Genomic DNA, 57,188 nt, shown 5'->3' on the forward strand with positions numbered 1-57,188 from the left:
CGCCGGAAGAGATTATTAATGTCATACCAACGCCAAGGATAATATTAAGGGTACTTTGGTCCAATATATTTCTCAAGTTTTCCCATCGCCAGAAAAAAGGAGAGGACAAGGATAAAGTAATTACCAACAGCAATAATAGCCCAAATAGGATTGTCTGCACCGAGTTTATCTGCAACCAGACGTGCGGCTTAACCCGCGCCATGGAGCTTAAATCACATCCCCGATCTAACTGTTTGCGACTTATTTTACGTTCCTGTTATTAGTTTTACTATCTCATCGGGACTGGTGTCACGAACAATAAAATGCCCCACAGATTCACCGTGTCGGAGGACACAGATGCGATCAGCAATAGAAAACACCTGCTGAAGGTTATGGCTGATTAAAATTACGGCATAACCTTGCTCCCTGAGGGTATTAATTAAGGCCAACACCTGTTTTGTTTCTTGAAGGCCCATAGCCGCCGTCGGCTCATCAAGAATCATAACCCGACCACCCTTATGGATGGCCCTGGCTATAGCTAAAGCCTGACGCTGGCCACCTGACAGGCTGCCGGCGAGAACATTTATTACAGGGATATTTACCTTTAACCTTTTCAGAAGTGAAGCTGTTTCAATTTCCATCTTTTTCTTGTCAATTAGAAAACCGGCCCGCGTCGGTTCCCGGCCCAGGAAGACATTGCTGCAAATATCGCGGCAGTCGACAAGAGCCAGATCTTGATATACTGTTGTAATACCGTTCTTTAAAGCCTGCGCTGGAGTCAGTTGCTTAAAAAGCCTCCCGGCTATGTAAATTTCGCCTTTATCAGGTTTGTAAACCCCGGATAAAATCTTGATCAGGGTCGACTTGCCAGCACCGTTGTCCCCCATCAGGGCCAGAACCTCGCCCTCGAATACATCGAGGTTTACTCCCCGCAGGGCCACGATGTGTCCGAATGACTTCCATAAATTGCGGGCGCGCAGGATTGGCCTGGCGTTTCCGGGTGTAAGTACGGCCATCGTCTTTTTCCCTTCTCTTTATTTTTTATGGCTTCTCCCCTGCAGCGATTTTATAATGGCCGTTTTTGATCCACTTGAAGGCCAATACTTCCTACTATCTTTTTCAACGAATAAACATAAAATCCTCTCATTATTAGCATGAAATATAGTTATAGTTTTTGCTGGGAATTTACCCTTGCGTTAGTATGGACTTAATAACGGGCGATTGCTAAATAAAACTGCTAGAAAACGGAGGCGCTACTGGGATAAAGAAAAACCCTCCACAGGAGTGGAAGGCTTAAAAGTAAGTATAAATCACCAGCGTTGTAAACAAAAAATATTAAAACTTGGCAAGAGCGATTACGCCACTATAACTTCTTTAAGACCATTGCGGCAGCCGCCCCGGTGACCGGCATAAAAAAGTCCCTGGCAGGAAGCCAGGGAGCTTGATATTCCTGGTGCGCCAGGTAGGCTTCGAACCCACGACCCGCTGATTAAGAGTCAGCTGCTCTACCAACTGAGCTACTGGCGCATAGATGGCGCGCCCGGCAGGATTCGAACCTGCGGCCTCCGGACTCGGATTCCGTTACTCTATCCACCTGAGCTACGGGCGCTTAACAACTGCAAAAGTTATTATATTACGGATTACAGCTAAAGTCAAGGCCAGGTCGGCTCCAAAATCTCCGTATTTTAATTAACAACTATACCCGTCCTTCAATACGAACCAGATCTACCTGACCCCAGGCCGCCAGTTTATCACCGGCAATGATTACCGCCCCCAGGACACCGGGAATGTTTGCGGCCAGGCGGGCAGCCTTTTCCACATCAGCGGGTTCCTGGACGGTATTACCGGCAGCTGTGGCCACGGCGTCGGCCAGGGCTGCGGAAGTGGCCAGGATAACGGCCGCATCGGCCCGCCCAAAACTCAAAGAAGGGCCGACGGTGCCGGAAGAGGTGCAGATGCCTAAAGGGCACATTCGCGGCTCAACCTTTAAGGCCAGGCGGTGGCTGAAGGGTGAAGCGCCGGCAAAAATGCCGATGAGCCGGGAACGGCTGCTGTTTAAATAAATATCGCCGCCGTTTTCCACAATGATTTCTCCCCCTGGCCCTACAAGGTCGGTGGCAACATACTGGGCCATGGCCCCGGCTACCGCCGCCATGGGTCCAACGCCAGCCAGACTGGCTGCGGCCGCCATTTCCCTGGCTATAGGCGGGGCTTCCTCCGGTACATCATGGGGTACCAGGGTACGGGCAAAAACAGGGTCCCGGGCGAGATAGGCCTCCAGTTGCCAGCGATAATGGCGAATGATCTCTTCCGCCTGCCTGACCAGTTCCGGTTTAAACTGCGCTTTAGGGATGCCGATGTCCAGGTCGGTTTCTTTATAGGCCACCTGGAAATGGACCAGGTCTTCCTGGGCAAAAAGCCGGCGGTAGCTTCTCTCTTCGTAGGCCAACTTTAGAAACGGACCTCCATGGCCTTATAAGGGCAGGCCTTGACGCACATCAGGCAGACGACGCATTTATCTTCATCAAAGTTAACGGTCATATCCGGGCGTTCCAGGTATAGAGCGCCGGAGGGGCAGACACTAATGCAGGCACCGCAATGGGTGCAGACGGTTTCATTGCGGTGGACATCCTGGCTCAAGGGCTGGATGGTAACACCCAGGGAGCGCAGGTATTCCAGGCCGCGGGTATACTGTTCCGGTTCGCCCTGGATTTCCAGAACCATCATCCCTTCTTTGTGGGGATTGATGTGGGCTTTGAGGATATTGACCACCAGGTCATAGTTACGAATTAGCTGGTAGATGATGGGTTTATCGGCCGTCTCGGCCATGAAACGGAGGACTACCCGTTTGGGGGACAATTTCCCCACCCTCCTTTCTCAGAATCAGGTGCTCAGGCTTCTTTTTCCTGCAAGGATTTTAAAGGCGTAGCTTCATTAATAGAAGGTAACAGGGCTACCGGCTTACTGAGGAGGAAACCGCCTGCGCGAATCCAATCTTTCAAGATTGCAGCGATCTGCCGTGCCCGGGGATAGCTCGATAGGGGCGCCGTGGGTACTTCCCGTCCCTGCAAGTTAATGGTCCCTGACTTTAGCTGGGCGTAAGTTACATAACCCAGGGGTTGAGGATTACCTGCCGGGTAGTCCAGGCCATAATCAACTACCGGGGCGTAGATTTCTTCATCGCTGCGGGAGGCCCAGTACATGATTTCTTCGTTGAGGATGGGGATGGGTATACCCAGGCCTACCGTAAGGGAAGCGCCGTAGCCCAGGAAGGAAACGCCGACCAGCCACTCCGGGCGCATCTGTTTGAGGTCACCGATCACCGCCAGGGTACCGCCGGATACAAGCTGGCCACCTTCCGGCAGGGGCGTCAGGCCGGGGCAATGTTGCGTACCCTGCCAGACCACATAGCCAGTACTGCCGCCCAGGAATATCCTGGTACCGATGCCGATGGTCCGCAAGTAAGGATCTTTCAGGAGCGGACTTAGCTGCCCGGAGGTGGAGTAATTGGCATTCCCCATATGAGGTTTTAAAACACCCATATAAGTATATATCGTCCGGTCGGATAGATTGACGGCAACATTATAATTCTGGTAAGCGTTACGGGGGTTAAAAAGGACGGCCTGGTTCAGGTCATCAATGGTAATGACGGTATTGATTTCCCGGCGCGGGTAACAATCGGTACCGTAGGCAATGGCCCTTAAGCTTACCGGTTTCCGGGCTACCAGGTCATGGATGACATGGCCGCCGCCGTAGCGAAATTCCCCGGGGTGGATGCTGTTCAAAGGATCATTATCCGGGACCTCGGTGGCTCCCAAAAAGGCATCAACGGCGGCCAGGCCGGCGTAGGCCTGGACATTATTTAACCATACCTTGCTCATTTTCATCCTGGGTTTGGTATGGCCGAAATTGAAATAGGCGCCCGATGAGCACATGGTACCAAAGGTGCCGGTAGTCACGACGTCAACTTCAGCTGCCGCCTGCCGGACGCCCTTTTCCCGGACCAGGGGAATGACCTCTTCGGCTGTCAGGACTACAACCTTGCCGCTTTTTATCCTGGCGTTGATTTCAGCCAGGGACTTTTCCACTGCCACTGCTGTTCCCTCCCTGAACTATGCCGGTTTCTCTAAAACGCTGTCATGAAAAATAAAAAACCCCTTCCCGAAAGTATAAGAAGAGGTTGAATAGCCATCAACTTATCTCTCAGGGTCTTCCTGCGGCATTTAGCACCTTCCGGCAAAGTACCGGGGTTGCCGGGTTTCATCGGGGCCTTCCCTCCACCTGCTCTCGATAAGCCGTGAGGCAGTTATGCAATTTTACTATTAAATTAATATCATGCCAGGATAAATGTGTCAAGAAGAAATTAAATGGCTTCTGGTCCCCGTTCACCGGTCCGGATCCTGATGGCATCCTCGATTGGGTAGATAAAAATCTTGCCATCGCCGATGTTACCGGTACGGGCCTGGCGGGTGATAATGGCGACTACTTCGTCAACATACTTATCCTCGAGGACAATTTCCACCTTGACCTTGGGCAGCAGGTCAATGGTATAAGTGGTGCCCCGGTAAACTTCAGTTTTACTCTGCTGCTGGCCGCAACCGACAACATGGGTAACGGTCATGCCGTGGATACAAAACCTGCCGCCGGGGTAATGGCCACCAGGCCGGCTACCGCGCCGCTGGCCGCCCCCAGGGCTGTAGGCTTGCCGTGGAGCAGCCATTCCACCGCCAGCCAGCCCAGGGTAGACGTAGTTGTTGCCTGGGCCTTTGTGGCTGTGGTAACCTACGGCATCCTGAAGGTGGTCAGCCTGCTGACACCCTTAAGGGTAACGGCCGAAGACGATGAGGCTGGCCTGGATCTCTCCCAGCATGGCGAGAGTGCCTATCCCGATGCCGGCCTGGCAGCCCTGGACATTGTGCCGGCTGCGGATAGTAAAGGTATTGTTCCCCAGAGGGAGCTGGTGATCAACTAGCTTTCTTTATAACTCACCGCTACAATAAAACCGCCATCGGTGCGGCCTTCCCGGGCGGCGGCAGCTTCGATGGCCAGGGCCTCTTCTACTTTCGTGCCATCAAAGTCGGGGCCGAAGAAGAGGACGGCTTTACCTTTAACGTCTTTTCCGGGCATGGCGGCCAGGAGTTCAGGCAGGGTATAAAATTTAGCGTACCGGAAGAGGCAGTCCGGTTCCCGGGCGGCCCGGGCCTCGTAGTGGCGACTCCAGAGGCTGTTGCCGCCGATGAGGCCGATGACCATGCGGCCGCCGGGTTTTAAAACCCGGTAACTCTCAGCGAGGACGGCCTTTAAATCCGGCGCGAATTCCAGGGCCGTAACTGAAACTATCTTATCAAAGGTATTATCGGCAAAGGGTAGATTCATGGCGTCGGCGTGGAGAAATTCAATCTCCAGCCCGGCTGCAGCCGCCTTCCACCGGGCGGTGGCCAGCATGGGCTCGGAAATGTCTATGCCGGTCACCTTGACCCCCAGGCGAGCCAGTTCTAAGGAAAAATTCCCCGTACCACAGCCGACATCCAGGATATGTTCCCCGGCCCGGGGCTCTAAATAAGCATAAACGGGTTTTTTTTCCACGCGGTCGACCAGGACCCCCAGGGGGCGCTTGTACCAGTCGTCATAATCGCTGGCTTTATGATCAAAAATTTCAGCCATCGCCTGGCTCCCCTTTCCCAACTTATTTATGGTATACCATATTCGCCGTTAATGGCCGTTTTCCTTTTTGGTACTTAATCTTTCTTTTCCTGAACATGAACATAAGAAAAGGACCCTTGCGGGTCCTTTTACAAGCTAACTTTAAGCTAACTCCTGATTGACAACAAGCTGGTCTGCATCCACCTGGACTTGATACTGGCCTTTGTGAAAGCCCCGTTCCAGCAGCCACTGGGTGAGGTGTTTGCCTCCTATTTCCCCGATTTTACCCTGGGCCGCGAGCCTTAATTTTAAATTGGCCGGGTCCTCGCTCCTGAGTTTATCAGTTGCGACATTTTACTGATTCAAGAACCCAGATAAAATCTAGCTTTGGGCGTTAAAAATAGCCCAAAAAGCGAAAAACGTAGTGGCAACTAATATTGTGAAATACCAAATATTATCTAGACAATAGGCAATGTTAGTGGTATCATTTAAGCATGTTCATCAAAATAACTAAAACCAAAAACCACCAGTACGTCCAGCTAGTCCAATCTTACCGGGAAAATGGAGCTGTTAAACACAAGGTCCTCCTCAATCTCGGTCGCCTGGACGAGATTGAAAACAACCCCAGCTTTCAAAGACTTGGTAAGCGCCTCTTAGAATTGTCCAAGGCCAGGGAGGTGACCAGTTTAGCCAGCTTTTCCGAGGCGCAGATCAAGAACTGGGGCTATGTGGTCTACCAGAAGATCTGGAACCAATTTGAGCTACCCAAACTTTTAAAGAAGATCAGTGCCAAACGTAAGGTACAATTCGAATTAAGCGACGCCAGTTTTCTTATGGCTATCCAGCACCTCCTTGAACCCAGGAGTAAATTAGGTACCTACAACTACCAGCACCGTTATGCCAGTTTACCCGACGTAGCCTTAAACCACCTCTACCGCTCCTTGGATTTACTCTGCGAGTATAAAGAGTTGTTGGAGGAGGAGATGTTCCAAAAGAACCGCCACCTTTTTAACATGCAGGTGGATGTGGTTTTTTATGATGTAACGACCTTTTCCTTTGCCAGCGTCGAAGCCGACACTTTACGCGATTTCGGCTTCAGTAAAGACGGTAAGTTCAACGAAGTCCAGGTGGTATTGGGCCTGCTTATTGATTGCGAGGGGCGGCCCATTGGCTATGAGCTTTTCCCCGGCAATACCTTTGACGGCAAGACCCTGGAGACGGCCTTAGAAAAGCTGGAAAAACGTTTTGGCCTGCGCCGGGTGATCATCGTCGCCGACCGGGGGATCAACAGCAAGCTTAACTTAAAACGCATAGTGGAACGGGGCTACAGCTACATCTTTGCCGCCCGCATCAAGAGCATGAAAAAAGAGATTACCGATATGATATTGGACGAAAATGGCTACCAGGAGATAAAGGACGATGAAGGAGAAGTCCTTCGCTACAAGGTTATCGAGTACATAAACGAATTCACCGCTGAAGGGAAAAAATACAAATTACCCGAAAAACTGATCGTCACCTACTCCAGCCGGCGGGCGGAAAAAGACCGGGCCGACCGGGAAAGGTTAATCGAGAAAGCCCAAACCCTTTTAGAAAGCAAGGCCAAAATCCAGGCCAGCAACAAACGTGGCGGCAAGAAATACCTCAAAGAAATAGACTGTACGGGCACGTGGATACTGGACGAAGAAGCCATTGCCCGGGACAAACAATTTGACGGCTACTACGGCATCCAGACCAGCGAGAAAGAAATGAGTGCCAAAGACATCCTGGATGCTTACCATAACCTGTGGCGGATTGAAGAATCTTTTCGCGTCATGAAAAGCACCCTGAAAGTCCGGCCGGTTTTTCACTGGACCGAAAGGCGGATTAAAGGACACTTTGTAATTTGCTTCCTCGCCTTTCTTCTCGAACGCACTCTGGAATTCAAGCTCCGGCAAGCGGTGGAAAATGCCTCGCCGGCAGAAATCCGGGAAGCGTTAAACTCCCTCAACTTTGCCGAGGTAGAGATCAAAGGAGAGGTGTTCTTTATCAAGACCCAGAGTACAGAGTTGAGCAAAAAGATCCTGCGCCTAATGCGGATTGCACCGCCGGGAAACATTACCCGTGTAGAGGAGTTTGCTGCCCGCTGGCAGGACCGGTTGTAGTGGCAAAATGCGCGTCTTGTTTTCTATTTTTCTAGGTTTTATGCGGGTTCTAGGGATTCAACTGATAAAGTCAGGGAAAAGGACCCTTGCGGGTCCTTTTACAAGCTAACTTTAAGCTAACTCCTGATTGACAACAAGCTGGTCTGCATCCACCTGGACTTGATACTGGCCTTTGTGAAAGCCCCGTTCCAGCAGCCACTGGGTGAGGTGTTTGCCTCCTATTTCCCCGATTTTACCCTGGGCCGCGAGCCTTAATTTTAAATTGGCCGGGTCCTCGCTCTTCTTTAAGATTAACTTTTTACCGTCAACGCCAATCATAATGTATTGACTGCCGCGTAAATGCTGGAAAGCAGCGCCGCGGAGCCGGATACCATTACTGGATACGCTTAACTCACCTCTGGCGTTACGGTTAAACCGGCGGGCACGATAAATTTCCACTAACATCAAACCCTCCTCTGGATAATTTCAGATTTGATGTTAGTATTACCCAATTAAGCCTGTAAAATACCTCCAGCAATAAACCTTAATTAAAATTTAACGGTATTGATAACCTAAATGCCGGCCAATTTGAAGGGCAACCTGAACAACAGCGGTGGCCAGTTTACCGGCCATCAACTCTGGCGGCATCCGGTTGGCGGGACCTGCAACACTAACGGCGGCTATAACTTTATTTTCATGGTCAAATACTGGGGCAGCAACGCAACGAACCCCTTCTTCCCTCTCCCCGTGATCCAGGGCAAAGCCCTGCCGGCGGATTTTTTGCAATTCTTCCCGCAGCTGGAGAGGATCGATGATTGTGGTGGCCGTATAGGGGAAGAGAGGAACTTCCTGGAGGAACATGTTTAACTGGTTTTCACTTAAGTAGGCCAGGAGGACTTTCCCTGCGCCGGTACAGTAAGCCGGGGCGCGGGTACCCGGTCGCGCCAGCATCTTGATGATGTTACTGGACTCGACCTGGTCAATATAAACGACTTCGTATTTATCCAGGATAGCCAGGTTGGCCGTTTCATTAAAATCGTCTACCAGCTGGTGTAATGCCGGCCGGGCTATGGCCCGGATGTCCAGGCTGTAGAGGGCGCGGTTGCCAATCTCAAAGGCCTTGATCCCCAAACGGTAACGGCCCTGGTAAGGTTCCTGCTCAACCAGACCATGGGCCGCCAGGGCATTTAACAACCTGTGGACAGTGCTTATATTCAGCCGGAGTTCTGCACTGATAGCCGAGAGCATCATGGGGGAGCCTTCCCGGGCCAGAGTTTCCAGGATGGCCAGGGCCCGGTCAACGGCCTGGACGCCCCTCATTTTATTAACCCTGGTCACTGGCATGCGCGACTCCCCCCTGGCGAAGATTAACCTTCTAAGATACGTTCGACTTCTTCGGCATCGGCATCCCTGACATAAGGAAGCCCGCTTACCCGGGCTGCATCAGGAGTTAAAAAGAAACGCAACTCTGATCGTACAGCCCAAACATGGCAATTTTTTAAATTAACCCTTCCTGCCTGCTAGGCACAAGCGTCAATAAAATGGTTGGAAGGCTATTTTCATGTTAACTTAGCAGGATCTTTCTGGCAAATTCGTCCTGAACATCAGTGATAAAGGGAATGCCGGTTTCGGCTTCGGTTTCCCGGTTAGCGGAAGCGATATCATTCCTGGTGATCTGGTCCAGGGAGAATTTGCGGGCGCCAGCCATTAATTGCTGTAATCCTGCCGTCAGCTTGTCGGCTAGTGTCCAGAAGGCAATGGCACCGTAAGGAATATTCTTCATCTCTTCAGCGCCGACTTTCTTTTGAACATTATAGTAGCCGGCAAAAATCTCTTCAGCTTTCGTACCTAATTCGGCCACAGTCTTGGGTAGACTATCCCAGTTACCGTTGACTTTTGCGCGTCTTTCAGGATGGAGTACCCCTTCAATGTTGGACCCGACAAAGCCCGGAATCATTAAGGCTCGACCCATACATACCAGTTTAACGTAGGGCGCCCCCAAAGCTAAAGCTTTGAAGATATGGTCTTCCCTGGCCAATCCGCCTCCAAAGGCCATATCGACAACTTTCTTACCCCTGGCAGCCAACAGGCTGGCATATTCATAGGCTTTAGCATGAAGCAGAATGGAGGGGACGCCCCAGGTTTCCATCATGTTCCACGGGCTCATACCGGTACCGCCGCCTGAGCCGTCCACGGTAAGCAAATCAAGTTTCGCCTCGGTAGCGAGCTTGATGGCCATAGCCAGGGCTTCCATTCCATAGGAACCGGTCTTTAAGGTAATCCGCTTGTAGCCCAGTCCACGGAGGTATTTAATGGCACTCATAAAGTTTTCTCTTACCTGGGCAAAGCTGGTGAGATCCGTGTAGCCTAAGCGGCTGTGACGGGCAAATGATTTGATGGCCCCGTTCTTAAAGGCTTCTTGCACTTCAGGAATGGTCGGATCCGGATCGACCACATAGCCCCTGTTCTTCAAGAAGATAGCATAGTCGAGATCGGTAACCTGAATTTCTCCGCCGATGTCTTTGGCGCCCTGGCCCCACTTCAGCTCCAAAATGACCTGATCGCCGTACTTCTCAATGATGTATTCGGCAACACCGTTACGGGTGTCTTCCACGTTCATCTGGACGATGATGGCACCATACCCATCATAATATTTTAAGTACGTCTGAATTCGCCGGTCAAGTTCCGGGGCCTTAATAATCCTGCCATTTTCAATCACGGCTTCCCGGTCAATCCCCACGACGTTTTCGCCAATGACGATGGGGATTCCCACCAGGGCGGCACCGATGGCAAAAGAATCCCAGTATTTAGCAGCAATGAAGGTAGAGCCCAATGCCCCGGTCATGATCGGCGCCCGGGCTTTAGTTTTTACCTCGCTGCCAAATGCCGTCTCGACGTTTACATTGGGGAAAATACAGTCGTCAGCATTGTTAGAGAGGCCCGGTGCCAGGCCATAAGCGCCGTAGTTGTATCCCTGGATCCTCAAGGAGTTATAAGAAATTCCTACATGGGTCGTGTTTGAGCTTCCCGCGGTAACAGTACCGAAATCCCGGGGATAGAGGAGCTTGCGCCCCACCATGCTGGACATCCATGTTTCGCATTTCCCCTGGCAATCTGCCCGGCACAATGTACATAAACCTGATTCTGCCGGATTGCCGCGATTAACGGTTCCCAGGACATCATTTTGTTTTGGCCACTGGATCATCTCTTTTAATCCCCCGCTTCTAATAAATTTTTGCTTCCACCGTAGCGATAGTCCATTATCATATGGTGAAAGCCATTTTCGCAGCCCCTGGATTTAATTTTAGTTAGGGGGATTATACTTGTCAACGAAAGGATTTTTCACTATGTGAAAAAAATAAAGCGCCTGGAATCTTGTATACATTACCGGCGCTGGATTAAACCCTATTTAATTATTGGAAGCAAATTTCATTTTAAATCTTCACCCGCGTATCCTAAACGTTTGGACATCTCCCGGGCTACGCTAAGGACGATATCCACCAGCTCATTATTTAAATAATAATTGGTAATCCTGGTATCGGGCCCGGAGACGCTGATGGCGGCCACCACCTTACCTTCATGGTTACGGATGGGCGCAGCCACGCAGCGGACATTTTCATCCCTTTCCCCCAGGTCAATGGCATAACCCTGGCGCCGGATACGCTGTAGTTCCTTTTTCAGGATGGCTACATCGGTGATTGTTTCACTCGTATACTGCTCCAGCTGGACGCCGGCGAAAAGCTTATCCAGCTCGTCATCACTTAATGAACTGAGGAGCATTTTACCGGAACCGGTGGCGTGGGCCGGGCCACGGCTGCCCACCCTGGCAAACATGCGGACAATGACGATATTGTTGGATTCCACCTGATCGATGTAAACCACGTCCCGGCCGTCGAGGATGGCCAGGTTGGCCGTTTCATTGCAGCGCCGTACCAGTTCTTCCAGGAAGGGCCGGCCGATGGTTTGCAGGTCCTGGGCATAAAGGGCGGTTTTCCCCATGGCAAAGAGTTTTAGGCCCAGTTTGTAACGGCTAGTTTCCGGTTCCTGCTCGACGTAACCTTTGACAGTGAGGGTGCCGAGGAGGCGGTGGACCGTACTTATATTTAACTGGACCTTATCGGCCAGGTCGCTGATGGCCATGGGTACACCGGCTTCGGCCAGGGCATCCATAATGGCTAAAGCCCTTTCAACTGCCTGGACGGTCTTGCTCTCTTCACCGTTGACTTTTTCTCTGGCCATATGAATGGTCTCCTTTGCCACTAGATATGCTACCGGTCGCCATTAAGATAGCTGGCATTTATTTTTAAATGATGAAAAGGGTTTTCACTATGTTTTAATTTTAGTTTGCTTTAGGTAGCAATGTCAAGGGAAAGAAATAAAAAACCCGCTTGGGGCGGGTTATTTCCGGGTGGTAAGGTCACACTCAATCATGCCCTCATAACATTCGTTGCATAGGAACTGGCCGCAGGTGGGACAGATGCGCATGTCAGGGGGATTTGTTTCCAGGCAGTCGTAACAATAGGCAGTATCGCAATGGTGACAGATAATGCCCTCGACGTTCCTGGCTTTGCAGCGGTCACAAACTGGAATCTTCATAACTGACCGCACCTCCTTCTACGATTATTATTTCGCTTTTACGCGCTAAAGATCCTGCCGCTGGCCTGCCAGTCCCGTAAAAAATAAAAGCTCCATTAGAGGAGCTTTGCGAACGATGGTTTAACGCGACATTTATACCAAGCTGGTATTAACCGGCCATGGTCAGGACTTTTTCTGCTGCGGGTGCCAGCACCTGGACGATATCGTCATTATTTAACAGGCAGGCGTTGGCTTCGTCGGTATCGATATGGAACTCCAGGCGATAATTGGGATGGACCCGTACCAGGACGTTCTGGAAAATCAGGCCGCGTTCGCTACCTACCTGGACATTTACCATATCCTTATCCTTCAGGCCGTAACGCCTGGCATCATTAGTGGGCATATGAATGTGGCGCAGGGCAATGATGACGCCCTGGTTAAGGGTAACCACCCCTGCTGGCCCGACGAGGACACATCCGGGAGAACCTTCATGATCACCTGAGTCACGAACGGGAGGGTTAACACCAAGTTTAAAACAATCGGTCCGGGATAATTCCACCTGGCTGTAAGAACGAAGGGGACCGATGATCCGGACTTTTTCCAGTACACCCTTGGGCCCTATTACGGTAACTGTTTCTTTGGCAGCAAATTCACCCGGTTGGCCCAGATCCCTTACTTTCGTTAGTTCATAGCCTGGTCCAAAGAGAGCCTGGAGATGTTCCCTGGTGAGATGCACATGCCGTCCGGATACGCCTACCGGCACTTCAAACAGGAATTTTTGCATTTTAGCTCCTCCCCCTTACTCATCCCGGCTGTCCGTAATAACCATTCGGGGCTAAAAATCTACCGTTCGACCTTATTATAGAACCATTCGGCGGCAGACGCAAGGGGGATGGTATATATTCGCAATCTTAAATTTATGTGGCCTTCTTTTTGGCTTGCCGGCCCTTTAAGAAGCAACCCTGGCAGTGACCCTGACAGGTGCCGATGAGCAGGGTCCGGCAGCGGGGGCAACGTACCTGCCGGGGGTCACTAGCAGGGTAGCCGCAGCGGGGGCATTTCTGGGAGCAACTTGTTACCATATCTCTTTCCTCCTTACCGGCTGGCTTAAATCAAAATCCGGGATATTATCCCGCCGATCAGGAAGGCCAGGAAGAGGATAGTCGGCCAGATAATGATCCCTTCCCGCCAGCCGCGCTCTTTAAAGATTACCAGGGCCGAGGCAATACAGGGGACAAAGATGGTGATGGTCACCAGGGCTACCAGGGACTGGGCCGGTGTCAGGGGGAGGCTATAAAGACCGGCAGCCCCGAAATCCCGGCGGACAAAACCCATGATGAAGGCGGTGGCCGTTTCTTTAGGAAGCTGCAGCCAGTTGACGGTAAGGGGCGAAAGCCAATTTTGCAAAGTGTCTAAAAGGCCGGTAACCTGCAAAATACCGATGAGGAGGGCACCGCCGGCAAATAAGGGGCTAGCTTCCTGGATAAAGTTCCTGGTCCTGGTAGCCGTCTTTTTCAGGACATTAACCGGCTGGGGCAACCGTAGGGGCGGCACGTCAATTAAAAGATCGCTGGCTTTTCCGGGTAAAAGCCAGTTTAAGGCCGTCCCGGCAAGAACTAAAATACTGGCCACCAGAATGACATACAGGAAGGTATAGCCGGGTCCCAGGCGTCCCAGCATGCTGGTGATTACCGCCAGCTGGGCTGAACAGGGTATGGCCATGGCCAGCAAGAAGGTGGCAATGCGGCGTTCCCTTTGACTGGCCAGCAAACGAGTGGTAATGGTAGCCGCGGTGACACAGCCAAAGCCCAGGATAATGGGGATAATACCGCGGCCATTTAACCCCAGGCGCATGAGCATCCGGTCCACCAGGACGGCTATCCGGGGCAGGTAACCGGAGTCCTCCAGGGCCGAGAGCCCCAGGTAAAATCCCAGGACCAGGGGAAGCAACAGGCCCAGGATGTAAGTTACCGTCATGGTAAGGATGCCAAATTCACCTATTAAAAGGGTGCCCGGGATGGAAGATGGTGGTAGCCAGGAACCGATAAGGTTACGGATAAAGGGTTCATAATAGCCCTGCATGATGCCCTCTTCCGTGATGCCCACCACTGTCTGAGCCACAAAGACGCCAATAAATTCATAGAGTATCCACAGGGTTAAAGCCAGCAGGGGGATACCCGTGAGGGGCAGCATCATCCAGCGGCTGAGGCGGGTGCTCCAGGAAGCCCCGGCGTTAGTTTCCTGGACCACTGCCGCTACTATGGCATCAACCCGGCGCCGCCGGGCCAGGTAGATTTCTTCCTGCCTGTCCATGGGTTTTACCCGGTGGCGGGCGGCGACAAAAGGGTCACCTTCCAGGATAAGTAAAGCTTCAGCCCGGTTGCGGGTCTTCTTTTCCAGCAGGGGCAACATTTCCGCCAGCTCGGGCAGGCTATGGCCTTGGCGGGCGCGGGCAACGGCCTGTTTGACTTCCTCCAACCCCTGCTTTTTTATCGCTACCGTGGGGATAACCGGTACCCCCAGCAACTCTTCCAGTTTTTCAACATCGATCTTGATCCCCTGGCGGGCCGCTTCATCGATCATGTTCAGGGCGACTACCATGGGAATACCCATATCAATGATCTGCTGGGTGAGGAAAAGGTCGCGGTCCAGGTGGACGGCATCAACGACGTTGATGACGATGTCGGCTGCCAGGATGACGTCCCGGGCTACTCTTTCTTCTTCATTAAAGGAAGAAACGCCATAGACACCGGGCGTGTCCAAAATAAAGTCATTTCCTACCCGGGCATGGCTGATTTCCAGGGTGGTGCCGGGAAAGTTGGAAACATCCACGTACAGGCCGGTGAAGGCGTTGAAGAAGACCGATTTACCGACATTGGGATTACCGGCCAGGACTATCTTGCGGACGCCCACAGGTATATTTAACTCACGCCTGAATCCGTGACAACCCAATAACAAAATATCTGGATATGGCTCAAAACCTCGCGAAAAATAAGGTATAATAGGCTGGATGGCAAACGAATCCATGTTCACCTGCGAGGTGCGGCCATGAAATTCATCATTGAACAGTCTGATGAACACCTTACCCCCGTTGCCGGACTGGCTCTGGTGGGGGAAATCATTGATCATACTGCTCTGAAACTCAGGCTAAATAAGACCCGGATACCTGGTGTTTCTTCTCCGGATATTTCTCACGGGGATGTTATCACCTCTTACGTGGGCCTGCTTTGCCAGGGTCGCAGTGATTTTGACCATATTGAGCTTTTTCGGGATGACCCCTTCTTCGCTGCGGCGCTGGGTATTCAGGATGTGCCTTCAAGCCCTACCCTGCGCCAGCGCCTGGATATGATAGCTCATAGTGTACCCTACCAGGAGATTATCCTCGAGGAAACGGCCAGGTTCCTTAAGAAACTTAAGGCACCGGTAACTCCTGTTACCCTGGGTTCCAGGGAACTAAAGCGCCAATATGTCCCTTTGGATATTGATGTTACTCCCTTTGATAATTCAAATTCCAAGAAAGAGGGTGTTTCCAGGACCTATAAGGGCTACGACGGTTATGCGCCTATCTTCGCCTACCTCGGTAGGGAAGGCTACTGCGTCCATACCGAACTGCGGGCCGGGAAACAGCATTGCCAAAAAGGGACGCCGGAGTTCCTGCGACAAGCTCTAACCTTTGCTCGCGCTATCACTTCGCTGCCACTTTTAGTACGGATGGATGGCGGTAATGACAGCCAGGATAATCTCCAGGTCTGTTTGGACCCGGAAATCAAAGCCGATTTTATCATTAAGCGTAACCTGCGCAAGGAAACGCCGGAGGCCTGGCTGGCCATTGCCAAGGAAAATGGTACCGCCACCCTAGAACGGGAGGGAAAAACCGTCTATCGGGGGCACCAGATGGTGAAAATCGAGGGTGCTGACACCCCTGTCCGTCTGGTGTATAAGGTCACCGAGCGGACGATATTACGAAACGGCCAGCTTCTCCTGGTCCCGGAAATTGAGGTCGAAACCTACTGGACCACTTTACCCGACCCGGTGGAGGATATCATTACCCTCTACCACGACCACGGCACCAGTGAGCAATTCCACAGTGAAATCAAAAACGATTTAGACCTGGAACGGCTGCCCAGCGGCAAGTTTGCCACCAATGACCTGGTGCTACACCTGGGTGTTTTCGCCTACAACATTCTAAGGCTTCTGGGGCAGTTTAGCCTCCCGCTAAAGGAGGTACCGCTGCGCAATAAGAAAGCTCAACGCCGGCGGCTGCGTACCGTTATACAAAACCTGATTACCATAGCGTCCCGGCTGGTTCACCACGCCCGGCAGGTCAAATTACGATTTGGGCAGCACAGCCCGTGGTATCCAGCTTTCCGGTACCTATATAAAGCGTTGGCTTAATACAGAACTTCTAGCTCCAGTTAGCTGTATAAGCAGGCTCCAAGCCTCTTAGGACGAGAGGTCTACTTTGTTATTCCCTTATCCAGGGGACCCAAGGTAAGAGTAAATAGCCTTCGTCCACATAATCAACTTTAGACCCAATTCAATGTATCAGCAGATGTTAAATATAACTGTTAATACCATTTACTGTTAGTGCGAGTTCTACCCAGTTGTTATTATCACGGATTCAGGTCACGGTTAAGATCGTGGCAGGCCATAGGCACGCCTCCTTGCCGGGGATTTGACCGGATGCGGGGCGGGCACAGGTTCAACGGTGATTTTTTGGGCCAGGCCCCTGCCGATGGCTATTTCCTGGCGGTTTTTGGCGACGATAATGGGGCCGCCGGGAATGACGCTGGTACAGGTGATGAGTTCTCCTTCACTGATGCCGAAGCGGATGGCCTGGGCGCGAATGCCCCGTCCCGGCAGGGCCAGGATGCGACAACGCTGTCCTTCTTTGGCTTCATCCAGGGTCATGGTCTTCCCCTCCCTGCTACGATAAATTCTTATGCGCGAATCTTTACTTGATGCCGCTCGAGCAAATGATAAAGATTATCAATGGGCTTCTATAAATATCTTACGGCAAATGAGAATCAATGTCAATGGGGTGGCAAAGAAAAAAGGCTCACTTTTTGGTGACGCCTTCGCGGCTGATAAGGCAGCGGATGTCTTCGGCCACGGGTAAGTGATAGGACTGGCAGAGCTGGACCAGGCGAGAAGTTGTCCGTTCCCCCAGGTAATCTTCCAGGGCCTTTAAGTCCAGGTTACTGGTTACTACCGTCGGTAGTTCATTGATTAAACGATAGTTTATCAGGGAATAGATTTTGTTACAGGTCCACTCGGTATAATTGTGGGCACCCAGGTCGTCAAGGATCAGGACAGCTACTTTACGGGCTGTATCGATGAGTTCCAGTTCCGTTTGACTGCCGTCCTGGGGCCGGCGGTCATAGGTGGCCCGGATGGCATCCAGCAAATCAGGAACAACGGTAAAAAGAACTTCGCGGCCGGCGGCCGTTAAAGCATTGGCAATGGCAGCGGCCAGGAAGGTCTTGCCGCTACCCACTGGCCCGAAGATAAAGAGGCCGCGGCCACGGGTTTCCTGGCGGTAGGTGGCCACGAAACGCCGGGCTGCTTCCAGGCAGCGGCGGGCGCTTTCGTAATAAGTAGTACCCGTAAGTTCATCGTTCAAGGTCCGGGAGTAATACTTCAGGTCAAAGTTCTGGAAGGTGTACCTGCTCAGCTGGGGTGCCAGGTTGGCTGCCCGCAGGCGGTTTTGCCAGGCCTTTTGCTGCATGCAACGGCAGCGGTAAGCCCGGCCGTCGCGGAGGATGAGGCCCCGGTCCTGGCACAGGGGACACTGGTAAGCCGGCAACTCCAGCGGCCCTTCCTGGCCTTTATTTTTCATAATTAATTGAGCTGGAATATGTATCCTTTCCATGGGCAGGCCTGTAACCCTCCCTTAACCTTCCGGGTTAAGCCGGTAGAGTTCGCGGTATTTATCCTTCCTGGTAGCAGAACTGGCAGGGCGGGTAGAACGGGTTTTCTTTGTTTTGACTTTTTCATCATAGGCCATAGCTTCGGCCACGGTACGGATATTATGGCGCTGCCAGTCCCTTAAAATGGAATCGATATAACGGAAGTTGAGGATGCCCCGTAATACGGCCCGGCGCAGGGCTTCCTGTAATAATTCGAGCGGCATCCGGTCATCCTGGCACCAGGCTTTCAACTGCTCGCTTTCCAGGGGAGACAGGGGACGGCCGAACTCTTTTTCGAAGGCCCGGTACAACTCTCCCTGCCGGGCAGCAGTGGCAGCCGTTTCCTTTTTCACCTCCGTAACTGCATGGTAATCCCCTAGAGCCAGTTGAATTAATTTAGTCCACAGGGGTGTAAAGGAAAAGGTATTTTGCCAGCGACCCAGGGAAGGGTGGTAATAGGGTTCGACCGCCAGGAGCTTTTTTTCAATAATAGAAGCAATTAGATTCTTAACTGCTTCGCTGTCCAGGCTCATGTACTGGCTGATCTTTTCCGGGGTGGGAAAACGTTCCTGCTCCACCTGGCGCCAGTGCAAGAGGTGGATTAAAACCATCATTTCCGTTTCTGTCAGGCCCAACCGGACGTAAAACTTGACGAGCAGGTCAGGGATAACTATACTGCCTGCTTCTAACATGGCTGTTGCCAGCGCCTGGTAACCATCATTGCTGGCCATACCTGCCCCTCCCCCTGGTAACTCCTAGCAGTACTTCTATTATACCATCGACAATACTCCCGGCCAAATTTAATCAAGGATTGTTAGGGGCATTGCTCATAGCTAATTATAGATTATAATTATCTTGGTTAAAGGGAGGTAAAATCCCATGGAAGTGGTTGCCCTCATTGGTCCCAGCGGCAGCGGCAAAAGTCACCGCGCCCTGGCTGTTGCCCGGGATTATGGCGCCGAAGCCATAATTGACGACGGTTTGCTTATCCAGGGGAGTCGTATTCTGGCGGGTGTTTCGGCCAAGGAACAGCCGACGCGGGTAGGGGCCATCAGGACGGCCCTTTTCAGCGACCCTGACCACGCCCGGGAAGTCCAGGAGAGACTGACGGCCATTGCTCCCCGGCGCCTCCTGGTGATCAGTACCTCCCGGGAAATGGCAGAGCGCATTACCAGCCGCTTGCAGTTGCCGCCGCCGTCCACCTGGGTGGATATTACCGAAGTGGCTACGCCGAAAGAGATTGCCCGCGCCCGGCAGATTCGCAGCCAGCTGGGGAAACACGTTATCCCGGCACCCACGGTGGAGGTCAAGCCGCGTTTTAATGGTCCTTTTATCGAGCCGTTAAAAACTTTTTTGCGCCGGCGCCAGGCACCGCCGGGGAAAAAGAAAAACCTGTGGGTGGAACAGACCACCGTCCGGCCGACCTTTAACTCCTTGGGCCATTTTTATATTGCCCATAACGCCGTGGCCCAGCTGGCTGCTTACCTGGCCACCGCTGCCGGCCTGGCTAACCCCCGCGTCCAGGTGGAAAGCAGGAATGGCAATCTGGCATTAAACCTGGAGGTGGCCGCCCCCTACGGTGTTTACTGGCCCCCCCTGCTACGGGCTGCGCAAAAACGGGTGAAAGGGATGATTACAAATATGACGGCCCTGGAAATTGAGGCCGTCAATATTACAGTGCGCGGGATTAAATTTGGCGACGAGCGGCTCTAGCCGGCTTTTTCCTCCGGGTTCGGGTTTAATAGAGCCGCTATTTGCTGCAGTTTATGATTGACGCCGGCATAATCCTGCCGGGCAAAACCCGCTTCTACCAGGGCCTTGAGCTGCACCAGGATGCGCTGGTAGATGGCTTCGGCTTCGGCGGCTGCAGCGCGGGCCGTCAGGGTAGCCGGCGAGGCTGCCGGCAGGGTTTCCGCCAGCGGCAGGAGCCGGGCGGCAGCCAGCCATTGCGGGACTTCTGTAGCCAGGCCCAGCTCAGCAGTTACCAGGCTGGCGAAATCCCTGGCTGCTTCTTCTTCCCCGTGGGTTATAAAAACTTTGCGGGGGGGCCGGGCAAAGGATTTAAGCCATTTTAATAAACCTGCCTGGTCGGCATGGGCGGAAAAGCCGTCAAGACTGACAATTTCAGCCCGTACGGCAATTTCTTCGCCGTGGATGCGCACCCGCTTCTCCCCGTCGAGCAGGCGCCGCCCCAGGGTACCGGCGGCCTGGTAGCCCACCAGGAGGACAGTATTTTCCGGCCGCCAAAGGTTGTGTTTCAGGTGGTGCTTAATGCGGCCGGCATCGCACATGCCGCTGGCCGCAATGATGATGGCTCCTCCCTGGATCTTATTGATAGCCATGGATTCCTCGGCGGTGCGGCTTAAGTGCAGCCCTGGCAGGTAGAAGGGACAGGTGGCACCGTCATTACTTAACTCTTTGGTTTCAGCATCAAAGTAATCCTGGTGGCGGCAGAAGATCTCAGTGGCCGCCACTGCCAGGGGGCTATCGAGATAAATTTTGTCTACCTTGATGGCTCCCTGGCGCAGGAGGACATTAAGGGCATAGAGGAGGTCCTGGGTACGCTCCACGGCAAAGGCGGGGATAACCAGGTTACCTCCCTTTTTCATGGTTTGGATGATTATCTCTTTCAGGCGCTCAATTTTGTCCCCCTGGACATTATGGTGGCGGTTGCCGTAGGTAGACTCCATGACCAGGTAATCGGTGGCCTCAATGGGCGCCGGGTCATTGACAATGGGCTGGCCCGGGTTACCTAAATCGCCGGAAAAGGTAACCTTGACTTCCTGTTCCCCATCGCGCACCCAGATTTCCGCTATCGCTGACCCCAGGATATGGCCGGCGTCCTGGAGGCGCAGGCGAAAACCCGGTAAAATTTCCTTTTCTTCTTTATAATCCAGGGCCTGAAAATAATCCAGGCAGGCAGACGCCTGGGCGGCGGTATAGATGGGCGTTAAAAGGGGCAGGCCGGCGCGGCTGTTTTTCCTGTTTTTGCGCTCGACCTCCATTTCCTGGATATGACCGCTGTCCGGTAGCAGGACGCTGGCCAGCTCGGCACTGACCGGCGTGGTAAATACTGGCCCCTGGAAGCCCTGCAGGTAAAGCTTAGGAATCAGGCCACAGTGGTCGATGTGGGCATGAGTCAGGACCAGGGCATCAATACTGGCCGGATTAAAGGGAAAAGGTCCATAGTTGCGTTCTTTAATGGCTTTGGAACCCTGGAAAAGCCCGCAATCAATAAGGAGGCGGTGCCGCCCGTTATCGAGAAGGTAGCAGGAGCCGGTTACCGTCCCGGCAGCACCGTAGAAATGTAAATTGATCATCTTTCCTCTCCCTGTTCTAATTTTTTGCCGACCTTTGACTTCCTGTCTCCAACCTCCGTTAAGCGTGGGCCACGGCCCGGTGCTTGAAGGCCAGGCGGCGGGCGACAAAGCGTTCCATCCGGTTCATGGCTTCTGTCAGCTCGGCCAGGGAAGTAGCGTAGGAACAGCGGATAAAGCCTTCCCCGCTGCTGCCAAAGGCCGGGCCGGGGACAACGGCCACCTTTTCTTCTTTCAGGAGTTCTTCGGCAAATTGGGTGGACGTTAAACCCGTAACTTTAATGGATGGGAAAACGTAAAATGCGCCCCGGGGTTCAAAACACTCCAGGCCCATTTCCCGCAGGCGACTGACGACCAGGCGGCGGCGCCGGTCATACTCGGCCACCATCCGCTGCACATCCTGGCGCCCGTGGCGCAGGGCCTCCAGGGCGGCCATCTGTCCCATCACCGGGGCACAGAGGATGGTATACTGGTGGATCTTGACCATGGCGGCCAGGAAGTCGGGGTGGGCGGCCACATAACCCACCCGCCAGCCGGTCATGGCAAAGGCCTTGGAAAAGCCGCTGACCAGGATGGTCCGTTCCTGCATGCCGGGGAGGGCGGCAAAGGACCGGGGCGGGCCGTCGTAGCGCAGTTCGGCATAGATTTCGTCGCTGATCACCAGCAGGTTATACTTCTTTACCAGGGCGGCGATAGCCTGCATTTCGGCCTCATTAAGGACGGCACCGGTGGGATTGTTAGGAAAACACAGGATCAGGACCTTGGTACGGGGGGTGATATATTTTTCCAGCCGCGCCGCCGTCAAGGCAAATTCATCAGCCATGGTAGTAGGTACCGTCACGGGAACACCGCCGGCCAGCTGGGTGATGGGCCGGTAGGAAACATAACAGGGTTCGGGGATCAGGACTTCGTCGCCAGGATTGATGACCGTCCGCAAGGCCAGGTCAACAGCTTCGCTGGCACCAATGGTGACCATGACTTGCTTCTGGGGATCGTAACTTAAGCCAAAACGTTCCGCCAGGTAGCCGGCTATGGCCTGGCGTAATTCGGGCAGGCCGTAGTTGGAGGTATACATGGTATAACCCCGCTCCAGGGATTGGACGCAGGCTTCCCGGATGTGCCAGGGGGTGACAAAATCCGGTTCCCCCACGCCCAGGGAAATAACCCCCCGGGTGCTGGCTACCAGGTCAAAGAAGCGGCGGATACCTGAAGGTGGTAGATTTTTGACCAGGGGATTAATAAAGCGCTGGGCCTCAAAACCGCAAGTAATGGTCATGGTTGCAACACCTGCCTCCGGTCTGCTTCTTGATCTTCAAAGATAACCCCATCCTGTTTATACCTTTTCAGGATAAAATGGGTCACTGTACTCTGGACGTGTTCCAGGGTAGCCAGCTTCTGGGAAACAAAGGTGGCCACCTCCTTGAGGCTCTTGCCCTGGACCAGGACGGAAAGGTCATAGCTGCCGGACATCAGGAAAACGGATTTTACTTCCGGGTAACGGTAGATACGGCCGGCAATCTCGTCAAAGCCCACATCCTGCTGGGGCGTTACTTTGACATCGATTAAGGCCGCCACCTCTTCTGCGCCGGCCTTTTCCCAGTTAATCAAGGTGTGGTAGCGTAAGATGATTTTTTCTTCCTCCATGGCGGTAATTTCTTTAGCTACCTGATCTACCGGCAGGGCCAGCATGACGGCTATTTCTTTAGCGGTTAATTTACCGTTATTTTCCAGAAGTTCGAGTATTTTTTTACGCATGGATAAACCTCCGTATAAGATATGAAAACCTCCCGCCCCGCAAAGGGACGGGAGGTTTATTCCCGCGGTACCACCCTCATTGGTCGTACGACCCTGCTCTGGTAGCGCCTTTATTAAGGCGCTTTGGCCGTTAACGGGGCCAGCGTCCTACCCTGGGGATAAATCCTTCCGGCGGCGGCTCCGGGGTGGCTTTCGACAGGTCTGCTACCGGGCTTGCACCCTCCCCGGTTCGCTGGCGAGCAGGGGGCCTGCCTACTCTTCCCTTCACTGCCTTTAACCTTGCTGTAAATTTTAATGCTATTGTAGCACTGGCCTGGCTGTTGTGTCAATAATAACCTGAATCCGTGACAACCCAATAACAAAATATCTGGATATGGCTCAAAACCTCGCGAAAAATAAGGTATAATAGGCTGGATGGCAAACGAATCCATGTTCACCTGCGAGGTGCGGCCATGAAATTCATCATTGAACAGTCTGATGAACACCTTACCCCCGTTGCCGGACTGGCTCTGGTGGGGGAAATCATTGATCATACTGCTCTGAAACTCAGGCTAAATAAGACCCGGATACCTGGTGTTTCTTCTCCGGATATTTCTCACGGGGATGTTATCACCTCTTACGTGGGCCTGCTTTGCCAGGGTCGCAGTGATTTTGACCATATTGAGCTTTTTCGGGATGACCCCTTCTTCGCTGCGGCGCTGGGTATTCAGGATGTGCCTTCAAGCCCTACCCTGCGCCAGCGCCTGGATATGATAGCTCATAGTGTACCCTACCAGGAGATTATCCTCGAGGAAACGGCCAGGTTCCTTAAGAAACTTAAGGCACCGGTAACTCCTGTTACCCTGGGTTCCAGGGAACTAAAGCGCCAATATGTCCCTTTGGATATTGATGTTACTCCCTTTGATAATTCAAATTCCAAGAAAGAGGGTGTTTCCAGGACCTATAAGGGCTACGACGGTTATGCGCCTATCTTCGCCTACCTCGGTAGGGAAGGCTACTGCGTCCATACCGAACTGCGGGCCGGGAAACAGCATTGCCAAAAAGGGACGCCGGAGTTCCTGCGACAAGCTCTAACCTTTGCTCGCGCTATCACTTCGCTGCCACTTTTAGTACGGATGGATGGCGGTAATGACAGCCAGGATAATCTCCAGGTCTGTTTGGACCCGGAAATCAAAGCCGATTTTATCATTAAGCGTAACCTGCGCAAGGAAACGCCGGAGGCCTGGCTGGCCATTGCCAAGGAAAATGGTACCGCCACCCTAGAACGGGAGGGAAAAACCGTCTATCGGGGGCACCAGATGGTGAAAATCGAGGGTGCTGACACCCCTGTCCGTCTGGTGTATAAGGTCACCGAGCGGACGATATTACGAAACGGCCAGCTTCTCCTGGTCCCGGAAATTGAGGTCGAAACCTACTGGACCACTTTACCCGACCCGGTGGAGGATATCATTACCCTCTACCACGACCACGGCACCAGTGAGCAATTCCACAGTGAAATCAAAAACGATTTAGACCTGGAACGGCTGCCCAGCGGCAAGTTTGCCACCAATGACCTGGTGCTACACCTGGGTGTTTTCGCCTACAACATTCTAAGGCTTCTGGGGCAGTTTAGCCTCCCGCTAAAGGAGGTACCGCTGCGCAATAAGAAAGCTCAACGCCGGCGGCTGCGTACCGTTATACAAAACCTGATTACCATAGCGTCCCGGCTGGTTCACCACGCCCGGCAGGTCAAATTACGATTTGGGCAGCACAGCCCGTGGTATCCAGCTTTCCGGTACCTATATAAAGCGTTGGCTTAATACAGAACTTCTAGCTCCAGTTAGCTGTATAAGCAGGCTCCAAGCCTCTTAGGACGAGAGGTCTACTTTGTTATTCCCTTATCCAGGGGACCCAAGGTAAGAGTAAATAGCCTTCGTCCACATAATCAACTTTAGACCCAATTCAATGTATCAGCAGATGTTAAATATAACTGTTAATACCATTTACTGTTAGTGCGAGTTCTACCCAGTTGTTATTATCACGGATTCAGGAATAAATTAAGTGAGCTGGCGCCAGCCGGCTTCCCGGCGCAGGCGGCGGGCCAAATAGGCCGGATTGGCCAGTTCATCGGCGGCTACTTTACGAATGCTGATCCCCTGCTGGCGGCAGTAAAATTCATGGCGCCAGTCATAGCGCCTACCGGCCGGCTCAAAGCCCAGCTGCAGGCGGGGCAGGAAAAAGGGAATTTTTCCTCCCCGGGTCTCATAGTTGGTAATTACTTCTTCGTCCGGGTACGCCTGGAGGAGGGCCAGGCGCAGGGCCTTCATAGCCTGATCCAGGGGATCGACGGCAGCCGGGAAGGGAGGGATCGCTTCCGCTTCCTCCGGAGAGGTCCTGTCGCCTTCCCGGCCAATCAGCAGCACGTTATCTTCACCGATACCTGCGGGTCCGGGAACCGGTTCATTTACAGGTTCTCCGGCCGCATCGCCCGTTGTTCCTGTTAACGAATGCCGGTCCGCGGCTACTAACCCTGCTTGCTCAGCCGGGCATGCCGGATGTGTCGCATCAACTGTTTCACCCGGGGCAGCAGGTTTACTTTCCTCACTGGGAGCATGTTCCCTACCCTTTTCCTGCCGGGCCTTTAAGTAACGGGCCGTGCCCTCGCTGATTATATACTGTATGTCCCGGGGAAAGTTGCCAAAGCTCTGCAGGATACGACGGTCCGGTAGACGCTGGGCCACCAGTTGCTCAAGTAAAGCCTGGAGATGCTGTTCCCGTCCTTCGAGGACTTCCAGTAGTAAATCACCCATTTCCTGAACCATGGCGATACCGCGGGCCAGTTGTTCTACGCGGGCAGATTCATCTTTAAGGCTTATGGATATGGCACATTGAACCAGTTCATCGACACGCTGCAGGATTGCATTTTCCAGCCGGTTATCGCGCAATCTCCCCACCTCCTGGCAGCTCTTCCTCCCATCAATATATGCGGCCAGGTTACCGGCAAGAACTGCAGGCCAGTAAAAAAACCCGGGGTGCAAACCCGGGGTCAAAATTTATTCCGCCTTGGGCCGGGGGTAAAGACCGGCTTCCTTGACGATGGTAGGGATGATCTCTTCCCACATCACGGCCATGATATGCACACCGGCTACCCCTTCAATGGTCTGGAGGTGTTTAATCTGTTCGACACAGATGGCCACCCCTTCGGCCCTGGGGTCGGCAGCTTTTTCCATGCGGCTGACAATTTCATCGGGAACGATCATCCCGGCTACCGACTGCTGCATATATTTAGCGGCTTTAGCCGACTTCAGGGGCATGACGCCGGCAATGATATGGGCTTTTTTGTGCAGGCCCCTTTCGCGGACCATAGCCATAAAGCGCTCGAAGCGTTCCATATCAAAGATGCACTGGGTCTGGATGAAGTCGGCGCCGGCGTTGATTTTCTTTTCCAGCCGCAAGACCCGGAACTCAAAGGGATCGGCGAAGGGATTGGCGGCGGCGCCGATGAAAAACCGCGGTTCATTTCCCTTCAGTTCTTCCCCGCAGGCAAATTTTTTCTCGTCCCGGAGGTCCTTGACGATTTTAATGAGCTGCAGGGAGTCCACATCATGGACGTTTTTGGCCGTCGGGTGGTTGCCAAAGGACTGGTGATCCCCCGACAGGCAGAGGACGTTGCGCATGCCCAGGCTATAGGCCCCCAGGAGGTCGCTCTGCAGGGCGATGCGGTTGCGGTCCCGGACCGTCATCTGGATAATAGGCTCGCCCCCTGCCTGGAGGACGTGGACACCGGCAGCAATACTCGAGAGGCGGACAATGGCCGTCTGGTTGTCCGTCAGGTTCATGGCATCAACATAGTCTTTTAACAGGGCGGTATGTTTTTGGATGCCCTCGGGGTTGGCGTGTTTGGGCGGGCCGATCTCACCGCTGACCACAAAATGACCCTGAGAAAGGAGTTTTTCCAGTTTGCTTTCTGTTTTCATGCCAGCCTCACATCCTCTCGTACCACTTTCCGGGGACCGCCGTCCCGGGACTTGGACCAGTCCTTGGGTGGCTGGATTTCCATGAGGAGATCCAGTTTACCCAGGGCCTGCATCCGGTCGTAGATGAGCTGCCAGGCACAGGGGGTTTCCGGGTTAACCTCACACTTTCCATTCTGGGAACCGCCGCAGGGCCCGTTTAAAATGCTCTTGGAGCAGCGGATGATGGGGCAAATACCCCCGGTTTTATAGAGGATACATTCACCGCAGAGGCCGCAGCGCTCTTCCCAGACGCCGTGCTCAACGGTGCCGCCGGCGAACTTGGTGTTTAAGGCCGGTACCACCCATTTATTATAGCGTTCGGCCAGGAACTGCACGCCGACACCGCAGGCCAGGGAAACGATGGCCTCGACATCGTCGGTAACGTATTTTTCCAGCATATCCACGTATTCAGGGTCACACTGGCGGGTCAGGGTAACCTCCACCGTTTCCAGGGGGTTGCCTTCCTTTTGCCTCAGCAGCCGCAAAGCGGCGGCCAGGATCCCGGTTTCCTTTTCCCCGCCGGCCAGGCAAACGGTCACGCAGCCGCCGCAACCGACTACCAGCACCTTTCTGGCCCCTTGAATCAACCCGGCAACTTCGGCCAGGGGTTTACTTTCGGCGATAATCATTCCTGCTCACCTGCTTTCGTCGAATTTACAGCCTCCCGGCCGTCCTCTCCATGCCCGGAGGGAGCATAACTTTTGTTTAACGGGCTGGGACCCAATTTGCGGATACGCTCGGTAAACTCCCGGGCAATTTCTGCAAAACGCGGTCCCATGGCCGCCGAGAGGTTGTACATCTCCAGGCGCTCGCCGCCGATGCCGATCTCGTCCAGGATTTTTTTCGCCTGCTGGACCCGGCGTTTGGCCCGGAAATTCCCCTTCAGGAAGTGGCAGTCTCCTTCCATGCAGCCCAGGACATAGACGCCGTCGGCACCGTCTTCGAAGGCTTCCAGCAGGACCCGGACGTCGGTTTTCCCGGAACAGGGCATCTCAATTACCCGGATGTTGGCCGGGTACTGCAGGCGCAGGGATCCGGCCAGGTCGGCGGCTGAATAGGCACAGTAGAAGCAACAAAAGGCTATAATTTTGGGCTCGAAGTCCTGCAATCGACTTACACCTCCCCGAAGAGGCCGGCCACCTTGGCCAGCAGCTGGTCGTCTTTATAGAACTGGAGCTGGATGGCCTTGGCCGGGCATTCACCGGCGCAAGTGCCGCAGCCCATACACTGGACGGCATTGATCTCGGCCACGTTGCGCTCATTAATGCGCGGGACGCTATAGGGGCAGACCCGGACGCAGGTCAGGCAGGCAGCGCACTTGTTTGCATCGACCACGGCTACCACGCCGCCTACCATCAGGTTTTCCCGGCTCAAAATGGTACAGGCCCGGGCCACGGCACCTTCGGCCTGGGCAATGGCTTCACTGGCGAATTTAGGCGCATGACCGGCACCGCAGAGGAAAATCCCGGCCGAGGGAAAGTCAATGGGCGCCAGCTTGGCATGGGTCTCGACATAGAATTTATCTTCATTTAAAGGCAGTTTCAGCATGGTAGCCAGTTTTTCCACCCCATCCGGGGCCACGGCACCCGTGGCCAGCACCAGCTGGTCGGGCCAGAGTACCAGGTCTTTGCCGGAGTCGGGGTCTTTAACTAATACCTCCAGCAGGCCGATGTCCCGCCGGCGTACCTCAGGTGGTTTCTCTGGCTCAAAGTGGATAAAGAGGACGCCCTGCTCCCGGGCCTGGCGGTAATAATCCTCCATGAAGGCATAGGTGCGGATATCCCGGTAAAGGACGTAAATTGTCGCCTCGGGATTGCGGGCTTTAATGGCCAGGGCGTTTTTAATGGTCTGGGCACAGCAGGTGCGGCTGCAGTAGGGACGCTCGCCATCCCGGGAACCCACGCACTGGATGAAAACCACCTGTTTGTTTTTCTCAGCATTCCAGGAACCGTCGGCCAGGGCCTGCTCCAGCTGGGTATTGGTTACCACCCGCTCGTCCTGGCCATAGAGGTAGGCGCCGGTTTTTAATTCCTGGCTGCCGGTGGCGACGATTACCACGCCGTGTTCCAGTTGCAGGGTCCGGCGCAGGTGTTCTTTACCGGGTTCACCAAGGGAAATGGTGGTGGTAAAGTGTCCTTGGTGGCCGCCGAAGTCTTCCAGGCGGGCACCGGTGTACACCTGAATGCGGGGGGAGGCCTGGACTTTGGCAATCAAGTCTTTTAACAGGGCCTGCAGGTCTTCCCCTTCCAGGGTGGTCCGCAAATGCCGGACCTGTCCACCCAGCTCGGCTTCCCGTTCGACGATAATGGCGTCAAACCCCTGCTCGGCGATATTTAACGCCGCCGTAAGGCCGGCTATGCCGCCGCCGATGATCAGGGCCTTCTGGACTACCGGTACCGGTTGCAGGTGTAAGGCTTCATGGCGTTTAACCTTGGCTACCGCCATCCGTACCAGGTCAATGGCCTTTAAAGTGGCGCTGGCCGGTTCGTTGCGGTGTACCCAGGAACACTGGTCGCGGATATTGGCCATTTCAAAGTAGAACTGGTTTAAGCCGGCCTCCCTTAAGGCTTCCCGGAAAAGGGGCTGGTGGGTGCGAATGGTGCAGGAGGCCACTACCACCCGGTTCAGGTTGTATTCCTGGATGGCGTCTTTAATCTTCTTCAGGGTGTCCTGGGAACAGGTGTAGAGGTTATCCTCGGCATGGACCACTCCTGGGAGTTTGGCGGCAGCCTCTACTACCGCCTTGACGTCGACTACACCGGCGATATTAATGCCGCAGTGGCAGATAAAGACACCCACCCGTGGTTCTTCCCGGCTCACGTCCCTCTCCGGCGGGTATTCCTTGGGCGTGACCAGGGTATTGCGGCCCGGGGCTATGGCGGCACCGGCTAAAGAGGCGGCAGCGCTGGCATTGACTACCGTTTCCGGGATGTCCCGGGGACCCTGGAAGACGCCGGCCACATAAACACCCGGCCGGGTAGTGGCCACCGGTTGCAGGGGTAAGGTTCTGGCAAAGCCATAAGGATTAAGCTCAATACCGGCAACGGCCGCCAGTTTTTCCGCTCCGGCCGGTGGCCTGACGCCTACCGCTAAAACAACCATGTCAAACTCTTCCCGGATTATCCTGCCGTCGGCATAGTACTGGATGGTAAGGTTTCTGGTTTGCGGGTCTTCTTCCACCCGGGAAATCATAGCCCGTACATAACGTACCCCGGCGGCTTTAGCCGCTTCGACGTAGCGGTCAAAGTTTTTACCGTAGGCGCGGATATCCAGGTAAAAAATGGTCGGCTCAATATTGGCGTCATGTTCCCGGGCGATGATGGCTTCTTTGGTGGAATACATGCAGCAGATGGCCGAGCAGTAAGGGCTGCCTTCCCCCTCGCAGTCCCGGGAACCGACGCACTGGATGAAGGCCACCTTTTTGGGCGGCCGGTGATCGGAAGGCCGTACCACGTGGCTTTCCGTGGGGCCGGTGGCGCTGAGCAGCCGCTCAAACTCCAGGCTGGTCACCACATTGGCATAATAACCGTAACCGTATTCGCCGGCCAGGGTGGCATCAAAGAGTTCGTAGCCGGGGGCCAGGACCAGGGAGCCAACCTGGAGTTCCACTACCTTTTCCTGCTGCCAGTGCTCGACGGCCTTTTTCTTGCAGACGGCTTCACACTGGAGACATTCCGAGCAGATGCCGCAGTTCAGGCAGCGTTTGGCCTCTTCTATGGATTCTTCCGGGGTAAAGCCCTGGTAGACTTCCCGGAAATCCCGGATACGCTCTGCTGCCGGGGCCATGGCCTGGATTTTGCGCCGGCCGGGGAAGGGTATAACATTGGGCGGCGGGTCCAGCTTGGGTTCTTTTTCCAGGGAACGGCCGGCAGCCAGGTCTTCGCCCTGCAGGTAGCGCTTAATGGATTCCGCTGCTTCATGGCCGCTGGCTACGGCTTCCACTACCGAGGCGGGCCCGCGGACGACATCGCCGCAGGCAAAGATGCCGGGCACGCCCGTCGCCAGGGTCAGGGGATCGGCGGCGATCAGGCCGCGGTTGGTGGCTATGCTACTATCTTCGCTTAAGAAAGAAAGATCGGCGGCCTGGCCGATGGCCAGGATAATGGTGTCGGCAGCCAGAGTCGTGGTGACTTCCGGGTTATACTGGGGATTAAAACGGCGTTCCGCATCGAAAACCCGGGTACACTGCATTAGTTCAATACCGGTGACCCGGCCTCCTTCGCCCAGGAAACGCCTGGGGCCCCAGGAAGGATGGATGATGACGCCTTCTTCCAGGGCTTCTTCAATCTCCCAGGGGTGGGCCGGCATCTCGGGCCGGGATTCCAGGCAGGCCAGGTGTACTTCCCTGGCCCCCAGGCGCCGGGCCGTCCGGGCCACGTCGATGGCCACATTGCCGCCGCCGATGACGACAACCCTGGCCCCTACTTCGGGCCGGCCGCCCAGGGCGGTTTCCCGCAAGAAAGCCACTCCCGGTAGAATACCCTTTAAATCGGCACCCTCAAGCTTTAACATCCGGCTCTGTTGCAGGCCGGTGGCGATGATAACGGCGTTGTACTGCTTTTGCAGTTCCGCCAGGGTAATATCTCTGCCGACAACGGTATTGGGCACAAACTTAATCCCCAAAGCGAGGATGCGCCCGGTTTCCCGGTCGACTACTTCCAGGGGGAGGCGGTAGCGGGGAATGCCGCCTCGCAGCATGCCGCCGGGCTGGCTCAAGGCGTCGTAAACGGTAACCCGGAAGCCTGCCAGGGCCAGGTCCTGGGCCGCCGTAAGTCCCGCCGGCCCGGCGCCGATGATGGCGACTTTTTCTTGCCTGGCGGGAAGCTCCGGCCTCTGTTCCTTTTCCCGGGCTGCTTCAGCTTCCCAGCCATAGTCATAGGCCGCCCTTTTCAAAGTGGCAATGGCAATGGGGTCGTCAAACTGTCCCCGGTTGCATTCGGTTTCGCAGGGGTGGTGGCAGATGCGGCCGCAGATGCCGGCAAAGGGCATGCGGCGATGGATTACCTCCAGGGCCTCGGCAAATTTGCCCTGGGAGATCAGGGCCACATAACCCTGGGCATTGGTGCCGGCCGGGCAGGCGCTGCGGCAGGGAGGCGTACCCCTTTTGGTAATCAGGTATTTATTGGGTACCGCCTGGGGAAACATCTTGTGAATGGCCTTCCTGCGGCCCATATTCTGGTTGTACTCGTTGGGAACAGACACCGGGCAGACCTGCTCGCAGTCGCCGCAGGCGGTACATTCCTCAATATTAACGTAGCGGGGTTTTTCCCGGATCTGGACGGTAAAATTACCCTTTTCCCCTTCTACTTTCTCCAGGGAGGCGCATGTATACAGGCGGATGTTGGGATGATTAAGGGTATCCGTCATCCGGGGCCCCAGCAGGCACATGGCACATTCATTGGTGGGGAAGGTCTTGTCCAGCTGGGCCATACGACCGCCTATGGAAGAACTTTCTGTCACCAGGTGCACCAGGTAGCCTGCATTAGCCAGGTCAAGGGCCGACTGCATACCGGCAATACCGCCGCCGAGGACCAGGACCGAACCTACGGCCGGGACATTTTCCTGCTTTTCATTCATGGCGTCTCACAACCTTTCTGCTAGGAGGCTACCAGCAATCCCTGCTGCCGTAAAAGGGGCAGGGGATCTACTAAATGTTTCTTTAACCAGGGAGCGGCATCCAGCCCCAGGGCCAGGCCAATGATTTCGGTAATGAAAAAGACGGGTAGAGGTTCTGCTCCGGCCGGCTGGCGGCTGTCCAGGTTAGTCTGGCACAGGGGACAGGCCGTCACTATGGCTGCAGCTCCGGCATAGCGAGCGGCAGCCGTTATTTTGCCCACCAGCTGCTCCACAAGTTGCGGCTGGGGAATGGCGAGACTGGCCCCACAACACTCGTTTTTATGGGTCCAGCCTACCGGAGTGGCACCGCACCGGGCCAGGAGCCGGTCCATCAGCCGGGGCTGCTCGGGATTGGCCTCAAAACTGGCTACTTTCGGCGGCCGGGTCAGCAGGCAACCGTAGTAGGCAGCCAGGGGGAGGCCAGCCAGGCGCTTCTGCAAGCGCTCTTCAAGTAAAGCCTTGATGCGGTCATCGGCCAGCATATCTACGACATGACGCACCTGCACCTCTCCCCGGTATTCCCGTTCCAGGATTTGACCTGCCTGCTGGTTGAGTTCCCGGGCTTCCTGGCTGCCGCCCGCCATAAAGGTCTGGGCCGCTTTTAAGGAGTTATAACAGGCGGCACAGGGTACCAGCAAATCGTTACCGGCAGCCTCAGCCAGGATTAGGTTATGCAGGGGCAAGGCATGGCTCAGGTAACTGTTAAGGGAATGGCCGGAGGTGGCGCCGCAACAGCACCAGTCGCCCAGTTCCTGTAACTCCACTCCCAGGGCTTTAAACACGGCTTCGGTGGAGGCGGAAAATTCAGCCGCCGTCGAGTGCAGGGAACAGCCCGGGTAATAACTTAATTTCATGCCTGTCCCCCCTTTTCCCCTTGCCACAAGGCCCGGAAGCGAGCTTTATTTTTAAGACCTTCGGGTAAAAGCCGTAGTTTACCGCGGCGGAACATTTTCAGCCCCAGGGGGACATCCTGGAAATAGGTGCCTGTTTTCATCTTAAAGGCGATCATCATCCCCAGTTCATGGACCCGGCCTTTGCTTTTAACCGAAGCCAGGAAGGCCTGGTGGAAGGCAGCCACTTCCGGCAGGGCCGGCTGGACTCCTTTAGCCAGGGCCCGCTGCTTCAAAGCGTCGTTAATAGCGGCAATGTCGATGCCGTTGGGACAACGGGAAACACAGGTCCGGCAGGCAGCACATTGCCAGATGGTTTTGCTTTTTAAGAGTTCTTCTTCCAGACCAAGCTGCACAAAGCGTACTACCTGGTGGGGCATCAGGTCCATGGCCATCGTGACCGGACAGCCGGCAGTACATTTATGGCACTGGTAACAACGGCTGACAGGTTGACCCGATTGCCTTGCCACCGGAGCAACAAGCTGGTGGGAAGGTACAATTTGTTGCTCAGCCAATCCCCTTCCTCCTTCCTGCCCTAAAAAGAGAGGACCAGCGTTAAACCATACGCCGGTACCTCTCTCCACTTTACTGCAGTAATTTTCCCCCAGGTATCAACGTATTCCTGTAACGCTGTTCGCTATTGTAACAATTTCATTATTTTAGCTACTCCGTAATAAGCTTCGACGTTGTTGATAAAAATCCTACCTGGTTTTAAACATCTTGACAAAAGAATCACAGTAAACCGTCTGGTTGAGCAAAATTTCTGCTGCTGCCGCCGTTTCCATGAGGGCTTCGTCGCAGGCATCGGCAATGGCGGCATCCAGGCCGCAGGCCATGGCCATGGCCAGGAAAGTCCGGTTGATGAGGGGCCGGTTCTGGCAGTTCTGGGAGACGTTGCTCAAGCCCAGTACGGTCCGGGGGGCCGGGTCGGCCAGCATTTTAATCTGTTGCAGGGTTTTTAAAACCTCCGGGGCGTGATCCTGGGCGACATTGGCCGGGAGAATTAAGGGGTCAATATACAGGTCATCCATGGGCAGGCCGAATTCATCGGCTGCGGCTACCAGTTCCATGGCAAAGGCCAGGCGGGTGTCGCTATCCTTAGGGATGCCGGTTTTATTCATGGTGAGGCCGATGAGAGCGGCACCGTACTCTACGGCCAGGGGGAATAACTTTTCTATTTTTTCCCTTTCGGCACTGGTGGAGTTGATAATAACCCTGTTTTTGGCTTTTTTCAGTCCCGCTTCGATGGCCGCGATATTGGTGGAATCCAGGCACAGGGTTAGACTGCTGGCTTCCTGGGTAACCTCTACCAGCCATTCCATGGCGCTTACTTTATCTTGAACGGCCGGGCCGACATTTAGATCCAGGGCGCGGGCGCCGCCTTCTTCCTGGCGCCGGGCCCATTCCTGCACCGGGGCCGGGTCCCGTTCTTGAATGGCCCGTTTAATGTCATTGAACATGCCGTTAATCCTTTCACCAATGATAAGCATGCTTTTGACCTCCTTCTTAATAAGCGTTGCTGGCCATAAGCTGGTCGATATTTTCCTTGACTTTGGCCACAGCTTCCGGATGGCGCATGAGGAGGATGTGGGCGCCGGCCTGGAGGAGGGCGGTGGCGGTAACTGCTTCCCAGAGGATGCCCCGCTCTACTTCTTTACCCCAGCCGGGGTATTCGCTAACCGGAGCTACAGCTTCCTTGGCCCGCCAGGCCTCATAACCTACCGTACAGATCACCGGCATGGAGAGCATTTTATCGCCCTGGAGGGCCCCCAGGCGGATGCGCTCCATAATCGAGTAGGCGTATTCTATCCCGTAGCCCAGGCCGCCAATGGAAGGATCAATAACAATGTGGTCCAGGCCCAGGTTCATTTCGTTGATGAGGATGTTGAGCTGCTTGCAGATATTAATATCCAGGGGCGAGCGGGCAATAATGTTGTGCTTGTGCACCATGCAGGCCGCCGTAAGGGATTTGTAGTTATCCTGCTCGGCGTTACCCAGGAGCAGGTTTTCCCCTGCAGCCGTTTCGGCTACTGCCTCCAGGACGTCGTGATCCTTCTCCACGTCGTCGCAGCCGACGACAATCAGGGGAACACCAACAGCCTGCAGGACTTCCTTGACGGTAGCCACACACTGGTCTACCGAGCGGTTGGCCCCTTCGGGATCGGCACCGTCTAGTTTCAGGTAAATAAGGTCGGCACCGTATTCGGCCACGCATTTTTGCGCCCAGCGGCCGGGCTCATTAATTACATCATTAAAGGGATCCTTCAACACTTCCGGCCAGTCGGGAACGATATCCTGGACTTCCATGGCAATAACGGGACGGCTAATCTCTCCTTCAAAATGGTGGAAGGGAAGGGCAGCATCGCCGCCGACAACAATGGTATGGCTGCGGGTACCGCCCTGCTCTTTGGTGGCACCCAGGACAACTTTTTGTACCGTTGCGCGGCTACGATCACGTAAAATCTGGACGGCCATGAAAAACACTCCTTCCATAAATTGTTAAATACGGCACCTGCTCAGGATGTCATTGACTGCCTGGACGGCCGGGGCTTCTGCCGGTAGCTCAAAAAGGGGTTTGCCGTAAGTGTCAAAAGCGACGACCTGTTCATCATAGGGAATAGTCCCGCCCAAGGGCAATCCCGTCCGCTCGATCTCTTCCTGGAGGGGCCCCTGGTCCCCGGTGGTTTTGGTTACTATCAGGTACATATTGGGAATAGCCAGCTGCAGTTCCTGGACCAGTTCCTGTACCCTACCGGCGGAACGAATCCCCCGCACGGAGGCGTCGCTGATGACGAAGAGGTCCTTCACATTCTGGATAACCCGCCGGCTGATATGCTCCAGGCCGGCTTCACTGTCAATGACCATATAGTCGTAGCTGGCGCTTAAGGTTTCCAGGTGCTTGCGCAAGAGGTCATTAGGATAACAGTAACAGCCCGGACCCTGGGGCCGGCCCATGGTTAATAGATCAAAGTCCCTCGTTTCCACCAGGGCCTGGGCCAGCTGGTACTGGATGAACATATCCTTGCTCATGCCCGCGGGGATGGCCCGCGGGTTTTTGGTGGCCTCGAGGATATCAGCAATAACGGTATCGACTTTAACGCCCAGGGCTTCGTTTAAATTGGCGTTGGGGTCGGCATCCACGGCCAGGATGCTCCCCTTTTTCTTCTCAACTAGATAGCGTATCAACAGGGCGGCAAAGGTGGTCTTTCCTGTACCCCCTTTACCGGCAACGGCAATATGGCGGGCCACTAGCCTTCCCTCCTTTGCGGGCTGGTCCCACCGGTTACGGAGGGAAAGAGTTCCAGCTGGGTATGGGGCAGGAACAGGGCCGAGACAAATTCCTCCATAAAGAGGTTGCCGGCGGAAAGCTCCAGGTAGGTCATCTTGTGGCCCAGTTCCAGGGCTTCCTGCCAGGCCGGCCGGGAAAGGAGGGCCAGTTCGGCACCTTTGAGGGAAGTGTTGCCGGCAAAGACGTATTTTTCCGCCGGTAAATCGGGTAAGAGGCCGATTTCAACGGCATTGGGAACGTGCAGGTAATTGCCGAAACCGCCGGCAATGATAATCCTGTCGACTGCTTCCAGTTCCAGGGAGACGGTCTTTAACAGGCTCTGGATGCCGGCAAAGACGGCTCCCTTGGAGCGGATGAGATTTTTGATGTCGGCGGCGGTAATGACGATATCCTTGCCGTGGCTGCTTTCTGCCGCCCAGGCCAGGACAAACTCGTATCCTTCATCAGTAAGCCTTAGCCGGGGTGTGGCTACTTCATGGAAGTTACCGGTCCGGTCGATGATGCCGGCCCGCCTGAGCTTCGCCAGGCAGTCAATTAAACCACTGCCACATAGACCGGCCGGACGGCCGCCGCCGATTACCTCCAGCTCGACTTCAAAGGTTTCCGGGTCGATGGTTACTCCTTCAACTGCTCCCTCCATGGCCCGCATACCGCAAGTGATGCCGCTGCCTTCAAAGGCCGGCCCCGCCGAACAGGCGCAGGATATGAGCCAGTCCTTATTCCCCAGGACCATTTCCCCGTTGGTGCCAATGTCAATGAAGAGGGTTAGTTCTTCTCCACCGGCAATGCGGGTAAAGAGGGCACCCGCGACAATATCGCCGCCCACATAGCTGGCTACGCTGGGGAAGACCTGGACGGTAGCCAGGGGATTAATGGCCAGCCCGATTTCCCCGGCAGTGAGGGCCGGCCACTCGGTAGCAGCAGGGATATAGGGTTGCAGGCGGATATACTTGGGATTTACGCCCAGCAGCAGGTGGCTCATGGTAGTGTTGCCGGCAATGACTGCTGCCGTCACCTCCGCCTGGTTAATCCCGTGGTTGGCCAGTAAAGAATTACTTATCTCATTAATGGTGGCCAGGGCCGCCTGGCGCAGCTCCTCCAGGCCCCCATGGTTACTGGTGGCGTGGATGATGCGGGAAATGACATCATCTCCATATACCGCCTGGCGGTTATAACTACCGCCCTGGCCAATCCTCCGGCCGTTACGCAGGTCCAGGAGGGAGACTACTACCGTCGTGGTACCCAGGTCGATGGCCAGGCCAAAGTTCCTGCCTGACCCGGCAGGGGTAACCCGTAAGAGGCGGTTATCAGCCCTGGCCAGGGTGACATCAACCTGCCAGCCGGCCTGGCGCAAGCTCTCCGGCAAATCCTGGAGAAGGGCTAAGCTCACCTGCCCCTCCACCCCTTTTTCCTTGCGCAGGGCCGTCAGCAGGCGGCTGGTATCACTGGTGTTTTCCGTCAGGGTAGGCTCGGCGAGATGCAAGGTTACTACTTCACAGGCAGCCTCCAGGGGATAGGAACCCAGTAAATCAGTCAGGCCGTCCTGCAGGCGCCCCTTGTCCTGGAGGAGCACCTGGTGTTTGCTGAGGAGGGATTCTGCCGGGATCTCGATGGCCACATCGCCCTGGATGATGGTCTGGCAGGCCAGGGTATAACCCTCTTCCTTCAATTTGGCCGGCAGGTGTCCTCCTTTAACCTGAACCTCTCCCCGGCGAACTTTAATGATACAGCGGCCGCAGGTACCGGCACCACCGCAGGTACTTTTCAGGGGCAGGCCGGCCTTTTGGGCCGCCTCCAGGACGGTGGTACCTGCCGTTACCTGGACCTGGATATTATCAGGTATGAAGGTGACAGTAAAGTGCTTCATGACGCCAGGTTGGCCCGGGCAAAGGCCACGATACCGCTGGCTTCCCGGGGTCCTACCAGTACCTCCCAGCCTGTCAGGTCTTCCAGCTTACCCTTCAGGACGGCCACTGCTCCGGGGATAATAATCCGGCGGTGCTTGACCTTATTTTCGAGACCCACCTTTTTCATGACACCGGCAATCTTTTCAGCCTCAAATTTGCCATCGGCATAGGCCGTCAGCACGGACAGGCCATCGGTATCGACGGAAAGCAGGTAGCTGGGGATCTTGGTGCTTTCAATTTCTCCTTCTACCGAGTAATAGGTCAGGGAGAAGTTGGTGGTCACATAAACCGGTGAATTCTCATTAACGGCTCCTATTTCATTGAGTTTCTCTTCTACCCGGATGGGTACCTGCGGGTCGGTATAGAGATTCTGGCGCCAGGACAGCAGGGGTAACAGGTGTTCTTTGGCGCCGGTACGCAAAACTACCAGGCTGGCGTACTTGCTGATATAGTTCGTGGCCTGGAGAATTTCCGCCAGGGGATCGCCGGCCGTCGTCAGGGCAATAATGGGATAGCCGAAGGAACGGAAGCGTTTTTTAATGGCCAGGCGGCGGATCTGGGTAAAGTCGGCAACGGCACGGGAAGTTTCCCGGGCTCCGGGGTCAAGGACCAGCTGCTTGCAGCCCAGGGCGACAATTTTGTCCACCAGGCCGGCCAGTTCTTCCAGGCCGTTACCATATACCGCCAGGGGACAATTAAACTCTTTAGCCAGGGCAGCCATGGCCTCGTAATTGGCAGCAGTGGCCGCATATAACAGGGGCTTGCGGTCGACTACTCCCGCCAGGGCAGTTTTTAACACGGCGGCCTCGTCAGCCATGAGGATAAGGTTTAGCCCGGTAGCGGCAGCAACCGCAGCTACAGCTGCCTGGAAGGCATTGGGGTCATCGGCGTCGTGGCGGATGGCAATGGCCTGGATGGTATAATGCTGCCCCACCCGGTCAAATTGCAGTTCGTTGATGGCAGCAACTTTAGCCATTAACTCTTCGTTACTGAGGTTATCGCTTACCTGGATGGCAATGGCTGTTTCGTGGTAGAAGCGCTTGTCGTGGCGGAAGAGTTCGGTCTCATCCCCCATCTCCACTGCTGCCGTACCTGTACCCAGGACCACCTTGGCAATGGGCGGGGCCGCGGCAGCATTGAGGGCCTCCCGGGCGGCATCGGAAACGTAGGGGCAAGAGTCCAGGCTGGCTTTACCGGCCGCCAGGTTCATGGCAAAAGCCAGGCAGGTGGGCGTACCACATTCGCCACAATTCTTTTTGGGCAGCTGTTTATAAATTTCCAGTCCCGTTAAAGCCATAACTTTTAACTCCTTTCCTTTAAGGTCAAATATACCGGGCCGGGTGTATGCGGGAGAGGCATATACCCGGCCTTGCCAGCAGCAGGGGTAGAGCCTACATAATGGGGTCCATGGTCAGGGCCGGGTGGCCCACTTCTTCCAGGTAGGGCAAGATTTCATCAACGGTGGTGCCTATGGTTTCATCGGCAATTTTATCGATAAAGTCCTCGCCCAGGCCTTCTTCTATACTGCGCTGGATCAGGTCGTCACGGAGGAAGTCCTTCAAAGCTTTGGGCATCCAGACAATGCGGGCTATACCGCCGTCGGCCTTAATGAATTTTTTACTGACAATATAGGTGCGGCCGATGCCCATAAAGCCGGGAGTCTGGACGCCGCCGCCGATCATGCCGGCCAGGGTGGAGAAGGTCATTCCTGAAGGGGTCATCCCGGCATGGTCGCGGGTAGTAATCATGATGCCGTTACACTCCGGCAGGATGGCCATGATGGCTTCAAAGCAACCGCAGGAGGTCATGGGGTTCTCCATGAGGGTGTACAGGCAAACCTGTTCCAGGTTGCGGTTGGAAGCCGTGTAGAGGTAGTCGTTGACGCTCTTCCAGATACCTTTAACGGGATCAATCTCCCCTTCTTTAGCTATCGGCTGGTTGGGCCCGGCATGGTTGATTTCATAAGAAGCCTTGGCGTCCAGCCAGCTGACGGCGCCGCACAGGCCTACCCGCTCGGGGGTGACAATACAGACATGGTTAGGGGCAAAGGACTGGCACAGGACGCAGGAATAGAAAGTATCCACCGACTCGTCGGTTAAGCCGCGCATGCGGTCGTCACGCTCTTTGTATTTCTCCCGGGCGATGGCCAGGTACTCTTTAACTTTCGCTTCGTCGGTAAAGATGGTTACCTGGACGCGGTCGACAATGGCCGGGAATTCTTCCTTCATCTTGGCTACCAGGATTTCACCATAATGCTTGAAACGAAAACCTTTGGCCACGGCTTCTTTGCTAACCCGGAGCCAGTTAATGGCGCGCTGGCCGGTATGCCATAGACCTTCACCGTAGTTAATGAAGTCGTGGATGCGCCGTTCCAGGACCCCTTCAAAGTCGGCCTGCATTTTACGGCCATAGATATCCACCAGGATACCCAGGGGTAAAGTGCTCCCCTCCGGCACCTGGTCGATATCCGGGCCGATAAGCTCGATCTTGCCATCGGTAATCTCCGCCTCGGAAACAGTACGTACCAGCTCAAAGGCCGGGCTCCGGTTACCACCCATTTCTACATACATATCGCCCTTGCGGATACTCTCCCCTTCAAAGGCCGGACCGAAGTTAATGGGCAGGTCGAGCTTAATCTTGGTCAGCTTGATGCCCCGGGTTTCCATAGCTATCTGAACTATTTTGTCATAGTCTTGGACGCTGAAGAACCAGTCGGGAATTTGCTTGTCTTCCGGCAAAGGTTGGTCGGTAATTACCGGGAAACCGGTAAAGATGGCGCCAAAGGCGGCGGCTGTCTTGACCATATCGTGCTCGCCCAGGTAAAGGACGAAGGCGCGGATGCGGCGCCGCTGGTAGTCGCGCTGCTCTTCGCGCAGGCCAGGCGTGACGCCGCCGAACATCATCCCGGCCCGCAGGGCGTAGTTGGCGGCGTGGACGATCTGGGTGAAATTACCCAGGGGGTAGGCGATGTAGTCAATGCCCAGCTTGACGTTTTCCTCCAGCAGCTGTTCTACCGCCTCATCGCAGATGAAGAGCATAAAGCCCATACCCATGAGGTCCTTGACTATCTTGGCCAGGGCCTTGGAGTCCCTGGCCCGGCCCAGGATAATGGCTTCCCCGGGGATGGTCCAGTCTACCATTTTGATCCCAAAACGGCGGACGACCGGGTCGCCGATAAACCCTGTCCAGGGCTCGGGTAAGAGGGGTTCTTCCGGCTTATATTTCAGGTAACGCAGGGCTTCGATGATTTCAGCTGCGTACCAGGTGGCTTCTCCCGCCAGGCGGGCGTTTTCAAAATTAAGCACCGGGCTTATTTGCGCCCGCTTGCGGTTGAGGATGGGCGGCAAGTCGCCGAGTTTCTTTACTTCTTCCCCGCTGTAGCAACGAATAACCGGTAAATAATAGGCGGTATCGGGATAACCGACGGGATGGTCGGGACCATAGGTCCGGATAGCCTGGTTTAAAAGGATCTCCGCATAGCTGGTGGCCGTAATGGCGCCATGGTAAACTTCGCGGAAAAGGTCTACAGGTTCTTTGCCTTCGGGAATGGCACCTTCGAAGATCTTATCGAAATCAGTCATGGCCTGACCCTCCTTTAATAACCCTGGCAGAGTTTGGTTTCATAACGCTCAGCAACATTTTTGTGCACGCCCAGCTTCCAGGTGCGATACTCCAGGGCGTCGAGGATCTTCCGGGCAGCTACGTGGGGATCCATTTCAAACATGAAGTAACCGCCATAAACGTCGCTGGCAATCTGGGTAAGGATACTGTAGATCAGATCGCTACCTTCCACCGGCGGCATGGTACCAACGTGGGTCGGTACACCCAGGGATACCCACCAGGTGCCGATGGCTACCGCTTTACCGCTCATGGCTTCCGGGGCCGAGGCAACGAAGGGCACCTTAGGGGTATCAACGCCCAGGTCGTTGGCCATGGCCATTAGGAGGTCGGCAGCGCGGGAGTTATCCACGCAGGAACCCATGTGGAAGACAGGCGGCAGGCCGATTTCAATATTGGCTCCCTGGCTGAGACGTTTGAGGAAAGCTTTAAGGCCATCGCCACAATAGGTTTCTACATTGGCCGGGTCCATTAAGCCGGCTTTGGCCGCTCCCTGGGCCGAACATCCGGTAGCGATGACAAAGACGTTATTCTTCAATAACTCTTTCATAACAACCAGGTGCGAATTATCCTGGAACCCTTTCAGGTTATTACAACCGCAGATAAGCGCCACCCCGGCCAGTTCGCCGTCAAGGATGGCTTTATTGAGCACCCGGATGGGATTTTCAGCATGCTGGGTAGCCAGGAGCTGCTGCAAGGCCTCCAGGCTCCACCCGGCGACCACCCTGTTTTTGATTTGAGGAATATACACCGGCCGGTTGCTTTCTTTACGCTCTTTGAAGGCTGCAATGGCCATGCGGATGGCGGTTTTGGCATTATCCAGGGCCGTAGCTGTCTGGTAGTCGAGGTGATAGGCGCCGGGGATCTTGGCGTTGTCGGCAGTGGTAATAATCCGGGTGTGATAACACTCGGCCACGGCACTGATTGAGGGCATTATGCACTGGACGTCGACGCACATGGCGTCAATGGCACCGGTGCAGATGGCCAGTTCCTGGGAGGCAAAGGAGGTGACCAGAGGTATACCCTGGCGCATCAGGACTTCATTGCCGGTGCAGCAAATGCCCACCAGGTTTATACCCTTGGCACCGGCAGCCCTGGCTTCCCCTTCCATTTCCCGGGCCGCCTGGACGATAATTTCACTTAGCAATGGGTTATGACCGTGGAGGACAAAGTTAACCTCATCCGGGTCCAGGACGCCCATGTTGGCTTCACTGACCACCGGCTGAGGGGTACCAAAGAGGATGTCGGAAAAATCAGTGGCAATATGTTCACCGGTATAGTCAGCCAGGGCTACGCGGATAGCACTGAAGACCAGGTTAACGGGGTCGTTATCCATACCCATATGAGCCTGGTTGACCAGTTCGGAAATAGAGGCATGGATCCCGTAGGGGACAACATTGTGGGTACGGAATTTTTCCCGGCGGCCTTCAGTTATAGTTGTCATCAGCCAGGTGGCCTCACCCTCACCCTTCAGGCGGCGGAAGTCTTCCAGGGCTTTCTCCCCTACTTCCCGGGCCAGTTCCATAACGCTTTTGCCTTCTACCTCAATACCTACACGCCGGCAGACTTCCTTTAACTTGGCTTCATCTTTGACCGTATAGTCCGGCGCTTTCCCATTAGCCATTTCTACCAGGGCATGGGCAATATGATTGCCGTGCTCACTGTGGGCGGCAGCTCCCGTAAGGAGCATTAAACCAACGTTACGGGCAACGATGGTCCAGGCTGAAGCGCCGCAAATGCCGCGGCTACCAGGACCATCGGCGGCTTTGATGCGGCAGGGGCCGGCCATGCAAAAACGGCAGCAAATACCTTCATACCCGATTTTACACTGGGGCTGCTGGGCGACAAAGCGATCAAAGGCGGTTATTACCTTGTCGTCCCTGCTTTTAGCCAGCATTTTCAGGGCTGCCGGGTCGACGGTACGGTCCCTGTTTTTGGGTTCCATAACCCGCGGGGCCTCTGAGGGCCTGCAAGTGTGGGTAAGATCGCGGAACCTGGGCATATTACTTACCTCCTTGGTTTTTTTACTCCTTTTAATGCAACAGCTATCTCTACGGAGAACTCCGGTTCTCCTGCATATGCCCGGGCAACATCCAGTTAGCTTAGCAACCTGGTAGCCAGCTCGGCAATACCTGCTGCGGTAAAAGACTGCTCACCGGTAAAACCGGCAGCCTGGTCTAAGATTTCTGTTTGGAAGGGAATCAGGCCAATGACATCGCCTGGCGGCAGGTGGTTGAGGATAAATTCTTCATCCTTGGGTTGACGCAATTTATTGCCCACAAATTTTATTTGCTCAATACCAAGTTCTGCGGCCAGTTTTTGGACGACCCGGGCGGTCTGGACACTGACCAGGGTGGGCTCGGTAACAATCAGCATCAGATCTACCCCGCGGGCCGTACCCCGGGTCAGGTGCTCAATGCCGGCACCCATATCCAGGACCACCATTTCCCGGCGTTTCAGGATGAGGGAATTGACCATGGCATTCAAGACGGCATTTTCCCGGCAATAGCAGGTAGATCCCCCGGGTTTGATGGCCCCCATTTTCAAAAAAAGGATATTCCCGTTCCTTATGGTATAATCCTGCAGCAGGCTATCTACTTCCGGGTTTAAAGAAAAGAAGGCGCCGCTACCGCCGGTGCGTTCAGCAATCAACTGGCGCATATCGACAATGGGTTTAAGGGTACCCAGCCTTTCCTCAGGGAGCCCCAGGATCATCCCCAGGCTGGTATCGGGATCGGCATCGACGGCATATACCGGGTAACCCTGCCGGGCAAAATGCGTAATTAAACCGGCAGCAATGGTAGTTTTGCCGACGCCACCTTTCCCGGAAATGGCCAGCTTCACTCGAACACCTCCTTTGTTCAAAAAAATGGACATACATTTTTCCGGTTACATTAGTGAACTTCTACACAAAGTCCGTTTTTCCTGCTACCCTTTCCCTGAACTGCTTGTTAATTTTTGCTCTCTTCTCATCCCGGGCAACAAATCATTCAATTTAATTTTATTGCTCCTGCACCTTTTAACCCTCTATTTCATCCAGTCAGCCAATATTATAAACCATTTGATACAAAAATGGAATAATTTTTGTTAATTAAGAAAGCGCTCACAAAAGAAAAAGCCTGCCATTACAAATTAACTTTTATCATAACGGCAGGCCTTATTTGTGTCAATAGGTTAATACAATAATTTTGCTTAATAAGCTTATTATCTAATTTTACTGTTCTTCTTTACTCACCAGTTTTGCTTCCAATTCAGCCACCCTTTTTTCCAGGGCCGCCATTTCGGCCTTAGTTACCAGGCCCCATTCATTACGCAGGCGGTTAATTTCTCTACTAACGGTTTCCTGAAGAAGGGCCTGCTGTTCTTTGCCTTTGTTTAGAAGTTGCTCAACGAAATTTTTTACTTCTTCCCGCCGGAGTTCCCCCTGGTGAACCAGCTCTTCGGCGACTTCTTCCGCTTTTTCCTTGGTCAGGAACATGGCTCCCAGGCCGGCGAGGAAAACTTTGCGCATGAGATCCAGCATAATCCTTGCCTACCTCCCTGTTTTGAATTACCTTCCTGGATTATTATACCATATTCCGGCCGGGTTATGTTGCGAGTTTAAAAAAGCTCCTTCAAGGAGCTTATGAGGTTGGGGCATCTTTTTTGGTAAAGGAATCTTTCGCGCCGCATTCAGGGCACTTGCGGGGTTTACAACGGGCGTCTTTTTCATAACCGCACTGGCTGCATTGCCAGACTGCCATGGCCGGTACCTACCTTTCTAATAATAGTTACTGATAAGATTATAAGCCGTCTATATCTGTCTGTCAAGGTTTAGTTGGCCTTGACTTGGTATACCTGGTATGAAATAATATAAATATCTGCCGTCAAGGAGGCTCTTGCCTTGCCCCCCCAAAGTAATATCCTTCCCGCTCCCCACCCCCGGCGTTGGCTCATCCTTTTTGCCGTCATGACTGCCGGTATAATGGGGCCTATTGATGGTAGCGTGGTAAATGTGGCCCTGCCAACTATTAGTAGGTTTTTTAATGCCGATTTAAATACGGTAGGCTGGGTGGCCATGGCCTATCTTTTAGTTTTAGGGAGCTTAATTTTAACCTACGGCCGCCTGGGGGATATGTACGGTTTTCGCCGGGTGCTTTTAATGGGGATTGCCATTTTTACAGTAGCTTCTGGAATCTGCGCCCTGGCACCCAATATCTGGGTCTTGATTGCCTTCCGTGCCATCCAGGCCATTGGTGCCGGGATGTTCATGGCCATGGGCCCGGCCATCATAACTTCCGTTTTCCCGCCTTACGAGCGCGGCCGCGCCCTGGGGACCAACGGTATGATTATTGCCACCGGCCTGGCCCTGGGACCGACCCTGGGAGGTTTACTAGTCACGGTAGCCGGGTGGCAGGCCATCTTTACCATTAATATTCCCATTGGTATCCTTAGTTATATCTTATGCCGGCAGGTAGTACCGGCGCCGAAAGATTTACAACTGCAGCGGTTTGATTTAACCGGTGCGGCCCTGGGATTTTTCTCTTTGAGCGCATTCCTGCTGGCCGGCAGCTATGGCGAAGAATGGGGCTGGACTTCACCGGTCACCTTAATACTGGGTTTGATGTTTTTAGTTGGTACCTGGGCCTTTATCCGCTGGGAGCGCCGGGTTGAACAACCCATGCTGGATTTAACCCTGTTCCATAATAAGGTGTTTACTGCGGCCAACTTTGCGGCCTTGATGAACTTTATGTCCCAGTATGCCATGATTTTTTTGATCCCTTTTTACCTGCAGCAAGTATTGAGCTACAGTCCCGGGCAGGCCGGTTTAATTTTAACGGCTTCTCCCCTGGTGACTCTCTTGATCGCCCCTGTTAGCGGGGCCTTATCGGACCGCCTGGGGACACGCTGGCTGGCCTTTACGGGGCAAGCTATCGTCAGTATGACCCTTTTCCTGATGGCCGGTCTAAAAGTTACTTCCCAGGCCCTGGATATTATCTGGCGTTTATGCCTCTTTGGTTTGGGCACAGCAATCTTCCAGTCCCCCAATAATAGCGCTGTGATGGGTAGTGTCCCCCGCTACCGGCTGGGTATTGGCTCCGGTGTCCTGGCTACGGTCCGTAATGTGGGTATGGTGCTGGGGATAGCCGTTAGCAGCGGCGTCTTTACCTGGCAACGGGCGGCCAAACTGGCTATCCTGGGACCAGCCGGCACCACCGCGGCTTTTATGGCCGGGTTGAAGGCCGCCTTCCTGGTTGGTGCTTGCCTGGCTGCTGCCGGTGCCCTGGCCTCCCTGGTAAGGAGCGATAATTTACCCTCAAGCGGGCATTAAGGTATTGCCTGCCGGTCACAGGCATGTTAAAATATGAATGCTGCCGGGATGTAGCTCAGTTTGGCTAGAGCACCTGCTTTGGGAGCAGGGGGTCGCAGGTTCAAATCCTGTCATCCCGACCAGCGTTTTGGGCCAACGTAGCTCAGCCGGTAGAGCAACTGACTTGTAATCAGTAGGTCAGGGGTTCGAATCCCCTCGTTGGCTCCAGGGAAAGCTAGAAACGCCAGCTGTTCCGTTAATGAGGTCGCTGGCGTTTCCTGTTTTTAAAGGGTTAAGCCCATGGAGATGTATCTTTATGGTTTCTGCCATGTTCTGCCTGGCCTCTAGCGGCGTATTGCCGGTCGCAATGCAGCCGGGAAGGTCGGGCGAATAAGCGGAATAATTGCCGCCGGGTTACTTTTCCTCCTTTAATTTCGCTTGCTTTAAAATACTGTTCAAGGCGCCTGGAGCCAGGTCGTCATTTGGGTGCCCTGCTGTAGTGACGCGTCCCGGCTTTACAGGGTGCTTGCATTGCCGGTGACTCCCCTTCGGGGTAACGAAGGGAACCCTGGTAGCAGCAGGGCTTACCACTTCGATAACGGTCAGAATCTCATTCCCCATAATATCTACTACCTGGACCGCAATAGTCCTTTCTTTTGTCGTTGCCAGGATTGCCCGGGCGAGAACAGGTACGGGCGGCACGTTTTTACCGCAATCCCGCCAGGCCTGCCACCGGCTTTTAAAAACCCGGCCGTCATAATCCCAGTCCACGGCCCAGTAATCGATGAGATGGGCAAAGTTCTCCCGGGAAACTAAATTTACAGCCTCCAGGCGGTTGTTGTCTTTACGGGATAGCTGACCGGCCGGTACTGCCGGCAGGGAGTACCCTTCCAGGACGACGGTTATCTCTTCCCGGCCGCTGGCCAGCGGCTTTATCTCTGCCCGGGTGATTAAACGGGGCTGCTCGTCAATCCCCGGACAGGCCTGGTCCCTAGTAACAGGGGGCATACGGTCGCCAGGCAGGCCTGCCGGCTGCACCTTCTCAATGATAAAGGGCCCGGTCCCTGCCGCCACCAGACGTTTGCGGGCCACCTGCAGTCCGGTCCTACCCATCTCACATCCCAGCCAGCGCCGTCCCAGTTCTGCGGCCACTACCAGGGTAGTGCCGGAACCACAAAAAAAATCAGCCACCAGGTCCCCGGGATTGGAGGAAGCTTTTATAATGCGTCGCAGCAGGCTTTTATTTTTCTGGGTGGCAAAGCCGGTCTTTTCCCTGGAGAAGCTTTTGATCTGGATGGAATCCAGGCTCTCTTCCCCTTTTAATTCGAATTCCATGGGGTTAGCGTTCCACACATCTTCAATAGGATAGCCTTTCCCCGTCGTTTCCTGGCCGCCGCGGCGCCGGTAACCAGGTGGGTAGGGTATGTATTCTTTGTTAAAGGTAAACTTCTCCGGGTTTTTAACGTAGAAAAGCAGGGTGTCGTGGTTGCGGACCCAGTTGCGCACGGCATTCTTGTACCCGGAAATCCAACCAATCCGCCAGATAATCTCCCGTTGGAAGGAGACCGGGCCAAAGATTTCATCCATGATTACCTTTATGTAATGACTGATGCTGGCATCCAGGTGGACATAGATGCTGCCGTCCGGCGCCAGCAGCTTTTTCATGAGCTGGAGGCGGGGGTAGAGCATATCCAGGTAGGCATCTATGCCACCGGCCCAGGTATCCTGGTAGGCCGGGCGTTCGATTACCGGGACTTCCTGGCCGGCTGCCGTGCCGGTAATGGGAACCCGGTGACTGTAATTGGCCTGGCTGAAAAAAGGAGGGTCGATGTATATCAAGTTAATTTTACCTTCATACCCTTCGGCCAGGAGGGCGAGCATGGCCTGGAGGTTGTCACCGTAAATAAGGCGGTTGCGATCTGGATTTCCCGCGGCGATTTCTTGTTGAGGCATCTCGTCCTGGCCTGCTTGGGGGATGACCAGCTCTTCAGCCTGGAAAATAAATTCACCCGCCTGTGGTTCCCCCGCCGGTTTTGTCTCCCAGACCAGCCGGGCAGAATTACGCGGGGGCAGGCGCCTGTTAGCCATGGCTGTCCTCCATCCTTTATTTCTAGGCTTGCCGCCTGGGAGGCGCACGAGGGTAACTGCCAGACCGGGACTTCTTAACCGCAACCGGCCGGCATCATGATGGCCGCCTTCAGGCTCTCTTCCCGGATCTGCTCCAGGATGCGGGTCTTGAGCTCCAGGAAAACCCGGGAATTTTTGATTTCAAAGCTCCGGGGCCGGGAAAGGGGAACGGGGATGCGCGCCTTGAGGCGGCCCGGCCGGGCCGTCATGACATAAACAGTATCCCCTAAAAAGATGGCTTCTTCCACGTCGTGGGTGACAAAAAGGATGGTCTTGCGGGTTTCTTCCCAGACCTTGAGAAGCAGTTCTTGCATGACCAGGCGGGTCTGGGCGTCCAGGGCGCCGAAGGGTTCGTCCATGAGGAGGATATCAGGGTCGTTGGCCAGGGCGCGGGCAATGGCCACCCGCTGCTTCATACCGCCGGAGAGGCTTTTGGGAAAGGCATCGGCAAAGGCCGCCAGGCCGATAATATTCAGGTAGTGATCGACAATCTCCCGGCGCCGGGCAGCATCTATCCCCTTCAGGGTGAGACCAAACTCGATATTCTGGCGCACCGTCAGCCAGGGGAAGAGGGTATAGCTCTGGAAGACCATACCCCGGTCCGGCCCCGGTTCCTGGATCAAACGGCCGTCTTTGTATACCTGGCCGCTGCTGGCTTCCGCCAGGCCGGCGATGATGCGGAGCAGGGTGGATTTACCGCATCCCGAAGGACCCAGGATGGTGACGAACTCTCCCTCCTGGACCTCCAGGGAGATGCCCTCCAGGGCGGTAATCTTTTGGCGCTTAAAATTAAATTCCCTGGCCAGGTTGACAACTGCCAGCTTCTTTCCGGAAACGCCGGGGGCTGCGGCCAGTGCCATAGTTATACCTCCCTCTCCGTCCAGGGGAATAAAAGGCGATTGAGTGCCTTAAATGCCATATCGCAGATAATCCCCAGGACGCCGATGGTCAAAATGCCGACGAACATATCCGGGGTACTCAGTTGCCGACCGGCATTCATGATCAGGAAGCCCAGGCCGGAATTGGCCGCTACCAGTTCGGCGACGATGACATAGGTCCAGGCCCAGCCCAGGGTGACCCGCAGGGTATCCATTATCCCCGGCAGGGCCGCCGGCAATATGACCCGCCGGAAGACCTCCAGCGGGCGCGCGCCCAGGGTATAGGCGGTATCAATCAGGTCCTGGGGAACGTTGTGGGTGACATCCATAATCATCAGCACGAGCTGGAAAAATATCCCTATAAAGACAACGCCTATCTTCTGGGCTTCAAAAATGCTCAACCAGATTATGGTAAGAGGAATAAAGGCTGAGGCCGGCATATAACGAAAAAAGGCCAGCAAGGGCTCAAAAAAAGCCTCGGCTACCTTCAGGCTACCCATAAGGATCCCCAGGGGTACGCCGATGGCTGCGGCCAGGAGAAAGCCGGTAGTAACCCGGAAAAAGCTGATGCCAATATCGCTAATTAAACCGTTAGCCGCCAGGTCGACGGCCGCCCGGGCTACAGCACCGGGCGGCGGCAGGTGGGAAGGCGGCAGGTGGCCCACCGTTACCCCCAGGTACCAGAATAACAGGAGGAGGGCAAAGGCAGCCACGCTCAGGCTGAAGTATAGTTTTCCCGGAATGGGGCTATTGAGTTTAAGGTACTTCCTCATCTACACAGCACCGTATTTCCCTGAATTCAGATTTTGGCTTTGTTGACGAAGGTCGGGTCAAGCATGGTTTTAGCGTCCGGTTTCGCTTTAATTACTTTGTTGTTAAACCCGAAATCGATGGCCTGCTGCAGGGAGGTATAGAGGGTGCCGGGTTTGTCGGCCGTGCCGAACATCTCCTTATTCTGGGCCAGGTTGAAGAGGCGCAGGGTTTCCAGGTTGCTTTCAAACTCTTCCTGTTTAATTCCCAGCCCCTTGGCCATAATGGCATTGGCCTCGGTTTTATTGTTTTCCCAGTACTGCATAGCTTCAGCCAGGGCATCGACCATGGCCTGGAGGGCTTGGGGATGTTTCTCGGCCCAATCGCTCCGCAGGGCGACTGTATCCATTATCAGCCCCGGGGTTTCTTTTGAGGTTGCCAGGAGATTGCCTTTGTTTTCCTTGACTGCCTTACTCAGCCAGGGTTCCCAGGTGACGGCAGCATCCACTTTCCCGGCTACGAAGGTCGAGCCGGCGTCGCTAGCGGACATCTGGATATGGCTGATGTCCTTTTCCGTCATGCCGTTTTTGGCCAGGATGGCCAGCAGCAGGATGTGGCTGGCGGTACCAAAGTCATAGGCCACATTTTTACCCCTGAGGTCTTTTATGGTCTTAATCTCCGGTTTGGCCAGGATGCCGTCGCCGCCGTAAGAATCGTCCAGGGCCCAGATCACTTTCAGGGGAATGCCGGCAGCTGCAATTTGCGTCTCGATATCCAGGGTGGTGGCGATGCCGTCCACCTGGTTACCGGCCAGGGCCTGCTTGCGCTCGCCCAGGCCCTGGATGACAATAAGCTGCACGTCCAGGCCATGTTTCTTGAAGAAGCCTTTATCCCGGGCCAGGAAAAGGGGGCCATAGCCCGACCAGGTGGTCATGGTGAGCTTGACGGGTGTAAGCTGCTGTTCCTGCCCGCCGCCGGCCTGCTTATCGGCAGCCTGCTGCTTGCTGCCACCGCCACCGCAGCCGGCCAAAGTTATGCTGAACAGGGCCAGCACCAGAAAAGCAATGACGATTCTCCTTAACTTTTTAACCATGCTAATCCTCCTTCTTAATTACTCCCTGTACCAGAACGTATTTCTTTACAGGTGGGCATGTCTCTTTTCTGCTCCCGCGTTGGCAGGCCGGCTGTATATAACTGGCCAGTTCTCCTCAGCTTCAGGCCATCTCCCGCCCCAGGCAGTCGGCCGCCAGGAGGGCTTCCCGGATCATAGCTGCCGTTACCGGGAAGGGCATATTGGCCATATCCGGGCTTTCCGCTGCCGCCCGGCTGACCAGGTCCAGGGAGGGGCCATCCTCCGGGGATAACCCCACCCCTTCCAGGGATACGGGCAGTCCGACCTGGCGGTTAAATGCGGCCAGGCGTTTGATTGCGCCTGTCTCCGTCCCTTCCAGGAATAGCTGGACCAGGTTGCCAAAGGCTACCAGTTCCCCGTGGCAGTAACTACGGGTCAGGGGCGAGGCTGTTAATCCTTCATAAATACCGTGAGCGCCGGCTGTTCGCCCGTCGTCGCCGCCCAGGCCGCTGACCAGCCCGCTGATCAGGATAACCGCATCAATTACCTTTTCCAGGTCCGGGGTGACCGCCTGGTCTTCTACCGCTGCTCTGGCGCCGGGCCCGGCGGCCAGGATGCTGTCATAGCAGAGGCGGGCTAAACCCAGAGCTCCTGCCAGGGCCAGATGAGGGGGAGCTGCTGTGCTGGTAGCCCGCAGCTCGATATATTTGGCCAGGGTGTCCCCCATACCGGCGGCCAGGTAGCGCCAGGGGGCAGCAGCAATTATCTGGCTGTCTACCAGGACCAGGGATGGGTTCACGGCCTCATGGGATATGGCCAGGAAGTGTCCTTCCCGGTCATAGATAATGGCGATAGATGTAAAGGCGGCACAGGTAGCGGCGATGGTCGGCACCGTTACCAGGGGCACCCCTGCCTGCCAGGCAGCCCCCTTGGCGGTATCCAGGGCTTTACCGCCGCCAACCCCTACCAGGAAATCAGCACCGCTTTCCTTAATTGCCGCCGCTACCCTGGCAATATTCTCCGGGCAGCATTCACCCCCGTACCAGACCTGTCCCACCGCTTCCACCCCAGCGGAAACCATGGCGTCCTGCAGGGCCGGAGCTGCCGCTGCCAGGGCCCGGCGGCCTCCCACCAGGCAGGCCCTGGCGCCCAGGCTCTTCAAGGCCCGCCCGGCTGTCCCGATAACACCGGGACCCCGGAGGTAGCTCCCGGGGGCTATTACCCGTTCAAGCATCCCGTTCCTCCTACGACAATGCTTTTTCACCGGTTGACTTTGATTGTCAATGGCCCGCACTCCTGGCGCAGCGGCTGCGGCCCATCTCACTTCCTACTAATGCTATTCATTACTTTACTATAACAAAGTTATATTCGCCGTTGAAGCCGGGAATCCTGCCAGCAGGTAAGCGCCGGCTCTGACGCAGGGCATTTTTATTAAGACCCTGGAAGCAACCTGCCTGTCTGGATTTTCCGGGACTGCCTTGCCTCCCGCCCCCTTAAAGGTGTAGGATAGTTATTGTTTGGGGGTGTAGCTATGAAGCTCGTCTACATTAACCCGGAGACAAACCTGGACCTCCTGGCCGGCAGCCTGTGGGACGGCCGGGGTGAGGCGTGCCGGCAGCAGGTAGTTATCAGTATCCGCCAGGGCCGCATCGCCGCTGTACGTCCCCAGGAAATGGCCGTCACCGAAAAAAATGCCCGGCAGATCAACCTTGCCGGGCTGACGGTCTTACCCGGCTTAATCGACGCCCACGTCCACCTGGCCCTGGACGGCATCGATTTTCAGGCCTCCCTGGCCCGCTGGCAGGACCCGCCAGCCAGGGAAGCGGCCCTGGCCCGGGCTCTGCGGGCATCCCTGGAGCATGGCCTGGTAGCCATAAGAGACGGCGGCGACCGCGAGGGTCTCCACCTCCAGGCGCGGGAATGGGTCCGGACAGGCAAATACCCGGGCCCCCGGGTGGTGACCACCGGGATGGCCGTAACTAAAAAAGGAAAATACGGTTCTTTCCTGGGCCCCGGCACCACCGGCCCGGCTTCCATCAGGGAGTTGATTGCCACCCTGGTAAACCGGGGCGTTGACCAGGTTAAAGTAGTGGTTTCCGGCTTAGTTACCTTCCACCGCTACGGGGAGGTGGGCAGCCTGGAATTTGACGCTGCCGAACTGGCTACCGTCGTAAAGGCGGCCCACGCGTCCGGCCGGCCGGTGATGGCCCATGTCAACTCGGCTGCCGGCGTGGACCTGGCCCTGGCCGCGGGGGTGGACAGTATCGAACACGGCTATTTCCTTACGACAGCCCAGCTGGAAACTATGGCTGCCAGGGGTACCTACTGGGTACCGACTATCGCCGCTATAGCTAACCGGCTGTCTGCCACTGTGAAACAGTTCTACCCGGAAAGGGAAAAGGAAATTATTCAGTGGACCTGGGAATCCCAGCAGGAAATGATTGCCCGGGCCTACCGGCTGGGTGTGAAGCTGGTTGTAGGTACCGATGCCGGTGCTCCCGGTGTCTACCACGGGGAATCTTATCTGGACGAACTGCTGTACTGGCACCGGGCCGGTGTCCCGACGGCGGCCATCCTGCGGGCGGCTACGGTTACAGCTGCTGCCGCCCTGGGCCTGGAGGGGGAACTGGGGCAGGTGAGGCCCGGCTACCGCTCCTGCTTGATTGCCGTCCGTGGTAACCCCCTGGAGGATTTAAAGGTCCTTGCCCAACCGGAAATGGTTTTTATTGACTTTTAGCCATTTTGCCGCCGCATCTCTACCTGGGGGCTCTTTCTGCCCAACTATCAGTTGTCCTTTCCCAGGGCCTATGCTATCTTTTTATTAAGATTTTTTCAAGGAGGGCTTCGCTTTGTCCCTTGTGCGGGCGCATTTCTGGGTTAAGGGCCTGGTCCAGGGGGTGGGTTTCCGTTATTTTATCCTGCGTCAGGCGGCGAATTTGCAGCTTAACGGGTGGGTGCGGAATCGCTATAATGGCAGCGTTGAGGGAGTTGTTGAAGGACCGGCCGACAGGGTGAAAGAATTCCTGGACCATTGCCGCCAGGGACCGGCTATGGCAGATGTCCGGGAACTGAAGGTCCAGTATGAAAAACCTCAAGGTGAAACCACCTTCAGGATCCGGGAGTCAATCTGAATAGAATTTCATATAGCTGATGATTACTTAGAAGGCCAAATTACTTCTTCTCCTTGATGGCAAATACAGCCGATAAGCGCCTCCCGGAGGGGCCAGTTGTGCCCGGCCACAGCTGCTAGGGACATCAGGACGGCAAGTGCCATTCCACCCCACTTCCACCCCAGGACCGCCAGCAGGTAACCTTTCGCCGTATCCCAGAGGAAGGTCGTTATACCTGCCGTCACGCTCAGGTTGCAGAGGACGTTCATGGTTTTATTTAACAATAGTTCTAAAAACGGAGATGGAGCGGAGATGGTACGGGGAGGGTGCGGGTTTCTTACTTAAGTCACATTTAATGGCTGCGGTTTAAGCGTCTTTTATCATGCCGCTGCAGTAATCATGCTGCCGGGAGAGTATGAAAATGGATCCCCCCTAATGGCCTCCGGCCGGCAAACAGCATAGGATATAATGGAACTGCGCGGTGAAAGGGGGGAATGCAGATGGAAGATCTCAGCCGCTTCTTCACTGTTATTGGCGCGGTCTTTGCCGCGGCCAAAGGCATTACCGACCAGGTCAAGGCCCGCTGGCCCTGGCTGGGGGAGCCTAGGGATGATCCCCGGGAGGAAAAACAGCGGGAGCTATGGGTAATTATATTTAACGCCGTTATCGCCGCCCTCCTGGCCGGCCTGGCCGCGATTGATGTCTTTGCCCTGCTGGGACTGAATGCCTTTGTCGGCTTGAAAGCTGCTTATCCTGGTCTTTATTCATTGATTAATATGGTGGCTGTAGGCCTGATGTCTACCTTTGGCAGTCCCTTCCTCCATGAGATCCTGTCGATCCTGATTGAATTCAAGGAAAATATTCGCCTGCGCAACCAGATGGCCACCTTACAGCTTTTGCCGGCGAAAAAAATCAGAACGCCCAGGGATGCAAATGACTGAACTCAACACTTCAAAGTTCCTGAGACTGTTTTACGACCCGGGCCGTGGACCAACTTAAATGGCCAATTTAGACCTGGAACGATAAGGAATGAGGCCCAGGAGCTCATCTTTATTTTTGGGGACTGGCGCCGTTGCCGGCAGCCAGCCTTTATTTTTCAGGTCTTCATAAACATCCAGCAGCCAGGGCCGGGCTAGATCAGCAGCTTCCAGGAGGGTCGTATTGCTAAAGATTTCGGCCGGCGTCCCGGCGCCGATTACCTGGCCGCGGGCCAGGACGTAGATATAGTCGGCCCAGGTATAGGCTATGTCTACATCATGGGTGGATAAAATAATCGTCTTTCCCTGGTGGCTGATATCTGCCAGCAAGGCCATGACCTCCCGGGTTGAGCGCGGGTCCAGGTAGGCCG

At 54.9% G+C, this 57,188-nt stretch carries 53 protein-coding genes, 4 tRNA genes, 3 pseudogenes and 1 riboswitch (2 of these 61 cut by a window edge); of the genes and pseudogenes, 11 read left to right on the forward strand and 49 right to left on the reverse strand.

The genetic code is table 11. The annotated features are described in order from the left end of the window. The 9 genes and pseudogenes from MGLY_RS14660 to MGLY_RS17865 all read right to left on the reverse strand — a co-directional run. On the reverse strand, positions 1-160 hold the 5' portion of the coding sequence (locus tag MGLY_RS14660) for an ABC transporter permease (RefSeq protein ID WP_211661922.1). It extends 761 nt beyond the left edge of the window; only the first 160 of its 921 coding nucleotides appear in the window; its start codon is at positions 158-160; its stop codon lies beyond the left edge, outside the window. Positions 161-245: 85 nt separating this feature from the next. Further along, the gene (locus MGLY_RS14665; RefSeq protein WP_156275035.1) at positions 246-995 is read right to left on the reverse strand and encodes an ATP-binding cassette domain-containing protein; all 750 of its coding nucleotides are present in this window, start codon (positions 993-995) and stop codon (positions 246-248) included. Positions 996-1,430: 435 nt separating this feature from the next. Next, a tRNA-Lys gene (locus tag MGLY_RS14670) sits at positions 1,431-1,506 on the reverse strand. A 5-nt stretch (positions 1,507-1,511) separates the two neighbouring features. Then, positions 1,512-1,588 (reverse strand) — tRNA-Arg (locus tag MGLY_RS14675). Positions 1,589-1,675: 87 nt separating this feature from the next. Next, positions 1,676-2,428 (reverse strand): UPF0280 family protein, encoded by a 753-nt coding sequence (locus tag MGLY_RS14680; protein ID WP_156275037.1) that lies wholly within the window; start codon positions 2,426-2,428, stop codon positions 1,676-1,678. 2 nt (positions 2,429-2,430) lie between these two features. Next, positions 2,431-2,838: an NIL domain-containing protein gene (locus tag MGLY_RS14685; RefSeq protein WP_156275039.1), complete on the reverse strand. Its 408-nt coding sequence runs from the start codon at positions 2,836-2,838 to the stop codon at positions 2,431-2,433. Between the two features lie 32 nt (positions 2,839-2,870). Next, positions 2,871-4,073 carry a homocysteine biosynthesis protein gene (locus MGLY_RS14690; protein WP_156275041.1) on the reverse strand — a complete coding sequence of 401 codons (1,203 nt, stop codon included), beginning with the start codon at positions 4,071-4,073 and terminating at the stop codon, positions 2,871-2,873. 99 nt (positions 4,074-4,172) lie between these two features. Beyond that, positions 4,173-4,276, reverse strand: a riboswitch (SAM riboswitch). Between the two features lie 66 nt (positions 4,277-4,342). Continuing rightward, positions 4,343-4,621: pseudogene (locus MGLY_RS14695) on the reverse strand (P-II family nitrogen regulator); the annotation flags it as partial. Continuing rightward, positions 4,606-4,719 (reverse strand): annotated as a pseudogene (locus MGLY_RS17865) (hypothetical protein); the annotation flags it as partial. The pseudogenes MGLY_RS14695 and MGLY_RS17865, both read right to left, overlap by 16 nt. A 58-nt stretch (positions 4,720-4,777) precedes the next feature. Between MGLY_RS17865 and MGLY_RS14700 the strand changes: the two are divergent. After that, entirely contained in the window at positions 4,778-4,951 is a 174-nt protein-coding gene (locus MGLY_RS14700) for a hypothetical protein (RefSeq protein WP_246187505.1), read from the forward strand. Here the strand turns inward: MGLY_RS14700 and MGLY_RS14705 are convergent. Beyond that, positions 4,948-5,643 carry a class I SAM-dependent methyltransferase gene (locus tag MGLY_RS14705; RefSeq protein WP_156275050.1) on the reverse strand — a complete coding sequence of 232 codons (696 nt, stop codon included), beginning with the start codon at positions 5,641-5,643 and terminating at the stop codon, positions 4,948-4,950. The genes MGLY_RS14700 and MGLY_RS14705 overlap by 4 nt on opposite strands. Before the next feature lie 473 nt (positions 5,644-6,116). Between MGLY_RS14705 and MGLY_RS14710 the strand changes: the two genes are divergently transcribed. Further along, a complete protein-coding gene (locus tag MGLY_RS14710) occupies positions 6,117-7,763 on the forward strand; it encodes an IS1634 family transposase (RefSeq protein WP_156271558.1) in 1,647 nt (548 codons plus the stop codon). 111 nt (positions 7,764-7,874) lie between these two features. On the opposite strand, the gene MGLY_RS14715 is transcribed toward MGLY_RS14710, so the two are convergent. The 8 genes from MGLY_RS14715 to feoB form a co-directional block, all read right to left on the reverse strand. Beyond that, positions 7,875-8,207, reverse strand: coding sequence for a hypothetical protein (locus tag MGLY_RS14715; protein WP_211661923.1), 333 nt, complete (start codon positions 8,205-8,207; stop codon positions 7,875-7,877). 90 nt (positions 8,208-8,297) lie between these two features. After that, positions 8,298-9,086, reverse strand: coding sequence for an IclR family transcriptional regulator (locus MGLY_RS14720; protein ID WP_156275052.1), 789 nt, complete (start codon positions 9,084-9,086; stop codon positions 8,298-8,300). A 220-nt stretch (positions 9,087-9,306) separates the two neighbouring features. Then, entirely contained in the window at positions 9,307-10,947 is a 1,641-nt protein-coding gene (locus MGLY_RS14725; RefSeq protein WP_156275054.1) for a glutamate synthase-related protein, read from the reverse strand. A 224-nt stretch (positions 10,948-11,171) separates the two neighbouring features. Next, positions 11,172-11,981: an IclR family transcriptional regulator gene (locus MGLY_RS14730; protein WP_156275056.1), complete on the reverse strand. Its 810-nt coding sequence runs from the start codon at positions 11,979-11,981 to the stop codon at positions 11,172-11,174. A 159-nt stretch (positions 11,982-12,140) separates the two neighbouring features. Then, on the reverse strand, positions 12,141-12,338 hold the full coding sequence (locus tag MGLY_RS14735; protein WP_054935882.1) for a hypothetical protein: 198 nt from the start codon (positions 12,336-12,338) through the stop codon (positions 12,141-12,143). A 148-nt stretch (positions 12,339-12,486) separates the two neighbouring features. Further along, positions 12,487-13,101 (reverse strand): phosphate propanoyltransferase, encoded by a 615-nt coding sequence (gene pduL, locus MGLY_RS14740; RefSeq protein ID WP_156275058.1) that lies wholly within the window; start codon positions 13,099-13,101, stop codon positions 12,487-12,489. A 133-nt stretch (positions 13,102-13,234) separates the two neighbouring features. Further along, a complete protein-coding gene (locus MGLY_RS14745; protein ID WP_156275060.1) occupies positions 13,235-13,399 on the reverse strand; it encodes a hypothetical protein in 165 nt (54 codons plus the stop codon). A 25-nt stretch (positions 13,400-13,424) separates the two neighbouring features. Beyond that, positions 13,425-15,230: a ferrous iron transport protein B gene (gene feoB, locus MGLY_RS14750; RefSeq protein WP_246187349.1), complete on the reverse strand. Its 1,806-nt coding sequence runs from the start codon at positions 15,228-15,230 to the stop codon at positions 13,425-13,427. Positions 15,231-15,365: 135 nt separating this feature from the next. On the opposite strand from feoB, the gene MGLY_RS14755 reads away from it, so the two are divergent. Continuing rightward, the gene (locus MGLY_RS14755) at positions 15,366-16,712 is read left to right on the forward strand and encodes an IS1380 family transposase (protein WP_156271486.1); all 1,347 of its coding nucleotides are present in this window, start codon (positions 15,366-15,368) and stop codon (positions 16,710-16,712) included. Positions 16,713-16,949: 237 nt separating this feature from the next. Here the strand turns inward: MGLY_RS14755 and MGLY_RS14760 are convergent, their stop codons facing one another. The 3 genes from MGLY_RS14760 to MGLY_RS14770 all read right to left on the reverse strand — a co-directional run bounded on the left by MGLY_RS14760 (position 16,950) and on the right by MGLY_RS14770 (position 18,957). Beyond that, complete coding sequence (locus MGLY_RS14760; protein ID WP_156275062.1) at positions 16,950-17,228, reverse strand: FeoA family protein; 279 nt, start codon at positions 17,226-17,228, stop codon at positions 16,950-16,952. Positions 17,229-17,376: 148 nt separating this feature from the next. After that, a complete protein-coding gene (locus MGLY_RS14765; protein ID WP_246187350.1) occupies positions 17,377-18,156 on the reverse strand; it encodes an ATP-binding protein in 780 nt (259 codons plus the stop codon). 54 nt (positions 18,157-18,210) lie between these two features. Continuing rightward, the gene (locus tag MGLY_RS14770; protein ID WP_156275067.1) at positions 18,211-18,957 is read right to left on the reverse strand and encodes a DnaD domain-containing protein; all 747 of its coding nucleotides are present in this window, start codon (positions 18,955-18,957) and stop codon (positions 18,211-18,213) included. 148 nt (positions 18,958-19,105) lie between these two features. On the opposite strand from MGLY_RS14770, the gene MGLY_RS14775 reads away from it, so the two are divergent. Then, complete coding sequence (locus MGLY_RS14775) at positions 19,106-19,939, forward strand: Asp23/Gls24 family envelope stress response protein (RefSeq protein ID WP_156275069.1); 834 nt, start codon at positions 19,106-19,108, stop codon at positions 19,937-19,939. Here the strand turns inward: MGLY_RS14775 and MGLY_RS14780 are convergent. Genes MGLY_RS14780 through MGLY_RS14790 form a run of 3 tightly spaced genes read right to left on the reverse strand, consistent with a single transcriptional unit; the run spans position 19,936 to position 23,298 of the window. Then, positions 19,936-21,546: an MBL fold metallo-hydrolase RNA specificity domain-containing protein gene (locus MGLY_RS14780; protein WP_156275071.1), complete on the reverse strand. Its 1,611-nt coding sequence runs from the start codon at positions 21,544-21,546 to the stop codon at positions 19,936-19,938. The two genes, MGLY_RS14775 and MGLY_RS14780, sit on opposite strands and share 4 nt — an antisense overlap. A 58-nt stretch (positions 21,547-21,604) precedes the next feature. Beyond that, entirely contained in the window at positions 21,605-22,819 is a 1,215-nt protein-coding gene (locus MGLY_RS14785) for an aminotransferase class I/II-fold pyridoxal phosphate-dependent enzyme (protein ID WP_156275073.1), read from the reverse strand. Continuing rightward, complete coding sequence (locus MGLY_RS14790; RefSeq protein ID WP_156275075.1) at positions 22,816-23,298, reverse strand: Lrp/AsnC family transcriptional regulator; 483 nt, start codon at positions 23,296-23,298, stop codon at positions 22,816-22,818. Before MGLY_RS14790 ends, MGLY_RS14785 begins: the two co-directional genes overlap by 4 nt. 452 nt (positions 23,299-23,750) lie before the next feature. Here MGLY_RS14790 and MGLY_RS14795 point away from each other — a divergent pair, with 452 nt between their 5' ends. Then, entirely contained in the window at positions 23,751-25,097 is a 1,347-nt protein-coding gene (locus MGLY_RS14795; protein ID WP_156271486.1) for an IS1380 family transposase, read from the forward strand. 237 nt (positions 25,098-25,334) lie between these two features. Here MGLY_RS14795 and MGLY_RS14800 read toward each other — a convergent pair whose 3' ends face one another. From MGLY_RS14800 to MGLY_RS18890, 17 genes are all read right to left on the reverse strand, one after another. Further along, positions 25,335-26,222: a hypothetical protein gene (locus tag MGLY_RS14800; RefSeq protein WP_156275077.1), complete on the reverse strand. Its 888-nt coding sequence runs from the start codon at positions 26,220-26,222 to the stop codon at positions 25,335-25,337. Between the two features lie 108 nt (positions 26,223-26,330). Then, positions 26,331-27,254: a methylenetetrahydrofolate reductase gene (locus tag MGLY_RS14805; protein ID WP_156275079.1), complete on the reverse strand. Its 924-nt coding sequence runs from the start codon at positions 27,252-27,254 to the stop codon at positions 26,331-26,333. Next, entirely contained in the window at positions 27,251-27,922 is a 672-nt protein-coding gene (locus MGLY_RS14810) for a methylenetetrahydrofolate reductase C-terminal domain-containing protein (RefSeq protein ID WP_156275081.1), read from the reverse strand. The genes MGLY_RS14805 and MGLY_RS14810 overlap by 4 nt, the downstream gene beginning before the upstream one ends. Next, the gene (locus MGLY_RS14815) at positions 27,919-28,401 is read right to left on the reverse strand and encodes a hydrogenase iron-sulfur subunit (RefSeq protein ID WP_246187351.1); all 483 of its coding nucleotides are present in this window, start codon (positions 28,399-28,401) and stop codon (positions 27,919-27,921) included. The genes MGLY_RS14810 and MGLY_RS14815 overlap by 4 nt, the downstream gene beginning before the upstream one ends. Positions 28,402-28,406: 5 nt before the next feature. Continuing rightward, complete coding sequence (locus tag MGLY_RS14820) at positions 28,407-32,870, reverse strand: FAD-dependent oxidoreductase (RefSeq protein ID WP_156275085.1); 4,464 nt, start codon at positions 32,868-32,870, stop codon at positions 28,407-28,409. 20 nt (positions 32,871-32,890) lie between these two features. Beyond that, entirely contained in the window at positions 32,891-33,763 is an 873-nt protein-coding gene (locus MGLY_RS14825) for a CoB--CoM heterodisulfide reductase iron-sulfur subunit B family protein (protein ID WP_156275087.1), read from the reverse strand. Next, positions 33,760-34,314, reverse strand: a complete 555-nt coding sequence (locus tag MGLY_RS14830; protein WP_156275089.1) for a 4Fe-4S dicluster domain-containing protein — start codon at positions 34,312-34,314, stop codon at positions 33,760-33,762. The genes MGLY_RS14825 and MGLY_RS14830 overlap by 4 nt, the downstream gene beginning before the upstream one ends. A gap of 186 nt (positions 34,315-34,500) precedes the next feature. Further along, a complete protein-coding gene (locus MGLY_RS14835) occupies positions 34,501-35,289 on the reverse strand; it encodes a methyltetrahydrofolate cobalamin methyltransferase (protein WP_156275091.1) in 789 nt (262 codons plus the stop codon). Between the two features lie 16 nt (positions 35,290-35,305). Continuing rightward, positions 35,306-36,274, reverse strand: coding sequence for an acetyl-CoA decarbonylase/synthase complex subunit delta (locus MGLY_RS14840; protein ID WP_156276506.1), 969 nt, complete (start codon positions 36,272-36,274; stop codon positions 35,306-35,308). Positions 36,275-36,298: 24 nt separating this feature from the next. Continuing rightward, the gene (locus tag MGLY_RS14845; RefSeq protein WP_156275093.1) at positions 36,299-37,048 is read right to left on the reverse strand and encodes an ATP-binding protein; all 750 of its coding nucleotides are present in this window, start codon (positions 37,046-37,048) and stop codon (positions 36,299-36,301) included. Next, positions 37,048-38,955: an ASKHA domain-containing protein gene (locus MGLY_RS14850; protein ID WP_156275095.1), complete on the reverse strand. Its 1,908-nt coding sequence runs from the start codon at positions 38,953-38,955 to the stop codon at positions 37,048-37,050. Before MGLY_RS14850 ends, MGLY_RS14845 begins: the two co-directional genes overlap by 1 nt. Further along, positions 38,952-40,292, reverse strand: a complete 1,341-nt coding sequence (acsC, locus tag MGLY_RS14855) for an acetyl-CoA decarbonylase/synthase complex subunit gamma (protein ID WP_156275097.1) — start codon at positions 40,290-40,292, stop codon at positions 38,952-38,954. Before acsC ends, MGLY_RS14850 begins: the two co-directional genes overlap by 4 nt. A gap of 94 nt (positions 40,293-40,386) precedes the next feature. Further along, on the reverse strand, positions 40,387-42,576 hold the full coding sequence (gene acsB, locus MGLY_RS14860) for an acetyl-CoA decarbonylase/synthase complex subunit alpha/beta (RefSeq protein WP_156275099.1): 2,190 nt from the start codon (positions 42,574-42,576) through the stop codon (positions 40,387-40,389). Between the two features lie 14 nt (positions 42,577-42,590). Beyond that, positions 42,591-44,615 carry an anaerobic carbon-monoxide dehydrogenase catalytic subunit gene (gene cooS / locus MGLY_RS14865; protein WP_156275103.1) on the reverse strand — a complete coding sequence of 675 codons (2,025 nt, stop codon included), beginning with the start codon at positions 44,613-44,615 and terminating at the stop codon, positions 42,591-42,593. A 95-nt stretch (positions 44,616-44,710) separates the two neighbouring features. Then, positions 44,711-45,457: an ATP-binding protein gene (locus MGLY_RS14870; protein ID WP_156275105.1), complete on the reverse strand. Its 747-nt coding sequence runs from the start codon at positions 45,455-45,457 to the stop codon at positions 44,711-44,713. A 370-nt stretch (positions 45,458-45,827) separates the two neighbouring features. Then, positions 45,828-46,136 carry a phasin family protein gene (locus tag MGLY_RS14875; RefSeq protein WP_156275107.1) on the reverse strand — a complete coding sequence of 103 codons (309 nt, stop codon included), beginning with the start codon at positions 46,134-46,136 and terminating at the stop codon, positions 45,828-45,830. Between the two features lie 100 nt (positions 46,137-46,236). Then, positions 46,237-46,356: an RCKP-type rubredoxin-like domain-containing protein gene (locus MGLY_RS18890; protein ID WP_156275109.1), complete on the reverse strand. Its 120-nt coding sequence runs from the start codon at positions 46,354-46,356 to the stop codon at positions 46,237-46,239. Positions 46,357-46,496: 140 nt separating this feature from the next. Between MGLY_RS18890 and MGLY_RS14885 the strand changes: the two genes are divergently transcribed. The 3 genes from MGLY_RS14885 to MGLY_RS14895 all read left to right on the forward strand — a co-directional run bounded on the left by MGLY_RS14885 (position 46,497) and on the right by MGLY_RS14895 (position 48,131). Beyond that, the gene (locus MGLY_RS14885; protein ID WP_246187352.1) at positions 46,497-47,924 is read left to right on the forward strand and encodes an MFS transporter; all 1,428 of its coding nucleotides are present in this window, start codon (positions 46,497-46,499) and stop codon (positions 47,922-47,924) included. 44 nt (positions 47,925-47,968) lie between these two features. Next, positions 47,969-48,046: transfer RNA gene (locus MGLY_RS14890), tRNA-Pro, on the forward strand. Positions 48,047-48,055: 9 nt separating this feature from the next. Then, positions 48,056-48,131, forward strand: a tRNA-Thr gene (locus MGLY_RS14895). Here MGLY_RS14895 and MGLY_RS18895 read toward each other — a convergent pair. From MGLY_RS18895 to MGLY_RS14925, 6 genes and pseudogenes are all read right to left on the reverse strand, one after another. Next, positions 48,102-48,311: pseudogene (locus MGLY_RS18895) on the reverse strand (type II toxin-antitoxin system HicB family antitoxin); the annotation flags it as partial. The gene MGLY_RS14895 and the pseudogene MGLY_RS18895 overlap by 30 nt on opposite strands. 6 nt (positions 48,312-48,317) lie before the next feature. Next, a complete protein-coding gene (locus tag MGLY_RS14905) occupies positions 48,318-49,991 on the reverse strand; it encodes a DNA methyltransferase (RefSeq protein WP_156275114.1) in 1,674 nt (557 codons plus the stop codon). Between the two features lie 74 nt (positions 49,992-50,065). Further along, positions 50,066-50,890, reverse strand: a complete 825-nt coding sequence (locus MGLY_RS14910) for an ABC transporter ATP-binding protein (protein ID WP_156275116.1) — start codon at positions 50,888-50,890, stop codon at positions 50,066-50,068. Between the two features lie 2 nt (positions 50,891-50,892). Then, positions 50,893-51,681: an ABC transporter permease gene (locus tag MGLY_RS14915; protein WP_156275118.1), complete on the reverse strand. Its 789-nt coding sequence runs from the start codon at positions 51,679-51,681 to the stop codon at positions 50,893-50,895. A gap of 26 nt (positions 51,682-51,707) precedes the next feature. After that, positions 51,708-52,751: an ABC transporter substrate-binding protein gene (locus tag MGLY_RS14920; protein WP_156275120.1), complete on the reverse strand. Its 1,044-nt coding sequence runs from the start codon at positions 52,749-52,751 to the stop codon at positions 51,708-51,710. Between the two features lie 121 nt (positions 52,752-52,872). Continuing rightward, positions 52,873-53,964 carry an iron-containing alcohol dehydrogenase family protein gene (locus MGLY_RS14925; protein ID WP_156275122.1) on the reverse strand — a complete coding sequence of 364 codons (1,092 nt, stop codon included), beginning with the start codon at positions 53,962-53,964 and terminating at the stop codon, positions 52,873-52,875. A gap of 297 nt (positions 53,965-54,261) precedes the next feature. On the opposite strand from MGLY_RS14925, the gene MGLY_RS14930 reads away from it, so the two are divergent. Both MGLY_RS14930 and MGLY_RS14935 read left to right on the forward strand, forming a co-directional pair. Continuing rightward, a complete protein-coding gene (locus tag MGLY_RS14930) occupies positions 54,262-55,467 on the forward strand; it encodes an amidohydrolase family protein (RefSeq protein WP_156275124.1) in 1,206 nt (401 codons plus the stop codon). 121 nt (positions 55,468-55,588) lie between these two features. Then, complete coding sequence (locus tag MGLY_RS14935; RefSeq protein ID WP_246187506.1) at positions 55,589-55,861, forward strand: acylphosphatase; 273 nt, start codon at positions 55,589-55,591, stop codon at positions 55,859-55,861. 23 nt (positions 55,862-55,884) lie between these two features. Here MGLY_RS14935 and MGLY_RS14940 read toward each other — a convergent pair whose 3' ends face one another. Further along, positions 55,885-56,109, reverse strand: coding sequence for a glycerol-3-phosphate acyltransferase (locus MGLY_RS14940; protein WP_156276512.1), 225 nt, complete (start codon positions 56,107-56,109; stop codon positions 55,885-55,887). Between the two features lie 231 nt (positions 56,110-56,340). On the opposite strand from MGLY_RS14940, the gene MGLY_RS14945 reads away from it, so the two are divergent. After that, a complete protein-coding gene (locus MGLY_RS14945) occupies positions 56,341-56,781 on the forward strand; it encodes a hypothetical protein (protein WP_170291114.1) in 441 nt (146 codons plus the stop codon). Positions 56,782-56,835: 54 nt separating this feature from the next. On the opposite strand, the gene MGLY_RS14950 is transcribed toward MGLY_RS14945, so the two are convergent. After that, positions 56,836-57,188: the 3' end of an energy-coupling factor ABC transporter ATP-binding protein gene (locus MGLY_RS14950; protein WP_156275130.1), read on the reverse strand. The gene runs 502 nt beyond the window's last position; 353 of the gene's 855 nt are visible here — the last part of the coding sequence; its start codon lies off the right edge, out of view; its stop codon occupies positions 56,836-56,838.

It is taken from the genome of Moorella glycerini (assembly GCF_009735625.1).
GTDB classification, from domain to species: domain Bacteria; phylum Bacillota; class DSM-521; order Neomoorellales; family Neomoorellaceae; genus Neomoorella; species Neomoorella glycerini.

Excerpts from the sequence above, each read along its gene's own strand:
- MGLY_RS14910 (WP_156275116.1), bottom strand. The coding sequence starts at position 50,890 with ATGGCACTGGCCGCAGCCCCCGGCGTTTCCGGAAAGAAGCTGGCAGTT.
- MGLY_RS14720 (WP_156275052.1), bottom strand. The coding sequence starts at position 9,086 with ATGCCAGTGACCAGGGTTAATAAAATGAGGGGCGTCCAGGCCGTTGAC.
- MGLY_RS14930 (WP_156275124.1), top strand. The coding sequence starts at position 54,262 with ATGAAGCTCGTCTACATTAACCCGGAGACAAACCTGGACCTCCTGGCC.
- MGLY_RS18890 (WP_156275109.1), bottom strand. The coding sequence starts at position 46,356 with ATGGCAGTCTGGCAATGCAGCCAGTGCGGTTATGAAAAAGACGCCCGT.
- MGLY_RS14945 (WP_170291114.1), top strand. The coding sequence starts at position 56,341 with ATGGAAGATCTCAGCCGCTTCTTCACTGTTATTGGCGCGGTCTTTGCC.
- MGLY_RS14790 (WP_156275075.1), bottom strand. The coding sequence starts at position 23,298 with ATGCGTAAAAAAATACTCGAACTTCTGGAAAATAACGGTAAATTAACC.
- acsB (WP_156275099.1), bottom strand. The coding sequence starts at position 42,576 with ATGACTGATTTCGATAAGATCTTCGAAGGTGCCATTCCCGAAGGCAAA.
- MGLY_RS14705 (WP_156275050.1), bottom strand. The coding sequence starts at position 5,643 with ATGGCTGAAATTTTTGATCATAAAGCCAGCGATTATGACGACTGGTAC.
- MGLY_RS14850 (WP_156275095.1), bottom strand. The coding sequence starts at position 38,955 with ATGAAGCACTTTACTGTCACCTTCATACCTGATAATATCCAGGTCCAG.
- MGLY_RS14835 (WP_156275091.1), bottom strand. The coding sequence starts at position 35,289 with ATGCTTATCATTGGTGAAAGGATTAACGGCATGTTCAATGACATTAAA.
- MGLY_RS14780 (WP_156275071.1), bottom strand. The coding sequence starts at position 21,546 with ATGATCAATTTACATTTCTACGGTGCTGCCGGGACGGTAACCGGCTCC.
- pduL (WP_156275058.1), bottom strand. The coding sequence starts at position 13,101 with ATGCAAAAATTCCTGTTTGAAGTGCCGGTAGGCGTATCCGGACGGCAT.
- MGLY_RS14940 (WP_156276512.1), bottom strand. The coding sequence starts at position 56,109 with ATGAACGTCCTCTGCAACCTGAGCGTGACGGCAGGTATAACGACCTTC.
- MGLY_RS14715 (WP_211661923.1), bottom strand. The coding sequence starts at position 8,207 with ATGTTAGTGGAAATTTATCGTGCCCGCCGGTTTAACCGTAACGCCAGA.
- MGLY_RS14760 (WP_156275062.1), bottom strand. The coding sequence starts at position 17,228 with ATGACCCTGGATGAAGCCAAAGAAGGACAGCGTTGTCGCATCCTGGCC.
- MGLY_RS14785 (WP_156275073.1), bottom strand. The coding sequence starts at position 22,819 with ATGACCATTACTTGCGGTTTTGAGGCCCAGCGCTTTATTAATCCCCTG.
- MGLY_RS14925 (WP_156275122.1), bottom strand. The coding sequence starts at position 53,964 with ATGCTTGAACGGGTAATAGCCCCCGGGAGCTACCTCCGGGGTCCCGGT.
- MGLY_RS14810 (WP_156275081.1), bottom strand. The coding sequence starts at position 27,922 with ATGATTATCGCCGAAAGTAAACCCCTGGCCGAAGTTGCCGGGTTGATT.
- cooS (WP_156275103.1), bottom strand. The coding sequence starts at position 44,615 with ATGCCCAGGTTCCGCGATCTTACCCACACTTGCAGGCCCTCAGAGGCC.
- MGLY_RS14665 (WP_156275035.1), bottom strand. The coding sequence starts at position 995 with ATGGCCGTACTTACACCCGGAAACGCCAGGCCAATCCTGCGCGCCCGC.
- MGLY_RS14840 (WP_156276506.1), bottom strand. The coding sequence starts at position 36,274 with ATGGCCGTCCAGATTTTACGTGATCGTAGCCGCGCAACGGTACAAAAA.
- MGLY_RS14825 (WP_156275087.1), bottom strand. The coding sequence starts at position 33,763 with ATGAAATTAAGTTATTACCCGGGCTGTTCCCTGCACTCGACGGCGGCT.
- MGLY_RS14795 (WP_156271486.1), top strand. The coding sequence starts at position 23,751 with ATGAAATTCATCATTGAACAGTCTGATGAACACCTTACCCCCGTTGCC.
- MGLY_RS14735 (WP_054935882.1), bottom strand. The coding sequence starts at position 12,338 with ATGAAGATTCCAGTTTGTGACCGCTGCAAAGCCAGGAACGTCGAGGGC.
- MGLY_RS14765 (WP_246187350.1), bottom strand. The coding sequence starts at position 18,156 with ATGAAAAATAAAGGCCAGGAAGGGCCGCTGGAGTTGCCGGCTTACCAG.
- MGLY_RS14710 (WP_156271558.1), top strand. The coding sequence starts at position 6,117 with ATGTTCATCAAAATAACTAAAACCAAAAACCACCAGTACGTCCAGCTA.
- acsC (WP_156275097.1), bottom strand. The coding sequence starts at position 40,292 with ATGGCTTTAACGGGACTGGAAATTTATAAACAGCTGCCCAAAAAGAAT.
- MGLY_RS14805 (WP_156275079.1), bottom strand. The coding sequence starts at position 27,254 with ATGAAAACAGAAAGCAAACTGGAAAAACTCCTTTCTCAGGGTCATTTT.
- MGLY_RS14755 (WP_156271486.1), top strand. The coding sequence starts at position 15,366 with ATGAAATTCATCATTGAACAGTCTGATGAACACCTTACCCCCGTTGCC.
- MGLY_RS14875 (WP_156275107.1), bottom strand. The coding sequence starts at position 46,136 with ATGCTGGATCTCATGCGCAAAGTTTTCCTCGCCGGCCTGGGAGCCATG.
- MGLY_RS14745 (WP_156275060.1), bottom strand. The coding sequence starts at position 13,399 with ATGGTAACAAGTTGCTCCCAGAAATGCCCCCGCTGCGGCTACCCTGCT.
- MGLY_RS14920 (WP_156275120.1), bottom strand. The coding sequence starts at position 52,751 with ATGGTTAAAAAGTTAAGGAGAATCGTCATTGCTTTTCTGGTGCTGGCC.
- MGLY_RS14820 (WP_156275085.1), bottom strand. The coding sequence starts at position 32,870 with ATGAATGAAAAGCAGGAAAATGTCCCGGCCGTAGGTTCGGTCCTGGTC.
- MGLY_RS14775 (WP_156275069.1), top strand. The coding sequence starts at position 19,106 with ATGGAAGTGGTTGCCCTCATTGGTCCCAGCGGCAGCGGCAAAAGTCAC.
- MGLY_RS14905 (WP_156275114.1), bottom strand. The coding sequence starts at position 49,991 with ATGGCTAACAGGCGCCTGCCCCCGCGTAATTCTGCCCGGCTGGTCTGG.
- MGLY_RS14730 (WP_156275056.1), bottom strand. The coding sequence starts at position 11,981 with ATGGCCAGAGAAAAAGTCAACGGTGAAGAGAGCAAGACCGTCCAGGCA.
- MGLY_RS14725 (WP_156275054.1), bottom strand. The coding sequence starts at position 10,947 with ATGATCCAGTGGCCAAAACAAAATGATGTCCTGGGAACCGTTAATCGC.
- MGLY_RS14915 (WP_156275118.1), bottom strand. The coding sequence starts at position 51,681 with ATGAGGAAGTACCTTAAACTCAATAGCCCCATTCCGGGAAAACTATAC.
- MGLY_RS14770 (WP_156275067.1), bottom strand. The coding sequence starts at position 18,957 with ATGGCCAGCAATGATGGTTACCAGGCGCTGGCAACAGCCATGTTAGAA.